Origin of the sequence: Mesorhizobium sp. B2-5-4 (assembly GCF_006441095.1) — a bacterium.
Taxonomy (GTDB): domain Bacteria; phylum Pseudomonadota; class Alphaproteobacteria; order Rhizobiales; family Rhizobiaceae; genus Mesorhizobium; species Mesorhizobium salmacidum.
Window position 1 is genome coordinate 1 of sequence record NZ_VFUR01000032.1, and the last position, 50,420, is coordinate 50,420.

Annotated in this window: 49 protein-coding genes; 15 read left to right on the forward strand and 34 right to left on the reverse strand. The window is 63.7% G+C overall.

The genetic code is table 11. The features are described 5' to 3' along the window. Nucleotides 1-331: 331 nt before the first annotated feature. The 10 genes from FJ492_RS26785 to FJ492_RS26830 form a co-directional block, all read right to left on the reverse strand. A complete protein-coding gene (locus FJ492_RS26785; RefSeq protein WP_246676137.1) occupies nucleotides 332-1,465 on the reverse strand; it encodes a glycosyltransferase family 9 protein in 1,134 nt (377 codons plus the stop codon). A 139-nt stretch (nucleotides 1,466-1,604) separates the two neighbouring features. After that, nucleotides 1,605-2,303, reverse strand: coding sequence for a hypothetical protein (locus FJ492_RS26790; RefSeq protein WP_140718552.1), 699 nt, complete (start codon nucleotides 2,301-2,303; stop codon nucleotides 1,605-1,607). Further along, nucleotides 2,300-2,938 (reverse strand): hypothetical protein, encoded by a 639-nt coding sequence (locus FJ492_RS26795; protein ID WP_246676138.1) that lies wholly within the window; start codon nucleotides 2,936-2,938, stop codon nucleotides 2,300-2,302. The genes FJ492_RS26790 and FJ492_RS26795 overlap by 4 nt, the downstream gene beginning before the upstream one ends. A gap of 763 nt (nucleotides 2,939-3,701) precedes the next feature. Beyond that, nucleotides 3,702-4,682, reverse strand: coding sequence for a 2-dehydropantoate 2-reductase (locus tag FJ492_RS26800; protein WP_140773247.1), 981 nt, complete (start codon nucleotides 4,680-4,682; stop codon nucleotides 3,702-3,704). Between the two features lie 68 nt (nucleotides 4,683-4,750). Then, nucleotides 4,751-6,271 carry an acyl--CoA ligase gene (locus FJ492_RS26805; RefSeq protein ID WP_181166766.1) on the reverse strand — a complete coding sequence of 507 codons (1,521 nt, stop codon included), beginning with the start codon at nucleotides 6,269-6,271 and terminating at the stop codon, nucleotides 4,751-4,753. Between the two features lie 158 nt (nucleotides 6,272-6,429). After that, complete coding sequence (gene ggt, locus FJ492_RS26810; RefSeq protein ID WP_140773251.1) at nucleotides 6,430-8,016, reverse strand: gamma-glutamyltransferase; 1,587 nt, start codon at nucleotides 8,014-8,016, stop codon at nucleotides 6,430-6,432. A 49-nt stretch (nucleotides 8,017-8,065) separates the two neighbouring features. Further along, nucleotides 8,066-8,866: an ABC transporter permease gene (locus FJ492_RS26815; protein WP_140752601.1), complete on the reverse strand. Its 801-nt coding sequence runs from the start codon at nucleotides 8,864-8,866 to the stop codon at nucleotides 8,066-8,068. Further along, nucleotides 8,863-9,789, reverse strand: coding sequence for an ABC transporter permease (locus FJ492_RS26820; RefSeq protein ID WP_140509669.1), 927 nt, complete (start codon nucleotides 9,787-9,789; stop codon nucleotides 8,863-8,865). The genes FJ492_RS26815 and FJ492_RS26820 overlap by 4 nt, the downstream gene beginning before the upstream one ends. Next, on the reverse strand, nucleotides 9,786-10,871 hold the full coding sequence (locus FJ492_RS26825) for an ABC transporter ATP-binding protein (protein ID WP_140773254.1): 1,086 nt from the start codon (nucleotides 10,869-10,871) through the stop codon (nucleotides 9,786-9,788). Before FJ492_RS26825 ends, FJ492_RS26820 begins: the two co-directional genes overlap by 4 nt. A 74-nt stretch (nucleotides 10,872-10,945) precedes the next feature. Next, complete coding sequence (locus tag FJ492_RS26830) at nucleotides 10,946-11,977, reverse strand: ABC transporter substrate-binding protein (RefSeq protein WP_140773256.1); 1,032 nt, start codon at nucleotides 11,975-11,977, stop codon at nucleotides 10,946-10,948. Between the two features lie 216 nt (nucleotides 11,978-12,193). Here FJ492_RS26830 and FJ492_RS26835 point away from each other — a divergent pair, with 216 nt between their 5' ends. Further along, nucleotides 12,194-12,895 (forward strand): GntR family transcriptional regulator, encoded by a 702-nt coding sequence (locus FJ492_RS26835; protein WP_181166767.1) that lies wholly within the window; start codon nucleotides 12,194-12,196, stop codon nucleotides 12,893-12,895. Between the two features lie 20 nt (nucleotides 12,896-12,915). On the opposite strand, the gene FJ492_RS26840 is transcribed toward FJ492_RS26835, so the two are convergent. From FJ492_RS26840 to FJ492_RS26875, 7 genes are all read right to left on the reverse strand, one after another. After that, nucleotides 12,916-13,857, reverse strand: coding sequence for an alpha/beta hydrolase (locus FJ492_RS26840; RefSeq protein ID WP_140773261.1), 942 nt, complete (start codon nucleotides 13,855-13,857; stop codon nucleotides 12,916-12,918). Nucleotides 13,858-14,070: 213 nt separating this feature from the next. Then, the gene (locus tag FJ492_RS26850; RefSeq protein ID WP_140773263.1) at nucleotides 14,071-14,853 is read right to left on the reverse strand and encodes a carnitinyl-CoA dehydratase; all 783 of its coding nucleotides are present in this window, start codon (nucleotides 14,851-14,853) and stop codon (nucleotides 14,071-14,073) included. Then, on the reverse strand, nucleotides 14,846-16,924 hold the full coding sequence (locus FJ492_RS26855) for an acetate--CoA ligase family protein (protein WP_140509659.1): 2,079 nt from the start codon (nucleotides 16,922-16,924) through the stop codon (nucleotides 14,846-14,848). Before FJ492_RS26855 ends, FJ492_RS26850 begins: the two co-directional genes overlap by 8 nt. An 86-nt stretch (nucleotides 16,925-17,010) precedes the next feature. Beyond that, a complete protein-coding gene (locus FJ492_RS26860; RefSeq protein WP_023772121.1) occupies nucleotides 17,011-18,174 on the reverse strand; it encodes an acyl-CoA dehydrogenase in 1,164 nt (387 codons plus the stop codon). 4 nt (nucleotides 18,175-18,178) lie between these two features. Continuing rightward, a complete protein-coding gene (locus FJ492_RS26865; protein WP_140773267.1) occupies nucleotides 18,179-19,273 on the reverse strand; it encodes a 3-hydroxyacyl-CoA dehydrogenase NAD-binding domain-containing protein in 1,095 nt (364 codons plus the stop codon). Beyond that, a complete protein-coding gene (locus tag FJ492_RS26870) occupies nucleotides 19,270-19,899 on the reverse strand; it encodes an HD domain-containing protein (RefSeq protein WP_140773269.1) in 630 nt (209 codons plus the stop codon). Before FJ492_RS26870 ends, FJ492_RS26865 begins: the two co-directional genes overlap by 4 nt. Before the next feature lie 22 nt (nucleotides 19,900-19,921). Further along, entirely contained in the window at nucleotides 19,922-20,839 is a 918-nt protein-coding gene (locus FJ492_RS26875) for a 3-keto-5-aminohexanoate cleavage protein (protein ID WP_091586279.1), read from the reverse strand. A 79-nt stretch (nucleotides 20,840-20,918) separates the two neighbouring features. Between FJ492_RS26875 and FJ492_RS26880 the strand changes: the two genes are divergently transcribed. Beyond that, the gene (locus tag FJ492_RS26880) at nucleotides 20,919-21,899 is read left to right on the forward strand and encodes a GlxA family transcriptional regulator (RefSeq protein ID WP_140773272.1); all 981 of its coding nucleotides are present in this window, start codon (nucleotides 20,919-20,921) and stop codon (nucleotides 21,897-21,899) included. 61 nt (nucleotides 21,900-21,960) lie between these two features. Here the strand turns inward: FJ492_RS26880 and FJ492_RS26885 are convergent, their stop codons facing one another. Beyond that, a complete protein-coding gene (locus FJ492_RS26885) occupies nucleotides 21,961-22,170 on the reverse strand; it encodes a hypothetical protein (RefSeq protein WP_027142450.1) in 210 nt (69 codons plus the stop codon). Between the two features lie 208 nt (nucleotides 22,171-22,378). After that, nucleotides 22,379-23,704 carry a xylose isomerase gene (gene xylA, locus FJ492_RS26890; protein WP_140509649.1) on the reverse strand — a complete coding sequence of 442 codons (1,326 nt, stop codon included), beginning with the start codon at nucleotides 23,702-23,704 and terminating at the stop codon, nucleotides 22,379-22,381. Between the two features lie 112 nt (nucleotides 23,705-23,816). Between xylA and FJ492_RS26895 the strand changes: the two genes are divergently transcribed. Beyond that, nucleotides 23,817-24,179, forward strand: coding sequence for a nuclear transport factor 2 family protein (locus FJ492_RS26895; RefSeq protein WP_140509647.1), 363 nt, complete (start codon nucleotides 23,817-23,819; stop codon nucleotides 24,177-24,179). Nucleotides 24,180-24,376: 197 nt separating this feature from the next. Here FJ492_RS26895 and xylB read toward each other — a convergent pair whose 3' ends face one another. Continuing rightward, a complete protein-coding gene (gene xylB, locus FJ492_RS26905) occupies nucleotides 24,377-25,831 on the reverse strand; it encodes a xylulokinase (protein WP_140773274.1) in 1,455 nt (484 codons plus the stop codon). 80 nt (nucleotides 25,832-25,911) lie between these two features. Further along, on the reverse strand, nucleotides 25,912-27,237 hold the full coding sequence (locus FJ492_RS26910; RefSeq protein WP_140715266.1) for a tetratricopeptide repeat protein: 1,326 nt from the start codon (nucleotides 27,235-27,237) through the stop codon (nucleotides 25,912-25,914). A gap of 226 nt (nucleotides 27,238-27,463) precedes the next feature. Here FJ492_RS26910 and FJ492_RS26915 point away from each other — a divergent pair, with 226 nt between their 5' ends. Continuing rightward, nucleotides 27,464-30,244, forward strand: a complete 2,781-nt coding sequence (locus tag FJ492_RS26915) for an autotransporter outer membrane beta-barrel domain-containing protein (protein ID WP_140773276.1) — start codon at nucleotides 27,464-27,466, stop codon at nucleotides 30,242-30,244. A gap of 76 nt (nucleotides 30,245-30,320) precedes the next feature. Here the strand turns inward: FJ492_RS26915 and FJ492_RS26920 are convergent, their stop codons facing one another. After that, complete coding sequence (locus FJ492_RS26920) at nucleotides 30,321-30,944, reverse strand: LysE family translocator (RefSeq protein WP_140773278.1); 624 nt, start codon at nucleotides 30,942-30,944, stop codon at nucleotides 30,321-30,323. Between FJ492_RS26920 and FJ492_RS26925 the strand changes: the two genes are divergently transcribed. The 5 genes from FJ492_RS26925 (at nucleotide 30,943) to FJ492_RS26945 (ending at nucleotide 35,716) form a co-directional block, all read left to right on the forward strand. Next, nucleotides 30,943-31,185: a hypothetical protein gene (locus FJ492_RS26925; protein WP_140773280.1), complete on the forward strand. Its 243-nt coding sequence runs from the start codon at nucleotides 30,943-30,945 to the stop codon at nucleotides 31,183-31,185. The two genes, FJ492_RS26920 and FJ492_RS26925, sit on opposite strands and share 2 nt — an antisense overlap. 11 nt (nucleotides 31,186-31,196) lie before the next feature. Continuing rightward, the gene (locus FJ492_RS26930) at nucleotides 31,197-31,964 is read left to right on the forward strand and encodes a L,D-transpeptidase (RefSeq protein WP_140715272.1); all 768 of its coding nucleotides are present in this window, start codon (nucleotides 31,197-31,199) and stop codon (nucleotides 31,962-31,964) included. A gap of 98 nt (nucleotides 31,965-32,062) precedes the next feature. Continuing rightward, complete coding sequence (locus FJ492_RS26935; protein ID WP_140773282.1) at nucleotides 32,063-33,229, forward strand: diphosphate--fructose-6-phosphate 1-phosphotransferase; 1,167 nt, start codon at nucleotides 32,063-32,065, stop codon at nucleotides 33,227-33,229. Nucleotides 33,230-33,308: 79 nt separating this feature from the next. Then, nucleotides 33,309-33,983: an MBL fold metallo-hydrolase gene (locus FJ492_RS26940; protein ID WP_140773316.1), complete on the forward strand. Its 675-nt coding sequence runs from the start codon at nucleotides 33,309-33,311 to the stop codon at nucleotides 33,981-33,983. A gap of 185 nt (nucleotides 33,984-34,168) precedes the next feature. After that, a complete protein-coding gene (locus FJ492_RS26945) occupies nucleotides 34,169-35,716 on the forward strand; it encodes a DegQ family serine endoprotease (protein WP_140773285.1) in 1,548 nt (515 codons plus the stop codon). Nucleotides 35,717-35,772: 56 nt separating this feature from the next. Here the strand turns inward: FJ492_RS26945 and coaA are convergent, their stop codons facing one another. Genes coaA through hisB form a run of 9 tightly spaced genes read right to left on the reverse strand, consistent with a single transcriptional unit; the run spans nucleotide 35,773 to nucleotide 41,543 of the window. After that, nucleotides 35,773-36,732: a type I pantothenate kinase gene (gene coaA / locus FJ492_RS26950; protein ID WP_027142439.1), complete on the reverse strand. Its 960-nt coding sequence runs from the start codon at nucleotides 36,730-36,732 to the stop codon at nucleotides 35,773-35,775. Nucleotides 36,733-36,756: 24 nt separating this feature from the next. Then, entirely contained in the window at nucleotides 36,757-37,080 is a 324-nt protein-coding gene (locus tag FJ492_RS26955; RefSeq protein ID WP_140773287.1) for a phosphoribosyl-ATP diphosphatase, read from the reverse strand. Between the two features lie 60 nt (nucleotides 37,081-37,140). Continuing rightward, nucleotides 37,141-37,935, reverse strand: coding sequence for an imidazole glycerol phosphate synthase subunit HisF (hisF, locus tag FJ492_RS26960; protein WP_181166770.1), 795 nt, complete (start codon nucleotides 37,933-37,935; stop codon nucleotides 37,141-37,143). Further along, nucleotides 37,932-38,768: an arginase family protein gene (locus tag FJ492_RS26965; RefSeq protein ID WP_140509628.1), complete on the reverse strand. Its 837-nt coding sequence runs from the start codon at nucleotides 38,766-38,768 to the stop codon at nucleotides 37,932-37,934. Before FJ492_RS26965 ends, hisF begins: the two co-directional genes overlap by 4 nt. Next, nucleotides 38,765-39,514: a 1-(5-phosphoribosyl)-5-[(5-phosphoribosylamino)methylideneamino]imidazole-4-carboxamide isomerase gene (hisA, locus tag FJ492_RS26970; RefSeq protein ID WP_140773291.1), complete on the reverse strand. Its 750-nt coding sequence runs from the start codon at nucleotides 39,512-39,514 to the stop codon at nucleotides 38,765-38,767. The genes FJ492_RS26965 and hisA overlap by 4 nt, the downstream gene beginning before the upstream one ends. Beyond that, entirely contained in the window at nucleotides 39,515-39,805 is a 291-nt protein-coding gene (locus FJ492_RS26975; RefSeq protein WP_140773295.1) for a DUF1330 domain-containing protein, read from the reverse strand. 5 nt (nucleotides 39,806-39,810) lie between these two features. Further along, nucleotides 39,811-40,461, reverse strand: a complete 651-nt coding sequence (gene hisH / locus FJ492_RS26980; protein WP_140773297.1) for an imidazole glycerol phosphate synthase subunit HisH — start codon at nucleotides 40,459-40,461, stop codon at nucleotides 39,811-39,813. A gap of 1 nt (nucleotide 40,462) precedes the next feature. Continuing rightward, nucleotides 40,463-40,939 carry a DUF2628 domain-containing protein gene (locus FJ492_RS26985; protein ID WP_140773299.1) on the reverse strand — a complete coding sequence of 159 codons (477 nt, stop codon included), beginning with the start codon at nucleotides 40,937-40,939 and terminating at the stop codon, nucleotides 40,463-40,465. 4 nt (nucleotides 40,940-40,943) lie between these two features. Continuing rightward, complete coding sequence (gene hisB, locus FJ492_RS26990) at nucleotides 40,944-41,543, reverse strand: imidazoleglycerol-phosphate dehydratase HisB (protein ID WP_140509622.1); 600 nt, start codon at nucleotides 41,541-41,543, stop codon at nucleotides 40,944-40,946. Between the two features lie 230 nt (nucleotides 41,544-41,773). Between hisB and hslV the strand changes: the two genes are divergently transcribed. The 5 genes from hslV (at nucleotide 41,774) to FJ492_RS27015 (ending at nucleotide 45,963) form a co-directional block, all read left to right on the forward strand. Next, a complete protein-coding gene (gene hslV, locus FJ492_RS26995) occupies nucleotides 41,774-42,325 on the forward strand; it encodes an ATP-dependent protease subunit HslV (RefSeq protein WP_027142430.1) in 552 nt (183 codons plus the stop codon). A 70-nt stretch (nucleotides 42,326-42,395) separates the two neighbouring features. After that, complete coding sequence (locus FJ492_RS27000) at nucleotides 42,396-42,911, forward strand: GNAT family N-acetyltransferase (RefSeq protein WP_140773302.1); 516 nt, start codon at nucleotides 42,396-42,398, stop codon at nucleotides 42,909-42,911. A gap of 8 nt (nucleotides 42,912-42,919) precedes the next feature. Beyond that, nucleotides 42,920-43,519 (forward strand): DUF2585 domain-containing protein, encoded by a 600-nt coding sequence (locus FJ492_RS27005; protein ID WP_140509619.1) that lies wholly within the window; start codon nucleotides 42,920-42,922, stop codon nucleotides 43,517-43,519. A gap of 4 nt (nucleotides 43,520-43,523) precedes the next feature. Further along, nucleotides 43,524-44,834 carry an ATP-dependent protease ATPase subunit HslU gene (gene hslU / locus FJ492_RS27010; protein WP_140509617.1) on the forward strand — a complete coding sequence of 437 codons (1,311 nt, stop codon included), beginning with the start codon at nucleotides 43,524-43,526 and terminating at the stop codon, nucleotides 44,832-44,834. A gap of 169 nt (nucleotides 44,835-45,003) precedes the next feature. Further along, nucleotides 45,004-45,963 carry a DUF1402 family protein gene (locus tag FJ492_RS27015; protein ID WP_140773305.1) on the forward strand — a complete coding sequence of 320 codons (960 nt, stop codon included), beginning with the start codon at nucleotides 45,004-45,006 and terminating at the stop codon, nucleotides 45,961-45,963. 108 nt (nucleotides 45,964-46,071) lie between these two features. Here FJ492_RS27015 and FJ492_RS27020 read toward each other — a convergent pair whose 3' ends face one another. The 3 genes from FJ492_RS27020 to FJ492_RS27030 are packed head-to-tail and all read right to left on the reverse strand — an operon-like array spanning nucleotide 46,072 to nucleotide 48,748. Further along, nucleotides 46,072-47,310, reverse strand: a complete 1,239-nt coding sequence (locus tag FJ492_RS27020; protein ID WP_181166768.1) for an FAD-dependent oxidoreductase — start codon at nucleotides 47,308-47,310, stop codon at nucleotides 46,072-46,074. Further along, nucleotides 47,307-47,621 (reverse strand): MocE family 2Fe-2S type ferredoxin, encoded by a 315-nt coding sequence (locus tag FJ492_RS27025; protein ID WP_140509611.1) that lies wholly within the window; start codon nucleotides 47,619-47,621, stop codon nucleotides 47,307-47,309. The genes FJ492_RS27020 and FJ492_RS27025 overlap by 4 nt, the downstream gene beginning before the upstream one ends. A 35-nt stretch (nucleotides 47,622-47,656) precedes the next feature. Further along, nucleotides 47,657-48,748, reverse strand: coding sequence for a fatty acid desaturase family protein (locus FJ492_RS27030; protein ID WP_140773314.1), 1,092 nt, complete (start codon nucleotides 48,746-48,748; stop codon nucleotides 47,657-47,659). Nucleotides 48,749-48,913: 165 nt separating this feature from the next. Here FJ492_RS27030 and FJ492_RS27035 point away from each other — a divergent pair, with 165 nt between their 5' ends. Further along, nucleotides 48,914-49,945, forward strand: a complete 1,032-nt coding sequence (locus tag FJ492_RS27035) for a LacI family DNA-binding transcriptional regulator (protein ID WP_140509608.1) — start codon at nucleotides 48,914-48,916, stop codon at nucleotides 49,943-49,945. Nucleotides 49,946-50,420: the final 475 nt, after the last annotated feature.

Below are 50,420 nucleotides of genomic sequence, written 5' to 3' on the forward strand. Positions count from 1 at the left end.
GGGAAGGGGTGACTTAGGGTTTGCATCGCTACCGGCGATCCGGCACTTGCGAGGTAATGACCGGCTTGGGGCCGGAACCCGGTTATCCGCTATCAGGATGAAACGGCAGTACCGCCCGAGCGCCGCAGCTAGGCAGGTTAGATGTGTACATTTGGGATAAAACAGATGACAGCCAGCAGCGTTCAAAATGTTTTCGCGACTGAGCGCATTGCTGCGCGGACTGGTGAAGCTTTACCGCCTGCCTATCACCGAATTGATGATCGCACGATCTCGTCGACATAGGTCTGCAGTGCCTTCTTCACGGTTTCACGCGGGCCGGTCATCGCTGTTTCTACCGGAGTGAGTCGGTTTGATTGGCCGTCTCGTTCGCCTGCTGCCTCACTGCATCTATCAGGTCTCGTGTCGCCTGAGCGACCTTGGCAACGGGTAGTCGATGAACGCAGTACACGCCGCCCGGATTGCCGGGCTTGCACAAATCGGGCGCAATGCACTGGCAAGGCAACGGCGGCTCAACGGTGCGGTGAAGCACCCCAAGAGGTCCCCAGATGTCGGGTGGCGTGAGGCCATAAAGGCCCACAACCGGCGTTCCGACTGACGCAGCCAGGTGCATTGGGCCGCTCTCGTTTCCCAGAAAGATAAATGCATCCGCAAGCAAAGCAGTTAATGTTTCAAGCGAGATCTTACCAACAACGCTCGCCAATGGTGACGCTGCCATGTCCAAGATTGTCTGCGCGGTTGGGCCTTCATTAGGTCCACCAACCAGTAGTGACCGCAGGCCCGTCGCGGCATAAACCTCGTCGATTATTGCAGCGAACCGTTCAGGTTGCCAACACCGCCCTTCGAACCTTGCTCCAGCGTGCACAGCGACGAAAGCTTTTACAGCCAGCTTGCTTTGCGCCAGAACCTGGGTAGACGCGCTTCGCCCAACCGGTGTGGGTTCAAGCCTCGGCGTCACTTCGCGTAATTCTATCCCAAGGGCTTCAAGCGGGGACAAATATCGGTACAAATAGTGCGCGCCTCCACGACCAAAGGTTTCAGCAAATATATTAGCAGGCTGACCTTCCCAAAACTTCAGGGGCTTTTCCGGGGGGTTGTACCCAACGCGCAGCGGAGCGCTGATTGACCTGTGCAATATCCTTGACGTCTTCGAGTCAGTTACATCAATGGTGAGATCGAATTTTCGGCGACGGAGGTCAGCGACCAGGCTTGAATATTCCTTCATCCGCTGAAGCAGACTTCTACCAGCACTTCTACCGTCGAACCCGATGGCCACGTCCGCGATATTCTGGCTGATTACGAAGTCTCGCAGGCCAGGAGCGCAGAGCATGGCTATCGCAGCGTTTGGGTAAGCGAGGCGCAAATTTCGTACGAGCACCGAGGTCAGAATGATGTCCCCGATGTACTTCGTCTGAATAACGAGAATGGACTTGATAGCCTGCCGATCAACCATCGAGCTATTCAGCACACCAACCTCCTGAAGGGCGGGTAATGTTGGTCGTTGGTCGGTTCGCATCTCCGAGAAATGGATATCTCATCGGAGCTAGATCATCTTTGCTATAGCGTTCGGGACAGCCCATGTTGCAAGCTCCCCTAAGAAGCACTCGTCATGGCATCTGTCCCTGCCACAAGGGCAATCCAGTTTCCGCAGCGAAGTCCCTATCCTCTGCGTAGATTGGCTCGCCTCTACTCACTACCAGGCGAAGCAAATCCGCATCTTCGTCGGCATGATATCGAAAGGCATTTCGGGTGTCGTATCCATGCCCAGCCTGGGACAGGGAAAACCCGCTGACTACAACAGGGGCGAAACCGGCGAAACGCGTCAACATGATCGCGAAGGCTCCGGTGGAGATTTTCCGGTGCCAGCCGCGGGACACATGATATGTGCCGCTAAGCCGCCAGACGATGTTGGCAAGTTGCCATTTGGTGAGCGCCTGCAAGGTATCAAAACCATAATTGAAGGTGCGACAACCAGCTTTCAGCTTGTCTTCAACGTCCGGCCAAACCGGTACGATCAGATGTTTCGCCTGCCGTCCCTTTAACAAGTCGCGCTTGTAGAAGTCCTGTTCGCTCGCACCGACTAAAATGCCGCGGCGGATGACGGCGATATCAGGAAGGCGGAGGCCGAACGTTTCCGCCAAAAGCTGGGAAGCATTGACGGTCACAAGTGCCCAATCGACACCATGTCCCTCCGGGAGGCGAAAATTCGGCGCCGACCCCATCACCAAGGCGGGACCCGTGACCCTGGGCAACCGAAGAGTTGGCTTTGAGAAGATTGGCAAGAAATCCAAAAGCGGAGTTTTCATGCGGGAACCTGAACGGCATGTTCCTCAAACGCGCGCAGAATGCTCTCTTCTCGCCTCCACAATTCGTCCCATTGCGTGGTGCCGGACCAGCCCGCAAACCAAGGGCCGCCGAGCGTGTAGTGCGCCAGCGAGACATCGGCGGGATCGAGTTCCGAAGCCGAAGCCCCTACGAGGTAGTTCCATGCCAGAGGCAATTCCCCGATCTCGTGGTCCTCAAGCCATTTGAAGGCGTGGAGGTCACGTCCAGGCCACGTATTGAGCATCTCGTTGGTCAGCCGTCTGTTGGAGGGATGATCTAGATTCCACAAAACGACCGACGACCAGTTTTTGCGGCGATAGAACGTCTGCATTTGTCCGTCCATCTTGACCGCTTCGGATTCGCGTTGCTGGTGCTTAACCGCCATAATCGCGTAGGAAGGATCGACTAGATCGAGCAGCTTGGCTGGATCCTTCAGAAACAGGACATCACAATCGCAGAACATGGCCCAGCCGCCTTGCCTTATAAACGGAACGGCAAAGCGCGATATGGCAAACTCTGTCGCCATCGGTGCTTCGGAAATCGGGCACCAGAGCTTACCATCCCGTACCACCATAGGTCGCTTCATAATTCCTTGGGCTTCAAGGTCTTTGAGCACCAATGGTAGGATCTGCAACGGCGTGCTTGTCCGCCGATAAGCGCTCCATCGCGCTACGTCTAGAACGCGGGATTCCCGTGGATCATAGCCGATGTAGATTGGTATCATGCCGCAACCCCATAATTGTGCAAATTTACTCGAATTAAGCAGGGAATCACTGCAAGCGGAAGACCGAAGTAAAGCGGATCACCTGGTCACGGTGGCGACCGTGCACGGTGATCGGCACCAAATGCGCTATCGGAAAAGATCTCGGGAGAAGCGGGCCACGGCCTCTTCCCCGTCCTTGGTGTACCAAGGGCAAATCGTAGTGTTCGGCATTGCGCGTCCCTTTCAATCTGAGGTCAGCGTTCCGCGCTTGTTCCTACCCTCTGAAGTAGGTCGCCAACTGTTTTTCTCCACCTTGCGGAAGAAAGTCGGCAGAAGCAGCTATCCACTCCGCGTCGGAGCCCAAAATATCTTGACAGAACCCGGCCGCGGCTTGGCCGAGCCCGATCGTGTCTACCGGCTGTGGAACCTTGGCCCTGCAACGCTTTACGAGCGGGAACTAAGGACAAGTCGACATCACACATGGGTCACGGCTAGGTGCGGTCCTGGCGCACCCGTCACATCTGATGCGTCGTCACTAACGTCCGCTTTTCGGCGGCGGCACAGCTGACTTCGATAATCGAGATGAGGCGCAAAGCGGCCGTCCAACCGTAGAGTTATGGACGTCTCTCTCGGGTCATTCGGGACGGCAGGCACTGACCGATGCCGGTTTCCCACCTCACCCGTAACACCCCCGCTCCACCGCCAACCTCTTTACCAACCCCAGCACCCCATCGATAGCTGGCGTTGGCTTGCCCGTCAGCCGGCCAAGCTCCTGCACCGCGCCCACCAGCGCGTCGATCTCCATCGGTCGGCCGCGTTCCAGATCCTGCAGCATCGAGGTCTTGTGTTCACCGACGTCGCCGGCGCCCTTGATGCGGCGGTCGACGTCGATGGGGAAGCGCACGCCCAGGCTTTCGCCGATTGCTTGCGCTTCCAGCATCATGGTGCGGGCGAGCTGGCGGGTGCCCTCGTCGGCGACGATCGCGGCCAGCGTCGAGCCGGTCAGCGCCGAGATCGGGTTGAAGGAGAGATTGCCCCACAGTTTTACCCAGATCTCGCCGCGGATGTCGTCGCGCACCGGCGCCTGCAGCCCGGCCTTGACCATCTCCCCGGCCAGGAGTGTGGCCCGTTCGCTCCTCTCGCCCGAGGGTTCGCCGAGCGAGAAGCGCCTGCCTTCGACATGGCGGATCAGGCCGGGCGCGTCGACCTCGACGGCGGGGTAGACCACCGCGCCGATGACGCGCTGCGGGCCGAGCCGCTCCCAAATCGAGCCGCCGGGGTCGACCTGATGCAGCCTGGTGCCTTCGAGCGCGCCGCCGGCCTTGTAGAAATACCACCAGGGAACACCGTTCTGCATGGTGACGACCGATGTGTTCTCCCCAAGCAGCGGCGCGATCTGGTCGAGCGCGGGCGCGACGGAATGCGCCTTCAGCGCCAGCACGACATAATCCTGCGCGCCAAGATCTTCCGCCTTGGCGACGGCGCGGACCGGGGCGGTCGTCTCCTTCCCGTCCTCGATCAGGCGCAGGCCATTTGCCTTGATTGCCTCGAGATGCGCGCCACGGGCGACGATCGACAGGTCGGTCCGGCCGGCGATGGCCAGCTTTGCCGCGAGATAGCCGCCGATGGCGCCGGCACCGAAGATGGTGATCTTCATCGTAGTGAGCCTTTGATTCTATGCATGTCGTTATCTCGGAACCGAGGGACGCTTCCAAGCGACATGCATTAGAGCCCGAGTTTGGCGGCGAGCCCAATGCGCTGCAGCTTGCCGGTCGCGCCCTTGGGGATCTCGTCCAGGATCAGCACCTTGCGCGGCACCTTGAAGTCGGCGAGCCGCATCGCGGCGTGGGCGCGGATTTCGCCCTCGGTTGCGCTCATGCCTTCGCGCAACACCACGGCCGCCGCCACCTCCTCGCCGAGCTTGTCATGCGGAATGGCGAAGGTCACCACCTGCGCCACCGCCGGGTGGTCCATCAGCACGTCGTCGACCTCAAGCGGCGAGATCTTCTCGCCGCCGCGATTGATGATCTCCTTCAGCCGGCCGGTGACCCTGAGATAGCCGTCAGCGTCGAGCACGCCCTGGTCGCCGGTGTGGAACCAGCCATGCGCGAAGGCGGTGGCGTTGGCGTCCGGGTTTTTCTCATAACCTGACGTGACATTGGGTCCGCGAATGACGATTTCGCCGGTCTCGCCGGCTTGCACCAGCCGGCCATCCGGCGTCATGACCGCCACTTCGGGGCCGCCGGCCGCACCGACGCTGCCCGGCTTGCGCAGGCCCGGCGGCAGCCGGTTCGACGCCATCTGGTGCGCGGCCTCGGTCATGCCATAGGATTCGATGACAGGGCAGCCGAAGGTCGCCTCGAGTTCGGCCATCACCTGCGCCGGCAGCGACGCCGAGGACGAGCGAATGAAGCGCGGGCGTGCCGCCGCCAGTGCTTCGGCATTGCGCGCCGCGCGCGTCAGGATCGCCTGGTGCATGGTCGGCACCGCCGTGTACCAGCTCGGTTTGGCGTCGCTCAGCCACTGGAAGAAGCGCAGCGCGTTGAAGCCCGGCGTGCAGTAGATGCTGCCGCCCGATGCCAGCGACGACAGCACCGCCGCGATCAGGCCGTGGATGTGGAACAGCGGCATGATGTTGAGGCAGCGGTCATCCGCCGTCAGGCCAAGCGTCGCGCCGATATGGCGGGCGGAGGCCGCGACATTGGCATGGCTGAGCGGCACCAGCTTGGGGCGTGAGGTGGTGCCGGAGGTGTGCAGCAAAAGCGCGATATCATCGTCACCAGCCATATCGGACGCCGCTTGCGGTCCGACCGCGGCACCCTCGATGATGAAAGTGCCGGCAGGCGCATCTGGCGGCACGATGAGGCGCAGCACGCGGATGCCGAGGCGATCGGCAACGGTCACAGCCGGGCCGGCTTCATCGACTCCGACAAGGATCGCCTTGGCACCGATGTCGGTCAGGTAGAAATTGAGCTCGTCGGCCCGGTAGGCGGGGTTGAGCGGCGCCGTCGAGGCGGTGGCCGCCACGGCGACGAAAGCCGTCGCCATCTCCGGCCCGTTCGGCAGCACGATCGCCACCCTGTCGCCCCGGCCGATGCCGAGCGCGTGCAGCTGTGTGGCCGTGGCGGCGATCAGCGCGCGCAGGCCGCCATGGGTGAGCGTGGGTCTGTCAGGAGCGAGGATTGCCGGCGCGGCATCGGCGCCGGCGACGAGGCGGCGGGAGAGGTCTGTGTGGGTCTGGGTCATGGTCACCGGCTATGTTTCAGACGAGTGCTTGTGAAAGTCCAGTCGACGTTGGCGCCGCCCCCGCTCCGTCTCGGCTTCGCCGAGCCACCTCTCCCACGTTGTGGGGGAGAGGAAACCACGGCTTTCAAAGGTTGCGACCAATCATCCTGCCGTAAACCTCAATATCCCAGCGCCATCCCGTCCTTGCGCGGGTCCGATGCCCCCGTCAGCGTTCCCTTGTCCCAGTCGATCAGCACCGCCTGGCCGCCGCCGAGCGGATGGTGCGGCTCGGTGATGGCATGGCCGCGCCGGCGCAGGCCTTCGATCGCCTCGGCGGGCACGTTGCGCTCGGCCTCCACCATGCCGTCATTGTAGAACACGCGCGGCGCGTCGAGCGCCTGCTGCGGGTCCATGCCGAAATCGATCACGTTGGTCAAAAGATGGACATGGCCGAACGGCTGGTAGCCGCCGCCCATGACGCCGAACGGCATCACCACGCGGCCGTTTTTGGTCGCCATGCCTGGCATGATCGTGTGCATCGGCCGCTTGCCGGGCGCGATGGCGTTGGGGTGCGCCGCGTCGAGGCGGAAGCTCGAGCCGCGGTTCTGCAGCACCACGCCGGTCTTCGGGCCGACGACGCCGCTGCCGAAGGAATAATAGGTCGAGTTGATGAAGGAGACCGCGTTGCGGTCGCGGTCGACGATCGAGATGTAGACCGTGTCGCTGCCGGGCAACTGGATGTCAGGCAGATGGGTCATGGCGCGCTCGCGGTCGATCTCGGCGCGCAGCCGCTCGGCATGGGCGGCCGACAGAAGCTCTCTCACGGGCACCGGGACACGGTCCTGGTCGCCGACGAAACGGTCGCGGTCGCGATAGGCCAGCCGCCCGGCCTCGATCTCCAGATGCAGGCGCTCGGCGCCGTTGGGGTTGAGCCCGCCGAGCTTGAAGCCCGACAGCACGTTCAGCATCATCAGCGCCGTCAGGCCCTGGTTGTTCGGCGGCATCTGGTGAATCTCATGACCGCCATAGCTGACGCTGACCGGCGCCACATAGTCGCCCCTAGTCGCGGCGAAATCCTCATGCGAATGCAGCCCGCCCAATTCGTTGAGCCGGCGCACCATGTCGTCGGCGACCGCGCCTTCGTAGAATCCGGCGCGGCCGTGCTTGGCGATTATCCGCAAGGTGGCGGCCAGCTCCGGCTGCTTGTGCACGTCGCCGGCCTTCGGCGCGGCGCCGCCGGGCAGGAAGATGCGGGCCGCGTGCTCGTCGGCGGAAAGATCGGTCTCCGGGTCGGCCCAGTCGAAGGCGACGCGGTCGTGCACGACATAGCCATTCTCGGCATAGTGGATCGCCGGCGCCAGCACCTCGGTCAGGCTCTTGCTGCCATGGTCCTCGAGCAGCCGGCACCAGGCGTCGATGGCGCCCGGCACGGTCACCGCATGCGGTCCCTGCTTGGGAAGCTCGCTAAAACCCTTGTCGCGATACCAGTCGACGGTCGCGGCCGCCGGCGCCCGGCCGGAGCCGTTGAAGGCCAGCACCTTGCTTTGTCCCTTGGGGCAGTAGAGGACAAAGCAATCGCCGCCTATGCCGGTCGATTGCGGCTCGACCACGCCCTGCACGGCGGCCGCACAGATGGCGGCATCCATGGCGTTGCCGCCGGCGCGCAGCATCTCGATGGCCGCCAGCGTCGAGAGCGGGTGCGATGTCGCGGCAATCGCTTCCGTGGCACGAACCGGCGAGCGGCCGGGAAACTGGAAATCACGCATCTGGTCTGGATATCCCTAGGGTCACTTGAAGCGAATGGGTCCGATGAAATCAATGCCGGCGGCCGAAGATCTGCGCCAGCGACAACAGCAGGACCGAGAGCACGATCAGGCAGGTCGAGATGGCGGCGATGGTCGGGTCGATCTGGTCGCGCAGCGCGTTGAACATGCGGCGCGTCAAGGTGGTGGTCTCGCCGCCCGAGATGAACAGCGAGACGACAACTTCGTCGAAGGAGGTGATGAAGGCAAACAGCGCCCCCGAGACGATCGAGAAGCGGATCTGCGGCATCGTCACCTGCCAGAAGGCAGCGATGCGTCCCGCACCCAGGCTGCGCGCCACGCGCTCCTGGTTCATGTCGTAGGAGCGCAGGCCCGACAGCACGGTCAGCACCACCAGCGGCAGCGCCTGCACCGTATGCGCGATGACCAGGCCGGTCAGCGTGTTGTTGAGGCCGATGCGCGCATAGAGGAAGAAGGTGCCGATGCCGATCAGGATCACCGGGATGATCAGCGACGCCGTGAGCAGCGCGTTGATGGTGCCGTTGAAGCGCAGCGTACCCCTGTTGATGGCGTAGGCCGCGGCGGTGCCGAGCGGCGTCGCCACCAGCGCGGTCATGACAGCGACCTTCACCGACACGATGGTGGCGTCACGCCATTCCAGCGACTGGAAATAGCTTTCGTACCAGCGCAGCGACCATTGCTGCGGCGGGAATTGCAGCAGCGTCGAATCCGAAAACGACATGATGACGATGATGACCGACGGCGCGATCAGGAACAACAGCACGAGGCCGCCGAGGCCGTAGAGCCACAGGCGTTGCCGGTGCGAGATCGGCAGGCCGATATCTCCGCTCATCGCGAACTCCATACGCCGGTGGCGCGCGCGCCGAGCAGCCACTGGAACAGGCCCAGAAGCGCGAGCGTGACCACCAGCAGCACCACGCCGAGTGCCGCACCCGCACCCCAGTTGGAATAGAGGCTGGTGGTCTGTTCCATGCGCATCGCCCACATCACCACCTTGCCGCCGCCCATCAGCGCCGGCGTGACGAAGAAGCCGAGGCACAGCACGAAGACGATGACCACGCCCGAGGCGAGGCCGGGCAGCGACAGCGGAAAGAAGATCTGCCTAAAGGTCGCGGCCGGGCCGGCGCCGAGGTTCATGCCGGCGCGCAGGCAGTCGGTGTCGATGGTCTTCATCGAGGCGTAGAGCGGCAAAACAAGAAACGGCAGCAATATGTGCGTCATGCCGATGACCACGCCTGAAAAATTATTGGCCAGCGACAGCGGCTGGCTGATCACGCCGAGGTCGATCAGCCAGCTGTTGATCAGGCCCTTGCGCTGCAGGATCACCAGCCAGGCATAGGTGCGCACCAGAACCGATGTCCAGAACGGCAGGATGACGAAGATCAGGCAGATCGAGGCGGCCCGGCGCGGCAGTTGCGACAGCATGTAGGCCAGGGGATAGCCCAGCAGCACGCAGGCGCCGGTAACGATGAAGGCGACCTTGAAGGTGGTGATGAAGGTCCTGATGTAGGAGGCCTGCTCGAAGAAGCGTGCGTAGTTGGCGGCGCTGAAGGCGCCGGTCTCGTCGAACAGCGACAGCCAGAACAGCCAGCCGATCGGCACGATGATGATGGCACAGACAAGGAACAGGCTCGGCGCCAGCAACGCCAGCAGCCGCAGTGACTCCCGCCGCGCATCGGCGCGTAGCTCTTGCGCGTTCAGATCCTGCCTCGCCGGGCCGGCGATCTCTTTCAGCAGGGCGGATTGCGCGCTCATCCCTCGGCCGCCACCAGGATCGTGTCCTTCGTATCGAGGCCGAGCGTGATCGGCTGGCCGGGCGCCGGCATTCTGGCCAGCACATCGCTGCGGCAATAATCGCGCAACGTCAGCTGGCGGCCGTCACTCAGGCTGGCATAGCAGACGAAACTGTCGCCCTGGTAGATGATATCGCTGACCGTCGCATCGAGCACATTGATGTCGGTCGACGGCTCGTCCGCGGTGACCAGCCGCAACTTCTCCGGTCGCACCACCATCAGATGCCGACCCGCCGGCGGTGTCGGTGCGCCGGTCTGGATTCGCCTGTCCTGATACCAGACCGACCCGTTGCGGCACTCGACGGGAATGAAATTCGATTCGCCGATGAAACCGGCCACGAATTGCGTCTTCGGCGCGACATAGAGGGTTTCGGGCTTGTCGAGCTGTTCGATGCGGCCAGCGTTCATCACGGCAATACGGTCCGACATGGTGATGGCTTCGCGCTGGTCGTGCGTGACATAGACCGTCGTCATGCCAAGACGGCGATGAAGCGCGCGCAATTCGATCTGCATATGCTCGCGCAGACCCTTGTCGAGCGCCGACAGCGGTTCGTCCATCAAGACGATGCGCGGCTCGAAGACGATGGCGCGCGCCAGGGCCACGCGCTGGCGCTGACCGCCGGAGAGCTGGTCGACGCGGCGCTCGCCCAAGCCCTGCAGCTTCACCAGCTCCAGCGCCTTCTCCACGCGCTGCGCCGTCTCGGCTGCCGCGACGCCGCGCTGCTTCAGTGGAAAGGCGATGTTGTGGAAGACATCCATATGCGGAAACAGCGCATAGTTCTGGAATACCATGCCGATGTTGCGCCTGTGCGGCGGCGTGGTGATGATCTCGTCGCCGCCGACCTTGATGCTCCCGCCATTGGCTCTGACGAAACCGGCCAGGATCATCAGCAGCGTCGTCTTCCCCGATCCGGAAGGCCCGAGCAGCGTCAGGAACTCGCCGGCTTCGACATCGAGATTCAGGTCGCGCAACACCGGCACGCTGCCAAATCGTTTCTCGATCCGGCGCATGCTGATCGGCAGCGCGGATGGTGCAATGGACAAGATCGTTTTCTCCTGGGCGGAGACTGAAGGAGCGGGGCGGCGTTTGCGCCGCCCCGCAATGTCAGGGTTCCGGCCTATTGGATCAGATTGTTGAACTTTTCCGTCGCCTCGACGAGGGTGTCGCGCCAGAACTCGGCATCCTGCAACACCTGCTTCTTGACGTTTTCGGGCGCCGAGTTGATGTCCTTGATCCGCTCGGGCGGGATCTTGCCGGTCTCGAAAGCCTTCTCGTTCACCGGCCCATTGTCGACATAGAGCGGCAGATTGGCCTGCAGCTGCGGGCTGACGAACATCGCCAGCGCCTTCATCGCCGCTTCCTTGTTCTTGGCGCCTTTGGGGATGATCATGCAGTCGGCGGTGAGCACGCCCTGGTCGAACGAGAAGCTGACGGGCGCGCCTGCCTTCTTCAGGGTGCCGGCACGGCCGTTCCAGATGCTCGCCATGTCGACTTCGCCATCCTTCACCAGTTGCATGGCCTGGGCGCCGGAGGTCCACCAGGCGTCGACATGGCCACGGATCTTGTCGACCGATTTCAGCGCGCCGTCGATGTCGACGGGATAGACCTTGTCGATCGGCAGGCCGGAGGCGAGTGCGGCGACGCTCAGCGTCTCCGTCGCCTGGCTGCTGCTCAGCGCGCGCCGTCCCGGAAACTTCTCCACGTTCCAGAAGTCGGCCCAGGTCTTCGGGCCCTTGTCGCCGAAGACGTCGGTCCGATAGATCAGCACGACGGAGGTGTAGGAAATGCCGACCCAGTCGTCATGCACCAGCTTGGGGTTGATGCCGCTCTTGTCGATGATGCCGTAATCCAGCTTTTCGAACAGCCCTTCCTTGGAGCCGCGCGCGCATTCGTCGGCGCCCAGCTCGGTGATGTCCCATTTGACGGCATTGCCGGTCACCTGCAGGCGCACGTCGTCGAGGCCGTTGGTGGTGTCTTCCTTGATGGTGATGCCGAGCGCATCGGCGGTCGGCTTGAAGAAGGCCTTGGTTTCCGCTTCCTGATAGGTGCCGCCCCACGAGGCGACGGTGATGGTGTCGGCGGCGAGGGCAGGCACTGCCGCGGAGGCAATGAGGCCGGCTATCGCGAAAGTTCTAAAGTTCCTGTTCATTTCGGTTCTCCGACCGGTGTTCCCATTTGTTTTTGATTTGGCATGCGATTTTGTATACAATTTCGAATGTAGCCGAGAGATCGGTGTTGTCAACTCCGGCGAGGACGATCAATTCGACGCGATGGGACGGTGCCGCAGGGCGTGGCAAATTGCGCCGACTGCGACTACAAACGAGGCAATGTTCGGCTAAAGCAGCCGGAGAACTGGGAACGGAACTTGGCCAAGGAAACAAAAAATACGCTGCGCGACTCGGTCTATTCCGCGCTCAAGGCGATGATCGTGACCGGCCAGATTCCGCCGGGCTCGCGCGTCACCGAGAGCGATATCGCGGCCAAACTCAATGTCAGCCGCACGCCGGTGCGCGAGGCCTTCAACCGGCTGGAGCGCGACGGACTGGTCACCGGCCGGCCGCGCCAGGGCTATGCCGTCACCGAGTTCGACATCAACATGTTCCGCGAGGCCTTCGACATCCGCGAACTGCTCGACGGCCATGCGACGGAATTGGCGGCGGCCGCCGCGACCGAGAAGGACAAGGCGCGGCTGCGCGCCATGCTGGCCGAGTGCGAACGGCTGGCCGCCATTCCCGACCGCACGACGCGGGAGAAATTCCAGGAACTGGAGGTGGGCATCGATCTGCACCGCGTCATTGCCGAAATCAGCGGCAATGCGATGCTGCACGGCATGCTGTGTGGCATCCTCGACAAGTGCCAGCACTATGTCTGGACCGAACTCCTGTGGCTCGACGAATGGAAGATCGCCCGCGACGAGCATGCCGAGATCGTCGAGGCGATCTGCGCAAACGATATCAGCCGCGCCGGAACGCTGGCGCGCGCCCATGTGCGCGGTTCGCGCGAGAACGTGTTGCGCCTGCTGCAGGCGAAATCGGACTATCAGAGTTTTCTGGCCAAGGCCTCCTGAACGAGACAGCCCATTGGCGCCTACCAGGTCCAGCCGCCCTTTCCGAGCGTCGCCACCGCGTCGACGATGCGGGTGAAGCTCGCGCGGGCGCGGGCGACGCTGTGCCGGGCCCTGAGATAGCCGTGCACCAGGCCGGGTTCCTCGAACCAGGTGGCGCGCCCGCCTGCCGCGACGATGCGGTCGCGATAAGCCTCGCCATCGGATGACAGCGGGTCGCACTCGGCGGTCACCAGCACGGTCGGCGGCAGGTTGGCGAAATCGGCATCGGCCAGCGGCGACAGCGTGATGTCACCGGTCTGGTCCACGCCCCCGGTGCGGATGTGCTTGTAGAACTCGAGATCGCGCACCGTCAGCATCGGCGCTTGGGCGTGTGTCACATAGGATCCACGCGAGCGATCGCCGCCGAGGCCGGGATAGATCAGCATCTGGCCGACCGGCTTTTTCGCATGGCCACGCGTCGCGTGCGCAACGGCGGCGCAAAGGTTGCCGCCGGCGCTGTCGCCGCACAGCACCACCGGGCGGTCGGAGCCCCCCGCGGCCCATTCGAAGGCGGTCATCGCATCGTCGAAAGCGGCTGGGTGTAGATGCTCCGGCGCCAGCCGGTAATCGACCGAGACCACCTCATAACCGGTGCGGCCGCAAAGCTCGGCGCAGACATCGTCGTGGCTGTCCAGCCCGCCGAGGATGAAGCCTCCGCCATGGATGTAGAGCACCATGGCGGCACGGTCCGGCGTCGCGTTGCGATAGATGCGGATCGGGATGTTGCTGGCAGGTGTGGCGATGGCGGTCGTCTCGGCCGTCACGCCTTGCGGATAGCCGGCAAAGAACTCGCGGCACATGCGGTCATAGATCTCGCGCTGCCGCGCGATCGTGTAGTCGATCGTATCGGGCGGATAATAGGAATTGGTCCGCTCGATGAAGGCCCAGGTCTCGGTGTCTATGAGTTTTGCGTAGTCGGTCATGAACGGAGACCGGACAGCAATGAACGCGCCCAGGCACCCCCCTCTGGCCTGCCGGCCATCTCCCCCTCAAGGGGGCAGATCGGATCTCGTCTCGGCTTTCGCCAACCGCCAACGTTTCCGGAAGAGCGCTGTTGGCAAGACCGCCGATCTCCCCCCTTGAGGGGGAGATGCCCGGCAGGGCAGAGGGGGGTGCCTGGCGCCATCATCTCCGAGTTATTTCCCCTTCCACACAGGCTCGCGCTTCTCCGCGAAAGCGCGAAAACCTTCCATACCGTCCTCCGACCCATAGAGCGCGTCGACGGTCGGCAACTGCCGGCGCGTCACCTTGTTCATCGCATCCTGGAAGGTCAACGATTCCGCCACCCGCGCCGTCTCCTTGATCGCTGCGAAGACCAGCGGTGGGCCGCTGGCGAGCAGGCGGGCGACCTCCCAGACGCGGTCCTCGAGCTTTTCCTTGGGCAGCACCTCGTTGACCAGGCCCCAGCGATGCGCCTCGGCGACATCCATCCAGCGGCCGGTGAGCAGCAGGTCCATGGCGACATGGTAGGGGATGCGCTTCGGCAGCTTGATCGTCGCCGCGTCGGCTAGCGTGCCGGCGCGGATTTCGGGCAGCGCGAAGGAGGAATGGTCGGAGGCGTAGATGAGGTCGCAGGACAGCGCCAGCTCGAAGCCGCCGCCCACCGCCATGCCGTTGACGCAAGCGAGGACCGGCTTGTTCAGATCGCGCAATTCCTGCAGGCCGGCAAAGCCGCCGACGCCATAGTCGCCATCGACCGCGTCGCCGCCGGCGGCGGCCTTCAAGTCCCAGCCGGCACAGAAGAACTTGTCGCCCGCGGTCTTGACGATGGCGACGCGCAGTTCCGGATCGTCGCGGAACGCCTTGAACGTTTCGCCCATCAGCCGCGAGGTCTTCAGGTCGATCGCATTGGCCTTGGGGCGGTCGAGCGTGACCTCGAGGATAGTGCCTTCGCGGCGGGTCGAAATGACGTCAGACATTCTTGTTTTCTCCCAGCACCAGCAGCGCGTCGGCGATCCAGGCGCCCTTGCCTTGCGTGCAGACGATCAGCGGATTGATATCGAGTTCCTCGATCTCGCCGGCATTCTCCTGCACGAAGCCGGCAATACCCGCGATGGCGTCGATAGCGGCCTGGACATCGGCCTTCGGCCGGCCGCGATAGCCTTCGAGCAGCGGGAACAGTTTCAGACCGCGCAGCGCGGCCTCGATGTCGTCGCGGGTCGCCGGCAGCATCAGCGTGACGCTGTCGCGCAGCAATTCGACCAGCACGCCGCCGGTGCCCAGCGTCATCACGGCGCCGAACATCGGGTCGCGTGTGAAGCCGACGAGCAGTTCGGCGACGCCGTCGCGCACCATGCGTTCGACATAGAGCCCGGTGCCGAGCGGCAGCAAGTCATGCGCTGCCGTGCTGACCGATTCGGCGTCCTTGAGGTTTAGCCTGACGGCGCCGACCTCGGACTTGTGGGTGACGCCAAGAGCCTTCAGGGCAACCGGAAAGCCGAGCGCCATGGACGAGATCACGGCCTCGACCGCATTGCCGGCCCGCTCGCCCTTGGGCACGGAAAGGCCGGCCTTGATCAGCCGCGCCTTGGCTTCAGCCTCGTCAGGTGTGACGCGCGGCACGTCGGATGCGCCGGCAGCCCTCGTGTCGACCGGCTGTGCCTGCGGCTCGCGCCAGGCCCAACCGATAAAGGCCGCCGCCTGCGCGGCGTCCATTGCCTCGGAAATGCCGAACAGCGGCACCATGCCACGCGCCATCAGCTCGGCCGTGTATTCCTCAGGCAGGTTCTCCGGCAGCGAGGAGACGATGGCACCATGCGCCTTGTTGGTCTTCAGCGCCGATTCGAAGGCGCGCAGCGTCGCCCACCAGTCGGTCACCGAGCAGCGGTCGGGGCGCGGAAAGTCGAGCACCAGCATGTTGAGGTCGAAGCCGCCCGACACCATGGCGGTGAAGGTGGCGGTCATTGCTGGCTCGTTGTTCCAGATGAAGGTGTGGTAGTCCAACGGATTGGCCACCGCGACCAGCGGCCCGAGCGTCGATTTGACATGGGCGCGATGGCTGTCGGTCAGCACCGGGAAGTTGACCCAGCGCCCTTCGGCGCTGTCGGCCATGACCGACGCCTCGCCGCCCGAACAGCTCATCGATGAGAGCCTGTACCCAGGCAGCGGGCCGGTGATGTGCAGCAGCTTCAGTGCCTCGATGAAGGCGGGGATGGAATCGACACGCGCGATGCCAAGCCGCTTCAGGAAGGCGCCTGAAGCAGCGTCCGACCCGGCAAGCGAGGCGGTGTGCGAGACGGTTGCTTGCCGCGCCTGTTCGGAGCGGCCGACCTTCATGGCGATGATCGGTTTTTTGAGCTCTCTCGCCCTGGCCGCCAGCCGCTCGAAGCCGGCTACCGAATCAAAAGCCTCGATGTGCAGGCCGAGCGAAGTCACCCGCTCGTCCTCGATCAGGCCAAGCGCCATTTCCGACAGGCCGGTCTGCGCCTGGTTGCCGGCGGTCATCAGGAAGGCGATCGGCAGGCCACGCTTCTGCATCGTCATGTTGATGGCGATGTTGGAGGACTGGGTGATGATGGCGACACCCTTGCCGCCCTCGTCCAGCCTGATGCCACCATGCTGGTCGGGCCACAAAAGCGCACCATCGGCATAGTTGATCAGGCCATAGCAATTCGGCCCGATGATCGGCATCTGACCGGCGGCGGCAACCAGTTCGGCCTGCAGCCGTTCGCCATCCTCGTCATAGGCCTCGGTTTCGAGGAAACCGGCGGCAAAGCAGACGGCGCCGCCGGCGCCGCGCTCGGCCAGTGCCTTGATCACCTCGATGGTCAGGTGCCGATTGACGCCGACAAAGGCCGCGTCCGGCGCGCCGGGCAGATCCGCGACTGACCGGTAGGCCTTGCGCCCGGCAACCTCGTCCTTGGTCGGATGCACCGGCCAGATCTCACCGGCAAACCCCATCTTGATCGATTGCGCCACGACGGCGGCGGCCTGCACGCCGCCGAACACGGCGATCGATTTCGGGCGCAGAAGGCGTTCGAGTTTATGCATGGTCATCTTTTCGTTTTGAGCGCGATCTCAGGACAAACGATCCCGTTTGCCCGACAGAGCCGGATGCCGGTTTTGGCTATCATGCTCTAAGCACCGAACGGGCGCAGCAGCGCCCGCGAAATAATATGTCGCTGAATCTCCGACGTGCCTTCCCAGATGCGTTCGACGCGGGCGTCACGCCAGATGCGTTCCAGCGGCAGGTCATCCATCAGCCCCATGCCGCCATGGATCTGGATCGCCTCGTCGGCGACAAAGGCAAGCATTTCGGTGGCCTTCAGCTTGGCCATGGCCATGTCCTGGTCGGTGACGGTGCCCTGATCGTACTTCCAGCCGGCTTCGAACACCATCAGGTCGGCGGCCTTCAGTTCCGTCGCCATGTCGGCAAGCTTGAACGACACGCCCTGGAACTTGCCGATCTGCTGGCCGAACTGCTGGCGCTGCGCGGCATATTCGACCGCATGGCCAAGCGCCCGCTCGGCGCGGCCTAGGCAGGTGGCGCCGACCTGCAGGCGCGTCGCGCCGAGCCAGGAATTGGCGACATCGAAGCCCTTGTGCACCTCGCCCAGAACCTGGGATGCCGGCAGGCGGCAGTCGTCGAATTCGAGGATGGCGTTGGTATAGCCACGATGCGAGACGTTGCGATAACCGTCGCGCACCGTAAATCCCTTGGTGCCCTTGTCGACGAAGAAGGCGGTGATCTTCTTTCGTTTTCCACGCGGTGAATCCTCCTCGCCCGAGGCCATGAAGACGATGGCGAAATCGGCAAGATCGGCGTGCGAGATAAAATGCTTGGTGCCGTTCAGCACCCAGTCGTCGCCATCCTGCACGGCGGTCGCCTTCATGCCGCGCAGGTCGGAGCCGGCGCCGGGCTCCGTCATCGCCAGGCAATCCCATTTCTCGCCGCGGATGCAGGGGAAAAGGTACTTTTCACGCTGCTCCGGCGTGCCGGCGAGCAGGATGTTGGAGGGGCGCGCAACGCAGGTCCAGTGCAGCGCGTAATTGGCTCGGCCAAGCTCCTTCTCATAGAGCAGCCAGGTCACCGTATCGAGCCCCGCGCCGCCGACATCGGCCGGCATGTTGGCGGCATAGAGCCCGGCCTCGATCGCCTTGGCCTTGATCTCTTCGATCAGCTCGCGGCGCAGCACGCCGGTGCGCTCGACCTCGCGTTCATGCGGATAAAGCTCGTTCTCGACGAAGGCGCGCGTCGTCTCGACAATGAGTTTCTGCTCTTCCGAAAGACCGAAATCCATGGTCTCAGCCCTTCTTCTTTTTCTTCGGCTTTTCGGCCCGCTTCACCGGCTTGGCGGCCTTGGCCCTTTCGGCCGCCTTGGAAGCCACGGGCTTCTTCGCCGCCAGCTTGGCGAGTTGCTTGGTATAGTCCTTGTGCAGCGCGCCGGCGCCCCAGCCCTTGCCCTTGTTCTGCTTCGACAGCGCGTCCATGATCGCGACCAGATTGTCGTCACGGATCTTTTCCAGCTCGCGGATCGACAGGCCGTGCGCCTGGTCGTCCGACTGGGTGGCGATCAGGTCGACCAGCTCGTCGTTGAATTCCGGCACGTCCATCAGCTTGGTCCACGGCCATTTCAGGCACGGTCCGAACTGCGCCATGAAGTGGCGCATGCCGGCTTCGCCGCCGGCGACGCGATAGACCTGGAACATGCCCATCTGCGCCCAGCGCAGGCCGAAGCCGTAGCGCATGATGTCGTCGAGTTCCTCGACCGTGCAGATGCCGTCCTTAATCAGCCACAGCGCCTCGCGCCAGGCGGCTTCGAGCAGGCGGTCGCCGACGAAGGCCTCGATCTCCTTGCGGATGACGACCGGCTTCATGCCGATCGAGGCGTAGATTTCCTTGGCGACCTCGATCGCTTCGGGGAAGGTCTGGTCGCCGCCGACGATCTCGACCAGCGGCAGCAGATAGACCGGGTTGAACGGATGGCCGACGACCAGCCGCTCCGGATGCTTCTTCATCGCCACCTGCATATCGGTCGGCTTGATGCCGGAGGTCGACGAGCCGACAATGGCGTTGGCGGGCGCATGGGTGTCGATCTCGGCCAGCACGCGATGCTTGAGGTCGAGCTGTTCCGGAACGCTCTCCTGGATGAAATCGGCATCGGCCACCGCTTCGGCGATGGTCTTGGCGAAGGTCAGCTTGCCTTCCTTGGGCAGGCCACCGGGAACCATCTGCTTGTAGGCGCGACGCGCGCCCTTCATCACTTCCGAGACCTTGCGCGAGGCCTCCGGATCAGGATCGAAGATCGAGACGTCGATGCCGTTCAAGAGCAGGCGCGCCACCCAGCCGGCGCCGATGACGCCGCCGCCAATGGCGGCCGCCTTGTTGATGATGCTCATTGAGAGGCTCCGGTTCTTGTCCTGGCGGTTTCGGGATCGGTCAGAGACACGCGCTTGCCGGCGCGAATGACCGACGGGTCATAGGCCTTGCGGGCGAAAACTTCGAGGACGAAGGGCCGGAAGAATTCGATCGGCAGCGTCTCATAGTCGGGGTCGAAGCTCGACTGGTCCCAGCGCTCGCAGAACTGGTCGCAATCGTCGAAATAGGCATGGCCGGCGAAGCGGTCGCGCGCATGGCGATTGCCGCCGAGATGGTGGGCGTAGTAGAGGCGCTGGAAATCGCCGTGCTTCTCGACCACCCAGGTGCATTGCTCGCGCACGAAGGGTTTCAGGATCGAAGCGGCGTATTCGTCGTGATTGTAGGGCGCGTAGATGTCGCCGATGTCGTGCAGCAGCGTGCAGGCGATCCAGTCGGTGTCGGCGCCGTCGCGCCAGGCGCGTGTCGCCGCCTGCAGCGAATGGCCGAGCCGGGTGATCTTGTAGCCGGAAAGGCCCTCGTCGAGCTGCACCAGCGCGTCGAGCAGCCGCTCGCCGGTCTTGGCCGCATAGTCTATTTCGTGGGCGGTCAGGAACTCGTAGTCTTGCCTGTCGCCATCCTTCATCGCGGTGAATTTTACGGTAGCCATATCGACCCTCCCTGCGAATAATTTATGCCGCTATCGGCGCTCGCTTGGTCAGGTTGAGCTTTTTGCGAACTTCCTCCGGTCCCAGGATCCTGGCGCCGAGATTGGTGACGATCGAGGCGGCGCGCTCGACCAACTGCGCATTGGTCGCCAGAACGCCCTTGTCGAGCCACAGATTGTCCTCTAGCCCGACGCGGACATTGCCGCCGGCGAGCACCGCCGCCGCTGCATAGGCCATCTGGTTGCGGCCGATGGCGAAGGCCGACCAGTTCCATGTCGACGGCACGTTGTTGACCATCGCCATGAAGGTGTTGAGGTCGTCGGGCGCACCCCACGGCACACCCATGCAAAGCTGCACCAGCGCGTCGGGGTTGAGCACCTTTTCCTCGACCAGCTGCTTGGCGAACCAGAGATGCCCGGTGTCGAAGGCCTCGATCTCGGGCTTGACGCCGAGCGCCGTCATCATGCCGCCCATGGCGCGCAGCATGCCGGGCGTGTTGGTCATGACATAATCGGCTTCGGCGAAATTCATGGTGCCGCAGTCCAGCGTGCAGATTTCCGGCAGGCATTGGCGCACATGTTCCATGCGGTTGGTGGCGCCGCCCATGTCGGTGCCCTTTTCGTTGAGCGGCAGCGGCGCTTCCGGCGAGCCGAACACCATGTCTCCGCCCATGCCGGCGGTCAGGTTCAGGATGACGTCGACGTCCGCCGCGCGGATGCGCTCTGTCACTTCGCGGTAGAGATGCACGTCGCGCCTGGGCTTGCCGGTTTCGGGGTCGCGCACATGGCAGTGGACGATGGCAGCGCCTGCCTTGGCCGCATCGATCGCCGAATCGGCGATCTGCTTGGGCGAGCGCGGCACATGCGGCGAGCGGTCCTGCGAACCGCCGGAACCCGTCACGGCGCAGGTAATGAAGACCTCACGGTTCATCGCGAGCGGCATCGAAACTCTCCTCCCATTCGAAACAGCCGCTAGCATCGCTCGACTTGATCAAAGCTGCTTTGCGTTTTACGAAGGCGATATGATCAAAAGCGAAAAACCGGATATCTTTCGCGCCGAGCGCACGCCGCTCAAGGTGACGTTGCTGGTGTTTTCCGGCTCGTCGATCATGTGCGTGGCCTCCGCCGTCGACCCGCTGCGCGCCGCCAATCGCATTTCCGGCGAGACCCTGTTCGATTTCAAGCTGGTCTCGGTGACAGGCGAGGCGCCGGTCACCACATGCGGCCTGCCGGTGGCGGTCAGCGGCCGTTTCGACGCCAATGAGGCAACCGATGTGCTTGTCGTCGTCGCCGGCTTCGGCACCCAAAACTATGCGACGTCGGCTCTCCTCTCAGCTTTGCGGCGGGCGGCGCGAGCGGCCCGTGCGTGCGGCGGCGTCGAGGCCGGCACCTGGCTGGTGGCGCGCGCCGGCCTGCTGGAAGGCCGCAGCGCCACCACCCACTGGGAGGACATGGAGGACTTTTCCTCGGCATTCCCCGGCGTCGATGTCCGGCCGGACCGCTACGTCATCGACGGGCCGGTGTTCACGTCGGGCGGAGCTTCGCCGACCTTCGACCTGATGCTGCATCTCATTCGCACGCGCCTCGGCATGGCGGTGGCGCTCGATGTCGCCAGCGTCTTCATCTACGACCAGGCGCGGGCCGCGACCGATGCCCAGCCGCTGGTCTCGCTCGGCCGGCTCGACGGCTATGATCCGCGGCTGGCGCAGGCGATCCGGCTGATGGAATCGCATGTCGATCAGCCGCTGACCGTAGAGGCGGTTGCCAGGCGCGCCGGGGTGACAGCACGGACGCTGGAAAGCATCTTTCGCAAGTCGATCGGCGAGACACCGGGCGCCTATTATCTCAGGCTGCGCCTGGGTGCCGCGCGCCGGCTTGTGGTCGACACGCGGATCGCCATGGCGGATATCGCCGGGCGGACGGGGTTCTCGTCTGCCGCGGCCTTTTCCAGAGCCTTTTCAAGAGCTTTTGGCGAAGCCCCTGTGAGGCTTCGCCGGGGGTAGTGCAGGTCGCCCAAAACTGTGTAGCGGTTTTGGGGCAACGACATGCACAGATAAAGAGAGCTTATGCCGCATTCTGGCGGTCGCTGCCGCCATCGATCTGCGAGCGCATCTGCCGCGCGAGATGGGTCTCGAAGCGGCTGGCAACGGCGCGGTCCCATTCATTGGTGCTGCGTGCGCCCTGCTTTGGATGCGGCATTGCCATCAGCCGGTCGATGATCGATCCGGCCTCGCCAGGTGAGAGCAGGGCGTCGATTTCACGTTCATTCTGCATATCGGTTCGCCTCCTTCTTCCTCTCCCGCCACGAGCAATATCTATACGAGATTCGTGACGGCAGTTTGAAGGCAAGAGCTGGGCGATTGAGGGGCGCTTAGGGGCAAAACCTTGTCGTCGGTTTCAGCATGGCGCGCAAAAGGTTTCCGCGCGCCAAGCTCTCGAATCGCATAGTGCGCCGGCTTGGATTGCCGGCGGTCAGGCAGCGTCAGACGTAGCGGTTGACGATGTTTTCGAGCAGTTCCTGGCGGCCGGAGCGCGGCTGCGGTTCGATCTTCTTCTTCACCACGCGCTCGGCGATCTCTTCCAGCGTGCGCTTGCCCGACAGCATTGCCTTGGCCTCGGCGCCGTTCCAGCCGGCGTAGCGTTCGGCGAGCGGAGCCGACAGCGCCTTGTCCTCGACCATGCGGGCCGCCGCCTTCAGGCCGCGCGCACAAGAATCCATGCCGCCGATATGACCGATCAGCAGATCCTGCGGGTCGAGCGACTGGCGGCGCAGCTTGGCATCGAAATTGGTGCCGCCGGTCTTGAAGCCGCCGGCCTGGAGGACTTGGTAATAGGCCAGCGCCATCTCCGGCACATTGTTGGGGAACTGGTCAGTGTCCCAGCCCGACTGGTAATCGTTGCGGTTCATGTCGATCGACCCGAAGACGCCGAGCGCATTGGCCAGCGCCAGCTCATGCTCGAAGGAATGGCCGGCCAGGATAGCGTGGCCCTGCTCGATGTTGAGCTTGACCTCCTTCTCCAGGCCGAAGCGCTTGAGGAAGCCGTAGACGGTCGCGACGTCGTAGTCATACTGGTGTTTTGTCGGCTCCTGCGGCTTCGGCTCGATCAGGATGGTGCCCTTGAAGCCGATCTTGTGCTTGTAGTCGACGACGAGGTTCAGGAAACGGCCGGCCTGTTCCTGCTCGCGGGCAAGGTCGGTATTGAGGAGCGTCTCATAGCCCTCGCGCCCGCCCCACAGCACGTAATTCTCGCCCTTCAGCCGCTTGGTGACGTCGATGCAGCTCTTCACCGTCGCGGCGGCGTAGGCGAATACATCCGGATCGGGATTGGTCGCTGCACCCGACATGAAACGGCGATTGGAAAACAGGTTCGCCGTGCCCCAGAGAAGCTTGACGCCGGTCTGCTTCATCTTGGTGGCGAAATAATCCGCGATTTCATCGAGGCGGGCCGCACTTTCGGAGAAATCCTTGCCCTCGGGCCGCACATCGGCGTCGTGGAAACAGAAATAAGGCGCGCCGAGCAGCGAGAACATCTCGAAGGCGACATCCGCCTTCAGTTTCGCCAGTTCCATCGTGTCGACGCCGCCGGCCTTGGGGAACCAGGGACGGTCGAAGGTCTGGCCACCGAACGGGTCGCCGCCCGGCCAGGCGAAGGAATGCCAGTAGGCGACGGCAAAGCGCAGATGGTCTTCCATCCGCTTGCCGGCCACCACTTCGTCGGGATTGTAGAAGCGATAGGCCAGCGGATTGGTCGAATCCGGGCCCTCATATTTGATTTTCTGGATGTCGCCGAAAAAGCCGCTGCTCATGTTCTCTTCCTCTCCAAGATAGTTTTGCCTGATTACCTCAGGCGTAATTGGTTTCACGCCGGCGCTGGTCGAAAACGGTCATGTCAAAACCGTCAAACGAAAGAGACAGACCATGACCGACCTCAACACGATCGCCCAAAATTACATCACCGCCTGGAACGAAGCCGATGCCGACCGCCGGGCGGCCTTGCTCAGGGCTGTTTTCACCGAGGACGTCAGCTATCGCGATCCGCTCATGCAGGGCGACGGCCATGAAGGCGTCGCGGCGCTGATCGACGGTGTGCAGCAACGCTTTGCCGGCTTCCGCTTCTCGCTGAAGGGCACGCCGGACGGCTTTGCCGACAAAATCCGCTTCTCCTGGAACCTCGGGCCCGAGGGCACCCCTTCCGTCATCGAAGGCACCGATATCGGAATCATCGAGAACGGCCGCCTGAAGAGCGTCACCGGTTTCCTGGACAAGGTGCCGGCTCAGTGAGGGCAACTTGGAAAGGGGGATGCGAGGCGCCCCCCTCTGGCCTGCCGGCCATCTCCCCCTCAAGGGGGGAGATTGTCTGTTTTGGCTGTTTTCGCCAATAACCAACGTTGCAGAATTGTCGCCTACGGTGAAACTGCCGATCTCCCCCCTTGAGGGGGAGATGCCCGGCAGGGCAGAGGGGGGTGCCTGGCGCCAACTCACGCGGTTACTGCTTTGATCGCCGGATACAGTGCCCGGTAACGCTGGTAAGCATCCGCGTAGGCACCGGCCAGACCGGAATCTGGTTCGATCGTGGCGTCGGTCTTCGGCGCGGAGCACACAGCCAGCGGATCGGCGCCGGTCGCGGCTATCAGGCCGAGCCGGGCGGCACCAAAGGCGGCGCCGAAATCGCCGTCGGCGGGGATGTCGACCGGCAGTTGCAGCGCGGTGGCGATCGCCTTCAGCCAGTAGCGCGAGCGCGAGCCGCCGCCGATCGCGGTCACGCGCGTCAAGGTCGTGCCGGCCGTCTTCAACGCTTCGAGGCTGTCGCGGAAGGCAAACGCGACGCCTTCGAGCACGGCCTGGGTTAGCACGGCGCGGCTCGATTCATGCGCCAAGCCAGTGAAGGAACCGCGAACGGCCGAATCATTGTGTGGCGTACGCTCGCCTGAGAGATAGGGCAGGAAGGACACGCCGGTCGGCGCCTTCAGCGCCTCGCCGAGTTCCGATGTCAGCTCGCCGGCGCCCTTGCCCGTGATCTCGCACAGCCAGTTGAGTGAATCGGTTGCCGACAGGATGACGCCCATCTGGTGCCAGGTGTCGGGCAGCGCATGGCAGAAGGTGTGCACCGCGCTTGCCGGGTTCGGCAGGTAGGACGCGTTTGCGGCAAACAGCACGCCCGACGTGCCGAGCGAGACAAAAGCCTGGCCGGCGCCGACCGTGCCCATGCCGCAGGCGGAAGCCGCATTGTCGCCGGCGCCGCCGGCGATCGGGATGCCAGCCTGGATACCCCATTGCGATGCGAGTTCGGCGCGCAGACCGCCAGCTTTCGCGGTGCCCTCGACCAGCGCTGGCATACGGCTCTCGTCAAGCGATGTCGCGGCGAGCAGGTCCGCGGACCAGCGGCGCTTCCCGACGTCGAGCCAGGACGTGCCGGCCGAGTCGGACATTTCGGAAATATGTTCGCCGGTCAGCCAAAGCCGCAGGAAATCCTTCGGCAAAAGCACCTTTGCCACCTTGGCGAAGACAGCGGGCTCGTTGTTCTTCACCCAGGCGAGTTTCGGCGCGGTGAAACCGGGAAATACAATGTTGCCGGTGAGCGCGCGGAAGCGTGGATCGGCATCGAGGGCCGCTGCCTCGAGATGGCTACGCGTATCGTTCCACAGGATGCACGGGCGCAGCACATGATCGGCCGCATCGAGCAAGGTCGCGCCATGCATCTGGCCGGACAGGCCGATGCCCTTCACCGCGGCGAACTGCTTGGGATAGGACGCCTTCAATTCGGCGATCGCGTCCTCGCAGGCGCGTATCCAATGCAGCGGATCCTGTTCGGACCAGCCAGGATGTGGCCGAGAGACATCAAGCGTGCCATGGCCGGAGCCGATGACGCCCTGTCCGGCATCGATCAGCAGCGCCTTGACGCCCGATGTGCCCAGGTCGAGGCCGAGATACATGGTGTCCTCCCACGTCGTTATTTTTTTCGGAGTCCGAAAAAATATACTTGAGCAGTTTTTAAGGCAAGATCCGCTCCGGGTCAATTCTCTGACAAATCGGCGGCGCGTCGCGAAAACAGCGCCGCCAGCGGACTGTCCGGGCGCGCCGTCGAGCGCTCCGTCGTCAGTGCCTGGGCGAGCGCGCCGTCGCCGGCGCGCAGGGCGGCCTCGATCAGCGTGAGATCGATGACGTCGCGCTGCGCGTGGCTGCCGCCAAAGCGATGGGCGATGGCCCGGATCGGACCGATCAGCCGGATGGTTTCGGCGTAGTTGCCCTCTCCGAACGCCTTGATCGCAAGCGTCAGGGGATGTCCGACATCCCGCGTGAAAACCGCGTTGTCGTCATTGCCCCGCATCGCCTCGCGCTGTGCCTCGAGCAAGATCCGGGCCGGAGCGTCGAGCCCAGCGCCGACAAAGGCCATCATCGCGTGGGCGTCGTTGAAGGCATAGTTGCCGGCGCCGGCCTTGGGCACCCAATTGGCGGCCAGTGTTGCCCAGCGGTCGCCGACATCGACGCCACCGAGATGGAGCCGCCACAGGATCGCCGATGCATCGACCATGTTGAGCGCCAGCGTCGATCTGGTGCCGTAGATCGGCCCGTCATAGAGCGCCAGCACCTCGCAGGTTTCGCCGAGATCGTAGTGGAACAATGCAAGGTGCCACCAATTGTGGACCTGGAGGAAGCTCTCCTTCGTCCAGGCTTCGGGATCGGCACGCATCCAGGCAATGCCGTCCCTTTGCCGGCTTTGCATTTCCATCACATGCGCCACCGCATGTTGCGCCCAGCCGTCGCGCGGTTCGATCTCGACCGCTATACGACCCAGTCTTTCGGCCTGCGTATACTCGCCCATCTCTTCGAGCCCAAAAGCCTGCATGCCGAGGATGGCGTGGTAACCCGGCATGTCGGTCTGCCATGACGACAGGGCACGTGCGATTCGGTCGCGCAGCATGCGGGCGTTGCCGGTGAAGAAATCGACCTGATGTCCGACCTGGAGCGCCACGGCGTCCAGCGGGAAATCGATCGCTATGTCCTGCAGGATGCCGGAGGCCTGATGCCAGCGCCCGTTGGCAAGGTGGCCGAGGGCCGAGACATGCGCACGCTCGCGCGTTGTCGCGGCAAGCGGCAGCGCCGCCTTGTGGCAGGTCCTGGCCATGGCCGTCGCCTCCGGTTCGGTGGCAAGGCCGAAAAGGTAGCCCTTGAAGACATGCGCCATGACGAAACCGGGGTCCTGCGCGATGGCGCGGTCGACGGAGTTCACCGGATCGCCAACGAAACACTGCAATTCGCGCACGGCCTGGCCGTAGGGTGCGAATCCCGCGTCCGTCGCGCCCGAAAATGCCAAGCCGGATGCGTCCCGGATAGTCATGCGAGAGTCCTTGGTCGGCGCCCCATGGGCATGATGCCCCTCGGTCCAACATGATCTTAAAGCATGGGCCACGGCAACGCCAATCACGGGCACATCTGCACCATGTCAGCTATTTTTGCAGTTCATCAACCATGAGAGGCAGATTAGGCTTTGTAAAAGCGAACGAATTGTGGCTTCATTGCGGCGCGGGCAAGGGGCTTGAAATCGCGATCTGAGAGGGGACGCGATGCGGAACTTTGAAATACAGCTTCCGAACAGCGGCTCGGAGCACATCGGCAAGGCTATTTCTTTGGCGCGGCGAAGGCCAAGGCGAATCAACTCTGGGTTTATTAGCTTACTTGCAATTACATCGCTGATGTTGCTGCCTGGCTCCGCGGCCTTCGCGGCATGCGTGCTGGTTCCGTCTCCGGGCAATGACACCTTCACTTGCGATAGTGGCGATTCGGGCGGCAGCCTCAACGACATCAACGGCAACAACACGCTGACCTTTCCCGCCGGCGGTACCGGCCAGGTGAGCGGCAACGTCACTTTCGGCGCCGGCACGGACCGCATCGACATGCAGTCCGGCACCATCACCGGCACGGTCGATCAGGGTGATGGCACGGATTTCTTCACCATCGGCAGCGGCATCGTCTCCGGCAATGTCCAGCAGGGCGCCGGCATTGACGATTTCAACATGAGCGGCGGCCTAGTCGGTTCGCTGAACCAGGGCGACGGGCTGGACACCTTCACCATGACCGGCGGGCGCATCATCGATTTCTTCGACGACGGCGACCGTGCCGTGATGACCGGGGGCCGCATCGGCCGTGTCAACATGAAGCTCGACAAGAACTATTTCAACATGTCGGGCGGCATCATCGACCGCAACCTCGTCACCGGCTTCGATCAGGACACCATCATTCTCTCCGGGGGCACGATCGGCGGCAACATCAGCGTCAGCGGCGGCAACGACAGCGTGACGATAACAGGCGGCACGGTAGGCGGCGATGTGCTGATGAGCTTCGGCGCCGACAATTTCGTCTGGAACGGCGGCGGCATCATCTATGGCTCGGTCGACCTCGGCGCCGACAACGATACCGCCAAGCTCAGCAATCTCACCAAGGCCAATCTTGGCGGAGCCGATGCGCTGAATGGCGGCCTGGGCACCGATGCGCTCACCTTCGACAACGTCAAGCTGGACGGCATCGCCAGAGTTCAGAACTGGGAAACCATCGACGCCACCAACGACACCCAACTGATCCTGGACGGCAATCTCGTGCTGGGCGACAGCGGCACGGGCACCGGAAAGCTCAGCGTCGACCAGGCAAGCACCCTCTATGGCGGCGGCTTCAACAGCTCCATCCAGGCCTTTACCGCGGGACAGTTGGCCGAAGTGGTCAATGCCGGCCGCATCGACCTGACCAACGGCAGCACCGGCGCCACCGATCGCCTGACCATATCGGGCAACTATGTCGGGATGGGCGGATTGCTCCTCCTCCAGACCGAGCTTGGCGACGACCGCTCCGCTTCCGACCGGCTGGTGCTGTCCGGCGGCACGGCCTCGGGCTCGACCGGCATTGCCGTGGTCAATGTCGGCGGCGCCGGGGCGCAGACCACCGCCGACGGCATCATGCTCGTCCAGGCGGTCAACAGCGCCACGTCGAGCGCCGGCGCCTTTGCCCTTGATGCGCCGGTCGCTGCCGGCGCCTTCGAATATTATCTCTTCAAGGGCGGCGTCAGCGCCGGCAGCGAGCAGAACTGGTATCTGCGATCGACCCTGAACACACCGGCAACACCGGCCGCTGGGCCGTCGGCGCTTGAACCGCCGCCGCAGCCAGAGCCGGAGGCGCCGCGGACCGAGCCGCCGCCACCACCGTCCGAGCTGCCGCCGGTGCCGCTGCCGACCGATGGCGACATCAACAACCCGCCGGTCGATTCGACACCACCGGTGCAGGCGAGCGACCCCGAGCCCGAGGCGCCACCGGCACCACCGCCAGCGCCGCCAGCGGATCCGCCACCGCCACCGCCGGTGGTGCCGACCGCCGTGCCGGACCTGCCGACGCCGGCAGCCGGCGAGACGATCCTGCTCTACCGCGTCGAGGTGCCCACCTACTCGGCCTTGCCGCCGGTGGCCGAGCATCTGGCGATGACGACACTCGGCACCTTCCACGAGCGGCGCGGCGAACAGAGCCTGTTGTCGAACGCGGAGCTGTCGCCGGTCTGGGGCCGCATCTACGGCCAGGACGCCAAGATGGGCTGGTCGGGAACGGTGTCGCCGTCCTTCGACGGCACCTTGTTCGGCCTGCAGGCGGGCTTCGACGTTTTCGGACGCGAAACCGCGTCGGGGGCGATCGATCGCGCCGGCCTGTTCGTCGCCTATGCCAGCATGAAGGGCGATGTGCGCGGCCAGGCACTGGGGCAGAATGATCTGTCCGTCGGCAAGCTCGACGCCAACGGCACCAGTGTCGGCGGCTACCGCATCGGCCAGGGCGGCTGGTACCTCGACGGCGTCCTCATGGCCACCTTCTTCGGCGGCGACGCCACGTCGTCGCGCGACGTCGGTATCGATATTGGCGGAACAGGTGTCACCGCCTCACTGGAGGGCGGCTATCCCATAGCGCTGGCGCAGGGCTGGACGCTCGAACCGCAGGCGCAACTGATCTGGCAGCATCTGTCGCTCGACGATACCAAGGATCGTTTCTCGTCGGTTTCCTTCGACAGCGACGGCAGCATCACCGGCCGGCTGGGCGCTCGCCTGCAAGGCGAGACCACTGTCAACGGCATAGCGCTGCAGCCTTACCTCAAGGCCAATATCTGGCATGATTTCGGCGGCACCGACCGTGTCAGCTTCGGCACCACCGACATCTCGACCGAGGGCAGGTCGACCTCGTTCGAGTTCGACGGCGGTATCGTCGCCAAAGTGACGGACAAGGTCAGCATCTTCGCCACCGGCGACTACACCACCAACCTCGGCGGCGACAAACGCCACATCCTCGAGGGCAATCTGGGCTTCAGCGTCAAATGGTGAAGCAAGCAGCTGTGACGAGGTTCAGCCTGCCTGCAAATGGTCCGACCTGAATCTCAACACACCTTGGATGCGTTTCTCAATTGCTGGACCGCATCGCCACCGTGGCGATGCCGGCGCCGACCAGCAGCGTGCCGCCGGTGCGGTTGAAGATGCGGATCGCCTTGGGATTGCGCACCACGTTGCGGGCGCGTGCCGCGATCAGAGCGTAACCGAAGGCGTTGGCGAAGGCGAGCGCCAGGAACGTCGTCTCGAAAATCAGCATCTGCGTCCAGAAATTGGCATGCCGGTCGAGAAACTGCGGCAGGAAGGCGACGAAGAAGGTGATGCTCTTCGGGTTGAGCGCGGTGACCAGCCAGGCATGCGCCATCATCTTGGCCGACGACACCGTGTCGGTGCGCGGTTCGGCCCTCAGCGTACCGCCGGCGCGGAACAGTTTCACGCCGAGATAGATCAGATAGCCGGCGCCGATCAGCTTCAGGATGGTGAAGACAGTGGCGGAAGCCGCAAGCAGCGCGCCGATGCCCAGCATCGACAGGGTCATGGCGGTGAAGTCGCCGAGCGCCACGCCGACGGCCATCGGCAAGGCCGTGCGCCAGCCCTGGCCCAGCGCATAGGACACGACCAGAAGGATGGTCGGGCCCGGGATGATGAGAAGGATGCTCGACGCGGCAGCGAAGGCGGCCCAGGTTTCGAAGGACATGCTCGTCTCCCTTGAGCTTAAAGAAGAGGATAAATCCTTGGGTCCCGAAGAATGTAAAGGGCCGAATCTTTGTTTTCGCGCATTCCGGCCCGGCAACCGGCACAATTGCGCCAGCGGCAACTCGGTGTCAGTTCGCGCCGCTCAGCAAACGCAAGCAGCACAAGGCATTCACGCTTTGTCAACCATGAATGATGAAAATGCCCGCTATCCGGCCGGACCGTGCTTCCCGCCGAAAGCGTAGGGTTTGGGTATATGCGTGAGTTGCCGCAAGGTCCGACGCCGCCACGAAACGGCGACGCAATCGAAACCGATTTTCTTCTCTCCCGCCGCGCCGTCCTTTCCGGGGCCGGCGCTTTGGCGCTGCTCGGCGTCGCCGGCTGTTCGACTTCGGGTGGCGGCGACCTGCCGGCGCTCCAGCTCGACGATACGGTCACGGGTTCGGTGCCGATCCGGCCCTCGATCAGCGTCGACAAGAACATCACCAGTCCCGACGTCATGTACGCCTCCTTGACTGACAACGGCTTCAACGTGCCCGAGGTGCCCTATCTCAAGGTCAAGCCGGAATTCCGCCGCCAGATCGTCGTCGACACCACTGGCGAGGCGCCCGGCACCATCGTCGTGCATCTCAAGGAACGCATGCTCTATCTCGTCCAGCCGGGCGGCGACGCCATCCGCTACGGCGTCGGCATCGGCAAGGATGGCTTTCGCTGGTCTGGCCGCGCCAACATCCAGTACGGCCGGGAATGGCCGACCTGGACGCCGCCGCCCGAAATGATCCAGCGCAAGCCCGAACTGGTGAAGTGGCAGGGCGGCCAGCCCGGCGGCCTCACCAATCCGCTCGGCGCCCGCGCGCTCTACATCTACCAGGACGGCAAGGACACCGGCTACCGCATCCATGGCTCGCCCGAATGGTGGAGCATCGGCCAGGCGATGTCGTCGGGCTGCGTGCGCCTGATCAACCAGGACATCATCGACCTCTACAGCCGGGTATCGAAGAAAAACCCGGTCGTCGTCATGTGATCGTGGCCGCGGTTTGCGGCCGCCAGACTCTTCCGTTGCGCGAGGCGACAAGACAGGCCAAGGTGCCTTGAAAACCATCGCCTCGGGAGACGTCAGGAATGGCTGGAACTTTTGTCATCGCGCAGGGCGGCGGCCCGACCGCCGTCATTAACCAGACCGTTGTGGGCGCCACGCTGGAGATCCGCAAGCGTTATCCCGGCGCCAAGGTGCTGGGCTCCATCCACGGCGTGCGCGGCATCCGTGACGGCAACTATGTCGACCTTTCCGCCATCCCGGAGGACCGGCTGCGGCTGATCGCCGGAACGCCGAGCGCCGCCCTCGGCTCGACGCGCGACAAGCCGGATGCCGCCTATTGCGAGGTCATCCTGAAGGGCCTGCAGAAGGCTGGCGCCGACGCCTTCATCTATATCGGCGGCAACGACACTTCGGGCACGCAGCAAATCCTGACCGATGCCGCCGGCGGCAAGATCGCCTTCGTCCATGCGCCGAAGACGATCGACAACGATCTCGAGGAAAACGACCATACGCCGGGCTTCATTTCGGCGGCCGAATTCGTCGCCGGCGCCTTCCTGTCCGTCGATCTCGATTTCCGCGCGCTGCCCGGCATCTATATCGGCATCGTCATGGGCCGGCATGCCGGTTTCCTGACCGCGGCGGCGGCTGCCTGGCAACTCGATCCCGACAGCGGCCCGCATCTCGTCTACGTGCCGGAGCGGCCGTTCTCCGCCGCCGGTTTCATCGACGACGTGCGCGCCACGCTCGACCGCCACAAGCGCTGCATCGTCGCCGTGTCGGAAGGCGTCAGCACCGCCGACGGCAAGGCGCTGGTCGAAAGCCTGGTGCCGGCGGATAAGCTCGAGCGCGATCAGCACGGCAACGTCAAACTGTCGGGCAGCGACCTGCCGGCGGCGCTCGAACGGGCATTGGCCGAGGGGCTGCCGGGCAAGCGGGCACGCGTCGATGCGCTCGGCTACATGCCACGCGGCTATGTCGGCGCCATCAACCCGGTCGATGCCCGGGAGGCGTTCGATGCCGGCGCCTTCGCCGTCGGCGTCGCCGAACAGGGCGGCGGCTCGGTGGCGTTGCAATATGATGGCAGCAAGATAGTGCTGAAGAAGGTGCCGCTGAAAAACGTCGCAGGCAAGACCCGCCACATGCCCGACGATTTCATGAAGCCCGAGGCCAACCAGCTTTCCGAGACCGGCATGGCCTATCTCAAGCGGCTGGTGCCGGAAAAATACAAGGTCGGAAAGCCGTTCGTCTGATGCCCGGCCTGCACATTATCCGGATTCTCACGTGAACTCAGGCTGGTTCTCCAGGCGCATCGTCGACGACAGGACGACGATGCTGACCGAGCCGTTCGTGCACGACTATGTGCGCGCCAACATCTGGCATCTGACCGGCCGCGATGCCGACCTTCTGGTCGATACCGGCATGGGCATCTGCCCGCTGGCGCCGCAGATAAGGACGCCCGAAGGCAAGCCGCTTCTGGTCGTCGCCACCCATATCCACCTCGACCATGTCGGCTCGCTGCACGAATTCCCGCTGCGGGCCGGGCCAAGGATGAGCGCGGCGCAATTCGAGAGCATGGATGAGGCTGCGACCTACGCCTACATGTTCCGTGATATCGAGGGCGCGGTCTCGAAACTGCCGGCGCCAGGCTGGAAATCGGCCGACTATGTGATAGCGCCGGCGCCGTTGACGCGCACACTCGACGAAGGCGACGTGGTCGATCTCGGCGATCGCCGGTTTCGGGTGCTGCATCTGCCCGGGCACTCGCCGGATTCGATCGCGCTGTTCGACGAGGCCGATGGCCTGTTCTTCAGCGGCGACGCCATCTATGACGACACGCTGATCGACGATTTGCCGGATTCCGACCGGGAAGCCTATCGCGACACGATGCGCCGGCTGCTCGACCTGCCGGTCCGCGTCGGCCATGGCGGCCACGGCCCGAGCTTCGACGGCAGGCGCATGCGCGAAATCGCATCGGCCTATCTGCGGTCCGTAAGCGTGCTCTGAATTAAATCTTCGTAAGGTCGGGCCAAACCCCTAAATCGCGCGGATCGGCGCCCTAGATAGTTGTTGTCGATCCGGCCGGCCGCCATGCGTGGCGAGGCAGGCAAGCCCGGCCGCCGACACGCCGACGGGCACTCTCCCAGGAAGACCCGCGGCGCGGATCAACCCCTCGCCCGGACAGAACGACCATGTCAAACCTGAGCATTCTTCGTAGGCATCGCGTCGCCGCCCTGCTGGGCGCCGCGCTGCTGGCATCTCCCTTTGTCGTCTCGTTCGCCGACGGCGCGAACGGCGTCGGCACGGGCAACACGGTTGCAACGACGCAGACCCCCGTTGCCGGGACCATGGCCCCGAGGGGGTCGTTGGCGCCGATCGTGGCCACGACCAAGCCGGCCGTCGTGACCATCACCACGCTCATGAAAGCACAGCCTGAAGCAATGAACGGGGCGTCGCCCTTCGACGGCAATTCGCCCTTCGACGATTATTTCCGACAGTTCTTCGGCGATCAGGGCATGCCTGGTCCCAAGACGCCTCCGCAACAGCAGCTGCCGCGCGCCGAGGCGCTCGGTTCGGGCTTCATCGTCGGTGCCGACGGCACCATCGTCACCAACAACCACGTCGTCGACGGCGCCTCCTCGATCAAGGTCACGCTCGACGACGGCACGGAGCTTCCGGCCAAGCTGGTCGGTCACGATACCAAGAACGACCTCGCCGTACTGAAGATCAAAGCGGGCAAGTCGTTGCCAACCGTGAAATGGGGTGACTCCGACAAGCTCATGACGGGTGATCAGGTGCTAGCGATCGGCAATCCGTTCGGCATCGGCACCACGGTCACGGCCGGCATCGTCTCGGCGCGTGGCCGCGATTTGCATAGCGGGCCCTTCGACGATTTCATTCAGATCGACGCGCCGATCAATCGCGGCAATTCCGGCGGCCCGCTGGTGGACGTCAATGGGAATGTCGTCGGCATCAACACGGCGATCTTTTCGCCCAATGGCGGCAGCGTCGGTGTGGGCTTCGCCATTCCGTCGGACCAGGCTGAGAAAGTGGTCGCCAAGCTGATGAAGGGCGGCAACATCGAATACGGCTATCTCGGCGTCGAGATCCAGCCCGTCACCCCGGATGTGGCAAGCGCCATCGGGCTGGACCATCCCAGCGGTGCCTTGGTCTCGCAGGTCAATGACGGGTCGCCCGCGGCCAAGGCCGGCGTCGAGACCGGCGACGTCATCACCGGCTTCGCCGGGCAGGACGTCAAGGATCCCAAGGATCTTTCGCGGGCTGTCGCCGACGTCGCGCCGGGTGCCAGGGAGACACTGGATGTCTGGCGCAAGGGCAAGGCCGTACAGATTTCCGTCGATGTCGGACGCAACAGCGACGATGTGAAGACGGCCTCGACTGGCAACTCCAGCGCGCCGGGCACCGAGCAGGGGTCCCGCGCGCCGGCCATCGGCCTCGGCTTGATGGATATCACGCCGGACATTCGCCAGCAGATGAACCTCCCCGAGAACGAGCACGGCGCGGTGGTTGCGAGCGTCAATCCCGACAAGCCGGCAGCGGCTGCCGGCATCCAGCCGGGCGATGTCATCGTCGCCGTCAACCAGGCTCCGGTGAAGAACGCCAGGCAGGTGACCCAAGCGATCTCCCAAGCCGGCAAGTCCGGACGCAAATCGGTGCTGCTTCTGGTGGAGCGTGGCGACACGCAGATCTATGTCGCCGTGCCGTTCGCCAATGGCTGACACCTGACACCGGCGTGGCGGGCTTGTGGACAACCCGCCACGCCGGATTCTACCGGCTATAATTTGCGCAGCGCCACTTCCTGGACCAGGTGGTCGGCGCCCTTGCGCAGGATCAAGTCGGCGCGGGCGCGCGTCGGCAGGATGTTTTCGCGCAGGTTTTTCAGGTTGATGTTGGTCCACAGGCCTTCGGCGATCGCCTTGGCCGCATCCTCCGACAGCTGCGAATAGCGGTGGAAGAAGGAGTCCGGATTGCGGAAGGCGGTCTCGCGCAGCCGCATGAAGCGCGAAATATACCAATTATGGATCAGCTTCTCGTCGGCATCGATATAGATGGCGAAGTCGAAGAAGTCCGACAGGAAAGGCACGATCTTGCCGTCCTGCGGCAGCTTGCCCGGCTGCAGCACGTTGATGCCTTCGAAGATCAGGATGTCGGGCCGGTCGATGGTGACGAACTCGCCGGGGATGACGTCATAGGTCAGGTGCGAATAGACCGGCGCGCGGACATCGGGCAACGCCGACTTGATGCCTGACAGGAAACGCAGCAGCGCGCCGACATCGTAGCTGTCGGGGAAACCCTTGCGCTCCATCAGGTTTTCGCGGCGCAGCACCTCGTTGGGCAGCAGGAAGCCATCCGTGGTGATGAGATCGACCTTGGGGCTCGACGGCCAGCGCGCCAGAAGTTCCTTGAGCACGCGCGCCGTGGTCGATTTACCGACCGCGACAGAACCGGCGATGCCGATGATGAACGGCGTCTTGGCCACGTCGACCGCGTTGAAGAAGGCCTGGCGCTGCCTGAACAGAAGCTGGCTCGCCTCGACATGCGCCGACAAAAGCCGCGACAGCGACAGATAGATGCGCTTGACCTCTTCGAGGTCGACCGGGTCGTTGAGCGAACGCAGGCGGCGGAACTCGTCCTCGCTCAGCGTCAGCGGCGTATCGGCCCGGAACCGCGACCATTGCTCGGCCGAGAAGAAGCGAAACGGGGAATATTTCTCGGTTGGCGCGAGCTGATCCATCGAGATACCTGCCCTCCCTCCCGATCAGCCCTTGGGCCGTGACGCCTTCTCGGCGATGCCCGAACGCCCGGTGCGGCCTTCGAGCTCCTTGAGCACGTCATCCAGCGGAACGCCCGCTATGCTGAGGACGACGAGCCAATGATATATAAGATCGGCGCTTTCCGAAACGAGGCCCTGTTTGTCGCCCTTGACGGCGGCGATGACCGTCTCGACCGCCTCTTCGCCGAGCTTCTGCGCCGCCTTGTCGATGCCGCGCGCGAACAGTTTGGCCGTCCACGAGTCCGGATCGCCGGAATGGGCGCGGTCGCTGACGATTTTTTCCAGGTCGGAGAGCGAAAACTCGGCCATGTCGATCTATCTTCTTGTTTAAGCCGGATTTTTCCCGAAAGCCGGCTTCGCGAGCATGCTCTAGGACCTGTTGCCCAGCGAGTCCAGCCGCATCGGCAGGCCGGCCCCGGCCATATGCGCCTTGGCTTCGGCGATGGTGTAGGTGCCGAAATGGAAGATGGATGCGGCCAGCACAGCACTTGCACGGCCGTCGCGAATGCCTTCGACCATGTGGTCGAGCGTGCCGACGCCCCCCGATGCGATGACTGGCGCGCGCACCGCGTCCGATACCGCGCGGGTCAGCGCGATGTCGTAGCCGGCCTTGGTGCCGTCGCGGTCCATCGAGGTCAACAGGATCTCGCCGGCGCCGCGATCGACCATTTGGCGCGCGAATTCGACGGCGTCGATGCCGGTTTTCTCGCGCCCGCCATGGGTGAAGATCTCCCAGCGGTCGGCCTCGCCGGGGCCGGACACTCTCTTGGCATCGATGGCGACGACGATGCATTGGTTGCCGAATTTGTCGGCGGCTTCGGCGACGAAATCCGGATTCTTCACCGCGGCCGTGTTGATCGACACCTTGTCCGCGCCGGCCAGCAGCAATTTCCTGATGTCGGAGACCTGGCGCACGCCGCCGCCGACGGTCAGCGGCATGAAGCATTGTTCGGCGGTGCGGGCGATGACGTCGAAGATGGTCTCGCGATTGTCCGACGAAGCCGTGATGTCGAGAAAGCAGAGTTCGTCGGCGCCGGCGGCATCATAGGCCTTGGCTGCCTCCACCGGGTCGCCGGCGTCGATGAGATCGACGAAATTGACGCCCTTGACGACACGGCCGTCCTTGACGTCGAGGCAAGGGATGACGCGGGCTTTCAGCATCAGCGGCCCTCTATCGTGGCAAGCAGATCGTTGAGCAGTTGGCCGACCAGCGGCGGCACATCGGCCTGGGCGTCGAAGGCCGGATCGTAAGCGGAAACGGTGATGCCGATGACCGGTACCGCAAGCGCCATGGCGCAGACCGCGTCGCGCATCTGCTCCGGGTTCGGCCCGCCAGGGGTGACGTAGCGGTTGGCCTGCAGCGCCTTGGGATCATGCACGTCGAGATCGAGATGCATGTGCACGCTGTTGGCGCCGGCTGCTTTCAGTCTTTCCGTCGCTTGCGCCACGCCGGGACATTCCGTCCGGATGACCGGCAATGTTTCGAGAAGTTTTTCCTCCGCCGGATCGAGATCGCGGGCGTTGACGAGCACGCAGCGCGCGGGATCGATCGGCCTGAAACCGGGAATGGCCGCCGCCATCGGGCGCCAGCACAGGCCGAGCACCGTCGACAGCGCCATGCCGTCGAGAAAGCCGTATACGGACGTTTCGGGCGTGTTGAGGTCGCCATGCTGGTCGGCCCAGATGATCGCATCGGCGCCTTCGCCGGCGACCGCGCCGGCACTGGTCAGGCAGTTTCCGGCCAGCACGATGGGAAACCGCCCCCTGTCGCGGGCAATGCGGACCTCGCCCGAGACGGCGTTGCAGACGGCAAAACCCGTGGCGATCTCGCGCTCCTGGTCGGCGCCGACCCTGCCGATGTCCTCGACCGTGACGTCGTGACCGGCAAGGGTCAGGGCATCGACGAGCCCGCCTGATATCAGCGCGTCGGGCCCCTGGCCCATGCCGCCGTGATAGTGGCCGCTGTCATAGGAGGCCAGGATGAGCGAAACCTTCACGATCGCGCCTCCGTCGCCGGCCGGCCCTGCAGGATCGCCAGCGCCTCGGTCGGGTCGATGCGGCCATCGTAGAGGGCGCGGCCCGAGATCGCACCTTCGAGTTTTTGCGCGTCGGGCATGGTCATGCGCACGATGTCGGCGATCGAGGCCAGCCCGCCGGAAGCAATGACCGGGATCGACACGGCGTCGGCGAGGTCGATGGTGGCGTCCCAGTTGATGCCGGTCAGCACGCCGTCGCGGTCGATGTCGGTGTAGATGATGGCGGCGACGCCGGCGCCTTCGAATTTCCTGGCCAGTTCGATGACACCGAGGCTCGAGGCCTCGGCCCAGCCTTCGACGGCTACCTTGCCGCCCTTTGCGTCGATGCCGACGGCAACCTTGCCCGGAAACGCCTTGCAGGCCTGCCTGACCAGATCGGGATCGCGCACCGCCACCGTGCCGAGGATGACGCGGGCCAATCCACGGTCGAGCCAATCCTCGATCTGCTCCAGCGTGCGGATGCCGCCGCCGAGCTGCACGGGGTTCTTTGTCGCTTTCAGGATGGCGCCGACCGCGGCGCTGTTGACGCTCTGACCCTGGAAGGCGCCGTTCAAGTCGACGACGTGCAGCCACTCAAAACCCTGCTCTTCAAAGGCTTTGGCCTGTGCTGCCGGATCATCATTGTAGATGATCGCGGTCGCCATGTCGCCGTGCTTCAGCCGCACGCACTGGCCGTCCTTGAGGTCGATGGCTGGAAACAGGATCACTCAGGCACCCTCGACGATCGCGAAATGTCCGGTCGAAGCCGCCAGCCTGTTCTGCAACGCTGTCTGATAGGCTGGGGATCGATAGCAGCTGAGCGCGGTTTCATAAGAGTCGAACTCGACCACCACCTGCCGGCCAAATTCCGACCCTTCGGGATTGGTCACTTGTCCGCCGCGCACGAGATAGCGGCCTCCGAAAGACGAAACCGTGTCGCCGATGGCGTCGCGGTAACGCTGATACCCTTCCGGATCTGTCACCGTCAGCATTACCATCCAGTAGCCCTTCTTGCTCATGGTGTTCAGGGCCTCCAGCGCAGGAAATTGGTGATCAGCGCCAGGCCCAGCGCCTGGCTCTTCTCAGGATGGAACTGCGTGCCGGCGAGATTGTCGCGGGCGACCGTGGCCGTCACCGGCCCCCCATAGTCGGCGGCCGCAAGGACCTCGTCCGGCTTTTTTGCGTCGAGATGGTAGGAGTGGACGAAATACGCATGCAGTCCCGTCGCGCCGGTCGGGATGCCGGAGAACAATGGGTGCTGACGCCTCAATTCGATCGTGTTCCAGCCGATCTGCGGGATCTTCAGCGCCGGATCGGAAGGCGTGATCTCCTTGACGTCGCCCGATATCCAGCCGAACCCGTTGGTGACGGTCTTTTCGAGGCCGCGCTCGGACATCAGCTGCATGCCGACGCAAATGCCCAGGAAAGGCCGGCCCTTGGCGATGGCGACGTCCTCGACCGCCTCCCACATGCCTTCCACGGCACGCAGGCCGGCCGCGCAGTCGGCGTAAGCGCCGACGCCGGGAAGGACGATGCGGTCCGCGGTGCGCACCCGGCTGGCATCGGCCGTCAGGTCGATCTCGGCCGCGATGCCGGCCTCGCGCGCGGCGCGCTCGAAGGCCTTGGTGGCCGAACGCAGATTGCCCGAGCCGTAATCGATGATCGCGACCCGCATCTCAGCGCCGTCCCGGAATGTGGGTCAGCCCCAGCGCTATGCCGGGCTGCGTGGGGCGCGCCAAAGCGGCATCCGGAACGATGCGCGGCGCGGGTGCTGCTTCGTCCGAAAGGCCTTCGATTTCCAGGACATAGCGCATATCGGCGTCCGCGAGCCAACCGGCCTCGACGACGCCCCATTCACGCCAGCCGCGGCGGCGCAGCGCCGCGATGCGCAATCCCTGGCCCTCCAGCCCGACATAGAGCGAGACGAGCAGCGACAGCAGCGAGCCAGCGACACCGAGGCCAAGTTTCTGGCCAAGCATCGAAAGCACGCCCATGACGACAAAGGCGAGCGCCGCTTCGACCCACAGCCGGTGCCAGGCAAGCCACAGCGGCGGCACGAGCAGGCCGAGCCAGGTGAAGCCGTCGCGGACCAACGTCGTCGTGTCGACTTTCTCGCTACGGCCAGGTGGCTCCATCACGACATAGGCGGTCATGAGGCTATCCCTTCAAAGAACCCTTGGTGGAGGGAACCGCGTCAGGCCGGCGCGGATCACGCTCGAGCGCGGCGCGCAGCGCGTGCGCCACCGCCTTGAAGCAGGTCTCGGCGATATGATGGTTGTTGGCGCCATAATGGTTGGTGACATGCAGCGTGATGCCGGCATTCTGCGCCAGCGCCTGGAAGAATTCGCGCACCAGTTCGGTGTCGAAGGTGCCGATCTTGGGCGACGAGAACGAAACGTTCCAGACCAGGAAGGGCCGGCCCGACACGTCGATCGCCGCACGCGTCAGCGTCTCGTCCATGGCAAGGTCGATCGAAGCGTAGCGCATGATGCCGCGCCGCTCGCCCAGCGCCTTGGTCAAGGCTTGGCCGAGCGCAATGCCGGTGTCCTCGACCGTGTGGTGGTCGTCTATGTGCAGGTCGCCATTGGCCTTGACGGTCATGTCGATCAGCGAATGGCGGGAAAGCTGATCCAGCATATGGTCGAAGAAGCCGACGCCCGTGGCGATGTCCGATTTGCCGGAGCCGTCGACATGAATCGAGACCGAGATGTCGGTTTCCGCAGTCTTTCGGCTTGCGTCGGCGGAACGAGGCGCCATCACTCTATCCTTGTGCCAGTGGTTCAGATCGTGACCGGTTCACGGGCCTCAAGCGCTAGCGGGCTTGAAAACGAGAGCCTTCTAGCAGCATGATCCGGCGATTGCCAGTTGCGATCCCGGCCGCTATCGAGCCGTTTGCAATCATTGGCCCCGTGCATACATATGGCCGATCAAAGTTACTCGTACCGCGCCAATCGCCTTTTTGGGATGGCGCTGCTCGGAGCCAGGAAATGTCTGATAATCTGACGATGCACGCCACGACGATCGTGACCGTGCGCAAGGGCAACAAGGTGGTGATCGCCGGCGACGGCCAGGTTAGCCTTGGCCAGACCATCATGAAGGGCAACGCCCGCAAAGTGCGCCGCATCGGCAAGGGCGGCAATGTGATTGCCGGTTTCGCGGGTGCCACAGCCGACGCCTTCACGCTTTTGGAACGCCTCGAAGCCAAGCTCGAACAATATCCCGACCAACTGACGCGCGCCTGCGTCGAGCTTGCCAAGGACTGGCGCACGGACCGTTATCTGCGCCGGCTGGAGGCGATGATGCTGGTTGCCGACAAATCGGTCTCGCTGGCGCTGACCGGCAACGGCGACGTGCTGGAGCCCGAACATGGCGTCATGGCCATCGGTTCGGGCGGCAATTACGCGCTGGCCGCGGCGCGCGCGCTGATGGACAGCGACAAGGACGCCGAGGAGATCGCCCGCAAGGCGATGCAGATCGCGTCCGACATCTGCGTTTACACCAACAATAATTTCGTTGTCGAAACGCTCGATGCGGCTTGATCAGGCCGACCATGGCCCCGAACCGCAGGACCGCGTAAGCGAAAAGTGGACGCCGGTTTTCGGAAAGACCATGATCCAACCAGAAAATAGCTACGATTTTCGGCCGGTGACCAAAAAGGACCTGCCGATGATCGCAGGCTGGCTGGCCGAGGCGCATGTTGCAGAGTGGTGGGGCGATCCCGAGGCAGAAATCGCGGAGATTGCCGATCATATAGACTCGATTTCCGTCGAGCCGCTGATCGTTGAGTTCGACGGCAAGCCGATCGCCTATCTGCAGAGCTACGATCCGCATCTGGAAGACGGCCATCCCTATGCCGATCAGCCGTTCGGCACGCTCGGCATCGATATCTCGATCGGCCGGCCGGAACTCATCGGCATCGGCCATGGCTCGGCGATCGTGCGCCAGTTCGTCGAAGACCTGTTCGAGGAAGGCGTGCCGCGTGTCATTATCGACCCCGACCCAGCCAACATCAGGGCCATCCGGGCCTATGAAAAGGCGGGATTTCGGGCCATTGATCGCAGACAGTCGATCTATGGCGACGCCGTGCTGATGGCGATCGATGCCGAAGACGCGCAAGAGGGGTAATTCAGGATATGGTCACGGCCAGCGAGGACAAGAGCCTTTCCGCTTACGAGGATAGCTGGCGGATGGGGCTGCTGATCGTCGCCGGCCTGCTCGTCGCCCAGGCCGTCGCGCTCTACCTGATGGGCCATCCGCCGATCTGTACCTGCGGCTATGTCAAGCTGTGGCATGGCGTGGTGAACAGTTCGGAGAATTCCCAGCACATTTCGGACTGGTACACCTTTTCGCACATCATCCACGGCTTCCTGTTCTACGCGCTGGCCCGGTTCCTGTTCCCGCGCTCGCCGATCGGCTTGCGGCTGGCATTCGCCGTCCTCGTCGAGGGAGGCTGGGAAATCCTCGAAAATAGCCCGTTCATCATCGAGCGCTACCGCGCCGGCACCATTTCGCTCGATTATTACGGCGACAGCATCATCAATTCGGTGTCCGACACCCTGGCCATGGTGCTGGGATTTGTCATGGCGCGAAGGCTACCTATATGGGTGATCGTCAGCCTCGCCATCCTCTTCGAACTGGGTACCGGCTATCTCATCCGGGACAATCTTACACTCAACGTGATCATGCTGCTGCATCCGTTCGAGACCATCAAGCAGTGGCAAAGTGGAATTTAGTGATATGAGCACATTTTCTCCCCGCGAAATCGTTTCGGAACTCGACCGCTTCATCATCGGCCAGAAGGACGCCAAGCGCGCCGTGGCCATCGCTCTGCGCAACCGCTGGCGCCGCCAGCAGCTCGAAGGCCAGATGCGCGAAGAGGTGATGCCGAAGAACATTCTGATGATCGGCCCGACCGGCGTCGGCAAGACCGAGATTTCGCGCCGCCTGGCACGGCTCGCCGGCGCGCCGTTCGTCAAGGTCGAGGCGACCAAGTTCACCGAGGTCGGCTATGTCGGCCGCGACGTCGAACAGATCATCCGCGACCTGGTCGAGATCGCCATCGGCCTGACGCGCGAGAAGATGCGCGAGGACGTGAAGGCGCGCGCCCATGTCAACGCCGAGGAACGGGTGCTGGAAGCGCTGGTCGGCAAGACGGCGAGCCCGGCGACGCGCGATAGCTTCCGCAAGAAGCTGCGCGAGGGCGAGCTCGACGAAAAGGAAATCGAGGTCGAAGTGGCCGACACCGGCAATGGCGGCATGCCCGGCTTCGAGATTCCCGGCATGCCGGGCGCCAATATCGGCGTGCTCAACATCAACGACATGCTGTCGAAGGCGATGGGCGGCAAGAAGACCAAGCTGCGCAAGACCACGGTGAAGGAGTCCTACGACCTGCTGGTCGGCGACGAGTCCGACAAGCTGCTCGACCAGGACGAGGTGGTGCGCCGGGCGCTGGACGCAACGGAGAATGACGGCATCGTCTTCCTCGACGAAATCGACAAGATCGCCGCCCGGTCGGACATTTCGGGCGGCCCTTCGCGAGAAGGCGTGCAGCGCGACCTGCTGCCGCTGGTCGAAGGCACGACGGTAGCGACCAAATACGGTCCGGTGAAGACGGACCATATCCTGTTCATCGCTTCTGGTGCCTTCCATGTCTCCAAGCCGTCCGACCTGCTGCCGGAACTGCAGGGCCGCCTGCCGATCCGCGTCGAGCTGCGCGCGCTGGAGAAGGAGGACTTCGTCCGCATCCTGACCGAGACCGAGGCGAGCCTGATCAAGCAGTATATCGCGCTGATGAAGACCGAAGGCGTTGAGCTCACCTTCACCGACGACGCCATCGATTCGCTCGCCGGTGTCGCCGTCGATCTCAACGCCAGCATCGAGAACATCGGCGCGAGGCGGCTGCAGACTGTGATGGAGCGGGTGCTGGACGACATCTCCTATGATGCGCCGGATCGCAACGGCACGGCGGTCACCATCGACGCCGCCTATGTCCAGAAGCATGTCGGCGACCTCTCCAGAAACACGGATTTGTCGCGGTTCATCCTTTGAACGAGGGCGCCGGAGCAGGCCGGCGCGGTCATGCAACAACGTCCGGCAGGAGCCATGTGTGGCCAGATGGTACCATCTGGCCACCTTTCGTCTCGCCGGATGATGGGGCGCTCTCGACTCGACCAAGTGCTTTACCTAGTTTGCGCCGCAATTCTCTAGGCGGCGGCGCATGAAAAAACTCATCTTGGTCATTCTCGGCTTGACGTTGGCGGCGACGCTGTTCGCCGCCGACGCGGCGACATTGGTGCCGGTGGGAAACCGCAATACCGAGCAGCCAGACATTCCCGGCGCCTCGAGCCGCCGCACGCAGGCGACCAACACCACCTTCCAGGCGAAGTACCGCAAGGTTTACGCGCTGCTGCAGAACGACGCCGATCTGCGCGCCAAGATCAAGAAGGCAGCAAGCGCCTATGGCATCGACCCCATGCACATCGTCGGCGCCATCGTCGGCGAGCACACCTACAATGTCGACGCCTACGACCGGCTGCAGACCTATTACGTCAAGGCGATCTCCTACCTCTCGAGCAAGCTCTCCTTCGCCTATGACGGCGAGGACATCACCGATTTCGTGCAGCGGCCGGAATTCAAGAAATGCGCCGCGATTTCGGACAGCTACGATCTGTGGGAATGCCGCGAACAGGTCTGGAACCGCTCGTTTCGCGGTAAGACTGTCGGCGGCGAGGATTTCCCCGACAACCGTTTCGGCGCCACCTTCTTCCAGCCCTACTATGCCGGCCAGACCTTCGGCCTCGGCCAGCTCAATCCCCTGACCGCCCTGCAGATGAGCGACCTCGTGCACAAGGTGTCGGGCCTGCCGAAGCTCGACGTCTCCGATCCCAATTCGGTCTACAAGACCATCATGGATCCGGACCTGACGCTGCCCTATGTCGCGGCGACGATCAAAAAGTCGATCGACGCCTATAGGAGCATCGCCGGCTTCGACATCTCTGGCAATCCGGGCGTCACGGCCACGCTGTACAATGTCGGCAATCCGGAGCAGCGCGCCTATGCGCTGAAGTCGGAAAACGACAGGCGCCGCGCCACCGGTGAGCCGGAGAAGCTGCCCGAAGAGAATTACTACGGCTGGCTCGTCAACGACAAGCTGGCGGAGCTCAAGGCGCTGTTCTAAGGACCTCTACCTCCCCTTCGTGGCGAGATCGGACCGAAAGATCCGGGTAGGGGCCGGTGCAGTCATACGCAATTGCCCTGCAACAAGGCAGAGGGCGGCCAACTTCATTCAGGCGGCCAGCAACGCCTTCAGCTTAACTTCAGGCGAGCCCAGCGCCTCCGGCGCCGGCTTGGCACGCTTGCCGATCAGCATTTCGGCCAGCCTTATGTCGCGAGCGACCGCATTGCCCGGGCCGATGCCGCTCGCCGCCACCAGCCTGCCGTCCTCGGCGAGATGGAAGAGGATGAAGGCGCCGTCACCGAGATCGCGGCGCACAAGGCCGCGGCCTTCGTCGGAGAGGCCGGCGATCTGCAAGCTCAGCCCATACTGATCCGACCAGAACCACGGAACAGCCGCATGCGCCTCGCCGGCGCCAAGCATGTTCTTTGCCGCCAGTGCGCCCTGTTCCTGTGCATTGCGCCAGGCCTCCAGCCGCACGCGGCGGCCGCCGTAGACGGCGAGCGGAAACGAGCAGCAATCGCCGGCGGCGAAAATGTCGGGATCAGCGGTTTGCAGATAGGCATCGACTGATATGCCGTTTTCAATGGTCAGGCCGGCTTCGGCCGCGAGCCCGGTCACCGGCACGGCGCCGATGCCGATGACGGCGAGGTCGGCCGATATTTCGCGCCCGCCGGCAAGCGTCACCCGCACCTCCTTGCCCTCGTCGGCGATGGAGGCGATGCCTTCCCCGCAGACCACGTCGACACCCTCGGCGACATGCGCTTCATGGATGATTTCGGCGATCTCGGCCGGAACGCCGCGCATCAGGATACGTGGCTGCGCCTCGATGACGGTGACCGAGGCGCCGAGCTTGCGTGCGGCTGCCGCAAGTTCAAGGCCGATGAACCCGCCGCCGACGATGGCGATGCGGTTGCCGGCACGAAGGTGGGCGCGAATGGCCAGCGCGTCGGCGAAGGTTCTGAGATAGACGCAGCGCACGCCAAGGCCAGGCATCGGCAGCTTGCGCGGCGTCGAACCGGTGGCCAGCAACAGCTTGTCGTAGGCCAGCACCGAACCGTCCGACAGGCGTATCATGTGCGACGCGCGCTCGATCGCCACGGCCTCGACGGAATGGACGTGCCGGATCGATTTTTCGGTCAGGATCTCGTCGCTGGCGATCGCCTTGATTGCGGGCGCATCGCTGGCCATCGCCTCCTTGGACAGAGGCGGACGTTCATAGGGCAAATGCGGCTCGTCACCCACCAGCGTCACCGGCCCGTCATAGCCGAGATCGCGCAAGGCAAGCGCGGCCCGTCCGCCGCATTCGCCGGCTCCGATGATCAGCATCCCCCGCGCCATGCCGGTCATCCGATCTGAACCAGGACCTTGCCGGCGTCGACCTTGACCGGATAGGTCCTGAGGTTGACGCAGACCGGCGCGCCCCTGGCCGCGCCGGTCTTGTAGTTGAAGCGGCCATTGTGCTTGGGGCATTCGATGATGTCGTCCATCACCAGCCCATCGGCGAGATGCACCTTCTCATGCGTGCAAAGTCCGTCGGTGGCGAAATATTCGTCGTCCGGGCTGCGATAGATGGCGAAGGTGCGCCCGCCATGATCGAAGCGCATCACGTCTTCTTCGTCGATGTCACCGGCGGCGCACGCCTCGACCCAATCGTTCATTCAGTCCTCCCCTGGGATCGCACGGCGGCGCGTGATTATTCAGCCGCGACCGCGACGGCGCCGTTGTGGAATTCCTCGCGGTACGGCCTGGCGGTCGGCGGCAGCTCGCGCTTGAGGAAATAATCCTCGTTGCGCAGCTGGCGGCGGAAGACCGGGATCATCTCGCGGTAGCCGGCCAGGATCGACGGCGTCGGCGCCGGCAAATCGTGCTTGATCAGCGCGTGCAGCTTCGGCAGCGCATGGTAGGGCACCATCGGGAACATGTGATGCTCGACGTGGTAATTCATGTTCCAGTAGATGAAGCGGCTGATCGGGTTCATGTAGACGGTGCGGCTGTTCAGCCGATGGTCGGTGACATTGTCGGCAAGGCCGCCATGCTGCAGCAGGCCGACCATCACGTGATGCCAGGCGCCATAAAGCCTGGGCAGGCCGACCAGCATCAGGGGCAGGAAAGATCCGGTGGAGAGCGCCAGCGCGATGGTCGCGGCATAGATCGCCGTCCAGATGCGGGCAACACGGATCGCTTTGGGCTGCTCCTGTTCGGGAATGAAGGTCTTCTCCGCCGCGCTGATGTTGCCGGCGGCATTGCGCAGCATGTCTGATATCGCATGCCAGGCGTCGAGCACGCCGACAAAACCAAGAACGAGGCGCACCAGGTCCGGCGGCCGCATGACCGAAATCTCAGGATCGCGGCCGACGATGATGGTGTCGGTGTGATGGCGCGTGTGGCTCCAGCGCCAGGTCACCGGATTGCGCATGATCATGAAGCAGGCGATCTGATAGACTGCGTCATTCATCCACTGCGTGCGGAACGCCGTGCCGTGGCCGCATTCGTGCCAGCGGGAATCGGTGGATGAGCCGTAGAGCACGCCATAGGCGAAGAAGAAGGGCACGCACCACCAACTGCCCCAGAACCAGGCAGCGCCGGCACCGCTGATGATGAGGGCGGCCAGCCAGATGACCGTGTCGCGGATCGCTGGGCCATCGGAGCGCTGCATCAGCTCCTTCATCTGCTTGCGGGGAATGTCGGTGTGATACCACTCGGCCGCCGACAGCCCGTGTTCGACCGCAAGCCGGGCGTCGCGGCCGATCAGGCTGTAATCACGCCGGGACGGCGCTGCGGTCATGATTGCCTCCCATGGCGGGGCATTCGCCATGCGAATGCGGATCATCAACTAACTCCTTGCTCAGAAATAACGCCGAGCCATGATAGAATCAACATCACAAAGATAGTTTCTATCATTTCATATCAAAGTCAGGTATCGATATCAGGCAATCGAACGAGGGCGATCATGGCGAAACGGCCGACCATTACTGATCTGGCGCGAGTCTCCGGCGTCAGCGTCGCCACGGTGGACCGCGTGCTCAACAATCGCCTCCCAGTGCGGGAGGAAACCGCGCGCCGCGTCTACGAAACCGCGACCGAGATCGGCTATCACGCCGCCGGCCTGATCAAGCAGCGGATGCGACAGGAACTGCCCGAGTATCGTCTGGGCTTTCTGCTGCTTCGGGGCAATGACGTTTTCTATGGTGATTTCGCTCGGGAACTCGAGCTGGCGGTCGCGCAATCGCAGCGCTTCCGCGGCGTCGCAACCGTCGATTTCGCCAGCTCTCTGGCCCCGGACGACATCGCCGCCCAGATGCGCAGGCTGGCGGCGAGATCGCGGGCCATTGCCGTGGTCGGCCCGGACCATCCGACGCTGACCGCCGTCGTGGAGGCGCTCAAGGCCAGGGGACTGCCGGTCTTCTCCCTTCTGTCCGACTTCGCCGCCGGCGTCCGTGAGGGCTATGTCGGCCTCGACAACCGCAAGGTCGGCCGCACCGCGGCCTGGATGATCGCCAGGGCGGCGAGGACGCCTGGCAAGGTCGCCCTTTTCGTCGGCAGCCATCGCTTCCATGGCCATGAGCTGCGGGAGATCGGCTTCCGCTCCTTCTTCCGCGAGCATGCGCCGGATTTCAGCGTGCTGGAGACGTTGGTCAATCTCGAGGCCAATCAGGTAACCCATGACGCGATGATCGATCTTCTGGCGCGGTATCCGGATCTCGTCGGCTGCTACGTCGCCGGCGGCGGCATGGAAGGCGCCGTCTCGGCGCTGCGGGCAGCGAAGCCTGGCAACATGCCGGTGGTCGTCTGCAACGAGATCAACGCCGAATCGCGCGCCGCGCTCGCCGACAACATCCTTACCATGGTGATCTCGACGCCGCTTGCCGCGCTCTGTCGTGAGCTCGTCGATCGGATGGCGCATGCCATCGAAGCCGGCGCGGCCAATGCGCCGGGTCAGATCTTCCTGCCCTTCGACATCTATTTGCCGGAAAACATCTGAAGCAATTTCGCGAAAATGCGCAGCGGCTTTCCGTCCGGGACGCGCCAGGACAGAGATAGGGCGTTTCGATGAAGCGACAGAGCGCTCCTGCAGTCCGCCGCCATGAACCGCCCGCCAGAAATGATAGAATCTATCAGAGCAGGCAGAAAATCGCGCGCCCGAATTTGGAATCGCCCTTGACGCCCCAACGTCAAATGGAATAAATATTTCACTATATGTGGGTTTTGGTTCTTTCGTTCCGGAACATCCGTTCAGGGCAGTTCGGCGTCCAGCCGTTGGCGGCACGCTGCGGAACGAAATGGATATCAGGGAGAGATTCCCCAGGCAGATCGGGGATTCCGGAGAGATCGGTGCAACCGGACACCAAAAGTGGAGGAGAGATACAATGAAGAAATTGCTTTTGGGCGTCGCCTTCGCGGCGCTGATGAGTTCATCGGCCATGGCCGCCAAGATCGGCGTCTCGATGGCCAAGTTC

What these genes read in the sequence shown, in the direction of transcription:
- xylB (WP_140773274.1), bottom strand. Translation starts at nt 25,831, where the DNA reads ATGTATCTCGGCCTCGACCTGGGCACATCGGGCGTCAAGGCGCTGCTG.
- FJ492_RS26860 (WP_023772121.1), bottom strand. Translation starts at nt 18,174, where the DNA reads ATGGATTTCGGTCTTTCGGAAGAGCAGAAACTCATTGTCGAGACGACG.
- FJ492_RS26790 (WP_140718552.1), bottom strand. Translation starts at nt 2,303, where the DNA reads ATGAAAACTCCGCTTTTGGATTTCTTGCCAATCTTCTCAAAGCCAACT.
- FJ492_RS26870 (WP_140773269.1), bottom strand. Translation starts at nt 19,899, where the DNA reads ATGGCTACCGTAAAATTCACCGCGATGAAGGATGGCGACAGGCAAGAC.
- FJ492_RS26940 (WP_140773316.1), top strand. Translation starts at nt 33,309, where the DNA reads ATGCTGACCGAGCCGTTCGTGCACGACTATGTGCGCGCCAACATCTGG.
- FJ492_RS26830 (WP_140773256.1), bottom strand. Translation starts at nt 11,977, where the DNA reads ATGAACAGGAACTTTAGAACTTTCGCGATAGCCGGCCTCATTGCCTCC.
- hisB (WP_140509622.1), bottom strand. Translation starts at nt 41,543, where the DNA reads ATGGCGCCTCGTTCCGCCGACGCAAGCCGAAAGACTGCGGAAACCGAC.
- coaA (WP_027142439.1), bottom strand. Translation starts at nt 36,732, where the DNA reads ATGGATCAGCTCGCGCCAACCGAGAAATATTCCCCGTTTCGCTTCTTC.
- FJ492_RS26925 (WP_140773280.1), top strand. Translation starts at nt 30,943, where the DNA reads ATGCTCGTCTCCCTTGAGCTTAAAGAAGAGGATAAATCCTTGGGTCCC.
- FJ492_RS26975 (WP_140773295.1), bottom strand. Translation starts at nt 39,805, where the DNA reads ATGAGCAAGAAGGGCTACTGGATGGTAATGCTGACGGTGACAGATCCG.
- FJ492_RS26915 (WP_140773276.1), top strand. Translation starts at nt 27,464, where the DNA reads ATGCGGAACTTTGAAATACAGCTTCCGAACAGCGGCTCGGAGCACATC.
- FJ492_RS26880 (WP_140773272.1), top strand. Translation starts at nt 20,919, where the DNA reads ATGATCAAAAGCGAAAAACCGGATATCTTTCGCGCCGAGCGCACGCCG.
- FJ492_RS26840 (WP_140773261.1), bottom strand. Translation starts at nt 13,857, where the DNA reads ATGACCGACTACGCAAAACTCATAGACACCGAGACCTGGGCCTTCATC.
- FJ492_RS26945 (WP_140773285.1), top strand. Translation starts at nt 34,169, where the DNA reads ATGTCAAACCTGAGCATTCTTCGTAGGCATCGCGTCGCCGCCCTGCTG.
- FJ492_RS26910 (WP_140715266.1), bottom strand. Translation starts at nt 27,237, where the DNA reads ATGACTATCCGGGACGCATCCGGCTTGGCATTTTCGGGCGCGACGGAC.
- FJ492_RS27030 (WP_140773314.1), bottom strand. Translation starts at nt 48,748, where the DNA reads ATGACCGCAGCGCCGTCCCGGCGTGATTACAGCCTGATCGGCCGCGAC.
- FJ492_RS27000 (WP_140773302.1), top strand. Translation starts at nt 42,396, where the DNA reads ATGATCCAACCAGAAAATAGCTACGATTTTCGGCCGGTGACCAAAAAG.
- FJ492_RS26920 (WP_140773278.1), bottom strand. Translation starts at nt 30,944, where the DNA reads ATGTCCTTCGAAACCTGGGCCGCCTTCGCTGCCGCGTCGAGCATCCTT.
- FJ492_RS26805 (WP_181166766.1), bottom strand. Translation starts at nt 6,271, where the DNA reads ATGACCCAGACCCACACAGACCTCTCCCGCCGCCTCGTCGCCGGCGCC.
- ggt (WP_140773251.1), bottom strand. Translation starts at nt 8,016, where the DNA reads ATGCGTGATTTCCAGTTTCCCGGCCGCTCGCCGGTTCGTGCCACGGAA.
- FJ492_RS26815 (WP_140752601.1), bottom strand. Translation starts at nt 8,866, where the DNA reads ATGAGCGGAGATATCGGCCTGCCGATCTCGCACCGGCAACGCCTGTGG.
- FJ492_RS26985 (WP_140773299.1), bottom strand. Translation starts at nt 40,939, where the DNA reads ATGACCGCCTATGTCGTGATGGAGCCACCTGGCCGTAGCGAGAAAGTC.
- FJ492_RS27035 (WP_140509608.1), top strand. Translation starts at nt 48,914, where the DNA reads ATGGCGAAACGGCCGACCATTACTGATCTGGCGCGAGTCTCCGGCGTC.
- FJ492_RS26855 (WP_140509659.1), bottom strand. Translation starts at nt 16,924, where the DNA reads ATGCATAAACTCGAACGCCTTCTGCGCCCGAAATCGATCGCCGTGTTC.
- FJ492_RS27020 (WP_181166768.1), bottom strand. Translation starts at nt 47,310, where the DNA reads ATGACCGGCATGGCGCGGGGGATGCTGATCATCGGAGCCGGCGAATGC.
- xylA (WP_140509649.1), bottom strand. Translation starts at nt 23,704, where the DNA reads ATGAGCAGCGGCTTTTTCGGCGACATCCAGAAAATCAAATATGAGGGC.
- hslV (WP_027142430.1), top strand. Translation starts at nt 41,774, where the DNA reads ATGTCTGATAATCTGACGATGCACGCCACGACGATCGTGACCGTGCGC.
- FJ492_RS26955 (WP_140773287.1), bottom strand. Translation starts at nt 37,080, where the DNA reads ATGGCCGAGTTTTCGCTCTCCGACCTGGAAAAAATCGTCAGCGACCGC.
- FJ492_RS27005 (WP_140509619.1), top strand. Translation starts at nt 42,920, where the DNA reads ATGGTCACGGCCAGCGAGGACAAGAGCCTTTCCGCTTACGAGGATAGC.
- FJ492_RS26895 (WP_140509647.1), top strand. Translation starts at nt 23,817, where the DNA reads ATGACCGACCTCAACACGATCGCCCAAAATTACATCACCGCCTGGAAC.
- FJ492_RS26800 (WP_140773247.1), bottom strand. Translation starts at nt 4,682, where the DNA reads ATGAAGATCACCATCTTCGGTGCCGGCGCCATCGGCGGCTATCTCGCG.
- FJ492_RS26875 (WP_091586279.1), bottom strand. Translation starts at nt 20,839, where the DNA reads ATGCCGCTCGCGATGAACCGTGAGGTCTTCATTACCTGCGCCGTGACG.
- FJ492_RS26930 (WP_140715272.1), top strand. Translation starts at nt 31,197, where the DNA reads ATGCGTGAGTTGCCGCAAGGTCCGACGCCGCCACGAAACGGCGACGCA.
- FJ492_RS26820 (WP_140509669.1), bottom strand. Translation starts at nt 9,789, where the DNA reads ATGAGCGCGCAATCCGCCCTGCTGAAAGAGATCGCCGGCCCGGCGAGG.
- FJ492_RS27015 (WP_140773305.1), top strand. Translation starts at nt 45,004, where the DNA reads ATGAAAAAACTCATCTTGGTCATTCTCGGCTTGACGTTGGCGGCGACG.
- FJ492_RS26865 (WP_140773267.1), bottom strand. Translation starts at nt 19,273, where the DNA reads ATGAGCATCATCAACAAGGCGGCCGCCATTGGCGGCGGCGTCATCGGC.
- hslU (WP_140509617.1), top strand. Translation starts at nt 43,524, where the DNA reads ATGAGCACATTTTCTCCCCGCGAAATCGTTTCGGAACTCGACCGCTTC.
- hisH (WP_140773297.1), bottom strand. Translation starts at nt 40,461, where the DNA reads ATGCGGGTCGCGATCATCGATTACGGCTCGGGCAATCTGCGTTCGGCC.
- FJ492_RS26850 (WP_140773263.1), bottom strand. Translation starts at nt 14,853, where the DNA reads ATGTCTGACGTCATTTCGACCCGCCGCGAAGGCACTATCCTCGAGGTC.
- FJ492_RS27025 (WP_140509611.1), bottom strand. Translation starts at nt 47,621, where the DNA reads ATGAACGATTGGGTCGAGGCGTGCGCCGCCGGTGACATCGACGAAGAA.
- FJ492_RS26935 (WP_140773282.1), top strand. Translation starts at nt 32,063, where the DNA reads ATGGCTGGAACTTTTGTCATCGCGCAGGGCGGCGGCCCGACCGCCGTC.
- FJ492_RS26885 (WP_027142450.1), bottom strand. Translation starts at nt 22,170, where the DNA reads ATGCAGAATGAACGTGAAATCGACGCCCTGCTCTCACCTGGCGAGGCC.